Raw genomic sequence first — 57,671 nt, 5'->3', positions numbered from 1 at the left:
ACCGGCTGTCGCATCTGGTCTTGTGCAACACGGCCGCCGAAATGGCCCCGGCCGAGCCGTGGAACGCCCGGATCGCCTTGGTAAGGGCGCAGGGCATGGGTGCCATCGTCAATGGTGTGGTGGAACGCTGGTTCACCGAGCCATTCCGCACTGCCCATCCGGAAGCCATTGCCCCCATCGCCGCCATGCTGCATGCCACACCGGTGGAGGGGTATACGGCCTGCTGTGCCGCCGTGCGCGACATGGACCAGCGGGCCTCTTTGCCGCGTATTCCGATGCCCACCCTGGTCATTGGCGGCCGCCAGGATCCTGCCACCCCGCTTGCCAGGAGCCATGAGTTGGCGAGCGCCATCCCTGGCGCCCGGCTGGTGGAACTGGACGCGGCGCATTTATCGAATGTGGAGCAGGCAGAGGCTTTCACCGAAGCCCTGCTGTCTTTCCTGAAGGATTGAGATCATGGATGAAGCCGAGCGCAAGGCATTGGGCTTCACAGCCCGCCGTTCCGTCCTGGGCGATGCACATGTCGACCGCGCCATCGCCAACACCACCGACTTCACGGCTGAATTCCAGGACCTCATCACCCGCTATGCTTGGGGGGAGATTTGGACGCGGCCCGGCATCGACCACACCACCCGCCGGCTGATGGTGCTGTCCACCATGATCGCGCTCAACCGGGAAGAGGAATTCATGATGCATGTCCGCGCCGCCGTGACCCATGGCGTGTCGCGCGACCTGATCAAGGAGGTGATCCTCCAGGCCGCCATCTATTGCGGCGTGCCGGCGGCCAACAGCGCGTTCCATGCGGCAGGCCGTGTCTTCGCCCAGATCGACGGGGCGGCGGACTGAAAGCCGGCCGCGCGGGGAAACCGGCTGGGACATTGGGCAGGGGGGTGGAACCTCGCCCATATCCGGTTGTTCCCCTATGCGTGGGACGGGGGATGTGGGCGTAACCGGGTCGATCGGGTTCATGGCGTGAACCAGGGCGGCCCGCTGCACCATGGTCCAGCCGATGGAGGCCGACATGAAAGTAAGCGAAGCCATGACGCGCGATGTCCGCATCGCCAACCCGACGGAAACGATCGAAGAAGCCGCCAAGATGATGGCGGACCTGGATGTCGGGTCCCTGCCCGTGGGTGACAACGACCAGCTGGTCGGCATGATCACCGATCGCGACATCGCGGTGCGCGCCGTGGCATCGGGCCGGGGTCCAAGGACCAAGGTCCGCGACGTGATGAGCCAGAACGTCAAATATTGCTTCGATGATGACGAGGTCGACGAGGTCTCGCGCAACATGGGTTATATCCAGGTCCGCCGCCTGCCTGTCATCAACCATGACAAGCGGCTGGTGGGTATCCTGTCGCTGGGCGATGTTGCCGTGAACGCGGCCAATTCGGCGGCCCAGGCACTGGGCGGCATCTCCCGTCCGGCCGGGGCGCACAGCCAGCGCGGCTGATGCCTGCCCAGCCTTGCCATGGACGGGGAAACCCGCCTTCAATCCGCAGGAGGATCGGATCAATGCCCAGACAATTGAACGAGGATCAGAAGCAGGTCGTCGGCCGCGTCATGACCAAGTACAAGCATGGCGCGATCGAGAAGGTCGGCGGCGGCCGGGTCAAAAGCCGCAAGCAGGCCATCGCAGTGGCGCTCAGCAAGGCGGACGCCAGCGGGAGCGCGGCGGGCAAGGCCCGCCGCAGCAATGCCACCGGGCCGACCAAGTCCGAGCTTTACGAAGAGGCCAGGCGGCGCGACATTCCCGGTCGTTCCCGCATGCGCAAATCGGAACTGATGCGCGTGCTTGGCCATTGATGCCCGGCCGTGACGCCTGACGGGGGAGGAAACGCGGCGGATCGCCGCCGCGTTTCCAGTCCTTCCGGGAAAAGGCTTTTGCTGTCGCTGGCCTGTCCGTCGATCTTCCCGTTACAAGCGCCATTGTAAAAGGTCCCGGTGCGTACACCTCACCGGGACATTAATGCGCTGTGGAGCGGGATGCGCCGGGTGGCTGGGCCAGGTTGCTGTCCGGGAATTGCCGATCCTCTCCCTGATCACGCATCACGCCGGGCATCACAGGCCGAAGACCCGCTTGGGGATGTGGGTGATGCGGCAGGCCAGATCGGCTTCCCCCGAAGCGACGATAAAATGGTTGCCGCCATCGGCGATGCCGGTGGTGAAGACGACATCGCGGATGTAAAGCTGATCTTCGATCGGCCGTGTCAGGTCCGCGTCGGGCTCCAACAGGGGTGCCTCGCCTTCCGCCAGGATACGGCTGGGATCGTCGCGGTCCATCAGTGTCCAATAGGTGCGGTAGATACCCACGATCTCCTTCGGTTCCACCCCGTGCCACAGGCTGAGCCAGCCGCGCTCGGTCAGGATGGGCGGCGCACCGCCCCCCATCCGCGCCGTCGTCACGGTGCCCGACCGCGGTCGGATGCCGGGGTGGCGATGGGGTTTCCAATGCCGCCCGTCGGGGGAGGTCGCCAGATTGATGGACGGCCCCGCGCGCCAGGGACTGCCGGGCGGATAGGCGAAATAGAGATCGCCCAGCGGCCTTGTCTGGGCCCAGTACCGGCCGCCGATCAACCCTTCGAAGATCAGCATGTCCTTGTTCTGGTGATCCAGCACGACATCCTCGAACACCCAGTCCAGCCCGTTGCTGGAACTGTAAAGCGTCGTGGAATGCCGCTCGGGACTGACCGAGCAGGTGGTCATCAGATACTGGCCGCCAACGCGGCTGATGCGGGCATCCTCCAGACCATAGCATTGGAAGCTGGCTTGCGGCGCGATGGCCTTGTCGTAATGGATGGCAATCCGCTCCAACCCGTCGGCGCTGAATTCCACGGGCAGCAGCCAGGAAAGGGAGGTGAGCGCCATGATGCGCCAGCCGCCGCCATGGATCAGGAACTTGCGCGGGTCGGCCGTGTCGGCCAGTTCCAGCGGCCAGGCATCCAGGACATAGCCTTCGCTGTCCGCGTCCCATCGGATCGCATGGACATGCCCGTCCCGGATGGGGTCCCGCAATGCCTCCGCCACCCGGACCATCAGCAGCAGGTTGCCGTTCGGCAGCCGGGTCATGCCGGGGTTGAACGCGCCCAGCACATAGGTTTCGGCCTCAAGCTGTCCGGCCATGGGTGACCGGGACAGGTCGATATCGTCGGGGGTCAGGACAAGCCGGTCAATCGCAAAGGACATGGGCCCGCTCCTACGCCTTCAGCCGGGGAACGATGGTCAGTTGCTGCACCACCACCCGGCTGGGCTGCGTCAGCAGATAGCGCACGCCGACCGCGATATCCTGTGCCCGCAGCAATTTCTCCTCGCGGATCAGTTCGTCCTGCTTTTCGGCCGGCAGTTCGGGATAATGGAAATCGGCACTGGTGAAGCCCGGCTCGACCAGGGAGACCTTCACCCCCTTGCTGCCCAGTTCCTTGGTCAGCGCTTCGGAAAAGGCGGCGATGCCGGCCTTCATGCCGGCATAGACCGTGGAACCCGGTGACGGCGCATGCGCGCTGGTCGATCCGATCAGCACGATATGGCCGTTGCCGCCCATCAGCCGGCAGGCGGTATGGGCGCTGGTGATATAGGCGGTGAAGTCGGTGGCGATGGCATAGCGCAAATCCTGCGCATCCATTTCCGTCAGCCCGTCGGCTGGCACGGCGGCGTTGATAACGGCGATGTCCAACCCGCCCAGATATTTATGTGCCGCGGCGAAGAACCGGTCGACGCCGCCCTGTTCGGCCAGGTCCAGCGCGATGCCGCTGCCTTCCCCCACCTCGCGGATGCGCTCCAGGGCGTCATGCAGATGCTCTGGCGTGCGGCCGCAGATGAAGACGCGGACCCCATAGCTTGCCAGCAGGATGGCGATGGCCCGGCCGATGCCGGTCGTGCCGCCCGTGATGATGGCCCGCTTGCCGGAAAGGGAGGGTTCGTCGGTATCGGCGTCGTGGAGGTCGGCCATCGTCCGTCCCGACGGTTCCCCGCTGCCGCGCGCGGCTTCCCCCGCCTTTTCGGTTGCGTGCAGATGCGCCTGACAGGGGCGGCCCAGGGTGATCAAGGGCGGACGGGTCCGCCGTGGCAGACCCTGTCGTCCGCCGCGCACACCGGGCGCGGCCAGGCAGGACATCATCAGGGCGGGGGAAAAGTTGCGGCCCTGACGACCGGAAAGCATTACCGTTTCGATGGTCATGGCGGTTTCCTGTGGCTGGTTCTTGAATGGAAACAGCCGCACGCCGCCAGGAGTTCCTGATTCTTACGGTCTTCTGCCCTTCGGACACCGGCCCTATGCCGGTGGTCTGGCCGCCTATTCCGCCTATCCATGTCGGATCGGCGGAAATGGCGGGATCGTCGGATCAGGTGCCGCCGACATGCAGAATGATATAGGCCAGCACCATGGCGCCGATGGCGCCCGCGATACCCAGCCCCAGCACCCAGCGCATGGGTTTCACTTCCACCGCCTGCCGTTCGGGGGGAACGGAAGTCATGATGGGGCCATTGTCCTTCATCTCCAGATGCTGTTCGGAAACCTGGGGTTCCTGCTTGTCGGGGTTGCGGGGGATCTCTGCCATTGTCCATCTCCTTGGTTTTTCCAGGTCGGCTGTTCCATGTCGGCCCCGGATCGGCATGTTCAGGGTGCCGACAGGGTACCGATCTGCCGCGCCGGCCTGTGACTTATGCCGGCTACCACCCTTGCGTCCTTTCATCCCGCCATTTCCTGGCGTTCAATGGGATAACGGGCATGTGGCCTTCAAGGTTCCCCAGAAGGCCGCCTGCAGGCGTTTCCAATGTGGAGCATTCGCTGCTCCCCTGTGTTTTGGTGCCCCCAACGCTGACCTATACGGCAGCAGCCGGGGACAAGGCCGCTGCAGCGGCCAAAGGGGGGACCCGAAGGGGGGACCATGTCTGCAACCGACAATATCGTTTGCCATCTGCCTTATCTCCGCCGTCATGCGCGCGCGGTGACGGGTGCCCAGGCGTCCGGCGACGCCTATGTCCTGGCCGTTCTGGATATTCTGGAAACGGATGATAGCTGGCTTTCCGCCACGTCCAGTGATCGTGTCGGGCTTTTCCGTCTGTTCAGCCGCTACCATGCGGCCGTTGGCGGTGACTGGCGTGTCCGGACGCCCGACCCCGCCCTTTGCCCGCGCCGCATGCGCGAAGTGCTGCTGCTGGTCGCGCTGGAGGGGTTCACCCTGGCGGAGGTGGCGGAAATCATGGAGACACCGGAGACGGAGGTGCGGAGCTTGCTGGCAGCGGCCGTCCGCGCTTTGATGGCTTTCGATGCCGCCGATGTGATGATCATGGAAAGCGAACCGTTGATCGCCATGAATATCGAACAGGTGGTTCTGGCCCTGGGGCATCGCGTGGTGGGCACGGCACGCACCGTGGCGGCGGCGGTTTCGATGTTCGACCGGCGCCGGCCCGACCTGATCCTGGCCGATATCCAACTCGCCGACGGCGGGTCCGGTCTGGAAGCCATGCATCAGATTCAGGCGCGGTGCCGCGTGCCTGTGATCTTCATTTCCACCTATCCGGAGGAAATGTTGACGGGTGAGCGTCCCGAGCCGGTCTTCCTCGTGGCGAAGCCCTTCGATGTTTCCATGGTCCGGGCGTTGATCGGCCAGGCACTTTTCTTCGCCGGCGGGCAATTGTCCCATATCTGATGCCGGATGCGCGCCAATCCGGCCCGAGGCCTATGATGCCGCGCCATTATCGTACCGGGAACCCGCCCCCTGTTTCTGGTGTTTCCTTCACAAGGGGGCAAAGCCGCCCTGAACAGGCGGCGACCGGTCCGGGCATGACCCCGGTGCTGCACCCCCGGACGGCATTCTAACCAATCACCGCTGAACCCACAGGAGCTGACCCATGGGCTTGTTCACGCGCGACATCAAGACGTTGGATGATCTTTTCGTGCATACCCTGCGCGACATCTACTATGCCGAAAACCAGATCGCCAAGGCGCTGCCGAAGATGATCGGCAAGGCCACCAGTCCCGAACTGAAGCAGGGGTTTGAAACCCATCTGCTGGAAACACGCGGCCAGATCCAGAGGCTGGAACAGGTCTTCAAGTTGCATGGCGTCGATGTGAAGGGCGTTGATTGCCCTGCCATCGATGGCATCATCGAGGAAAGCAACGAGATCGCAGGCGAAGTGGCGGACGAGGACGTGCTGGACGCCGCCCTTGCCGCCGCTGCGCAGGCGGTGGAGCATTACGAGATCACCCGGTACGGCACCCTGGTGGCCTGGGCCAACCGGCTGGGCCGGTCCGACTGCGCCGGCCTGCTGAAGCAGAACTTGGACGAGGAGGTGGCAACCGACCGCAAGCTGACGGAACTGGCCGAACGCATGCTCAACCCGCAGGCCGCCGTTAGCTGACCGGCTGATACCGGCGGCAAGGAATGACGCCCCATGGTTCGGAATTGTTTTCAAAATGGAAACTATGCTGGATCACGGCGCATGCAGGGGCGCATGCAGGCGCCATTGCGTAAAGCCGCCGCGACCACCAGGCGCCATGCCGAAGCGTGTCATGGCGAAGTGCCGTGACATGAAAGGGGCGGGATACCATTGGCATCCCGCCCCGTTTGCGTCTGCCGGCCGGTTTTTCAGCACCTCATGTCCGCATGGCGGCGAACAGTTCATCCAGGTCCAGCGTGGCAAAGCCGGTGATCGTGTCGGCGATGCCATAGGGCACGACCAGCCGCTTCCCATGGACCAGCGCGCCGCAGGTATAGACGACATTGGGCACATACCCCGCGCGTTCCGATTGCTCGGGCCGCAGCAGCGGTTCGGTCAGCCGGCCGATGACCTTGCTCGGGTCATCCTTGTGCAGCAGCACCGCGCCGATGGAATAGCGCCGCACGGGTCCCACGCCGTGGGTCAGCAGCAGCCACCCCTCGTCCGTTTCGATGGGCGGGCCGCAATTGCCGATCTGCACGAACTCCCACGGCTGGGCCGGGCGCATGATGGGGGTACCGTCCTCCCAGTTCTGCAGGTCGTCGGAATAGATCAGATACAGGTTCTCGTTGTCCTGGCGGCCGATCATGGCATAGCGGCCATTGACCCGCCGGGGGAACAGGGCCATGCCCTTGTTGCGCACGGCGGGCCCGCGCATGGGCATCATGCGGAACCGGTCGAAGGTGCTGGTCTCGATCAGCTCGGTACGGATCGAATGGCCGCTATAGGCGGTATAGGTCGCATAGTAGGTCTTGTGCCGCCCGTCGGTGAACTCCACGAAGCGCGCATCCTCGATGCCGTTGGCCTGGCTGTCGGTGACGGGGAAGATGACACGCTCGCTGATGTCATCCTCGGGCCGGAAGATGATTTCCACCTCGTCCCCGTCGGGCCCCGGCCGGCGGTTGGCGACACGCGGGATGGAGGCGAGCTGTGACTTCGGGTCCATGAGGATACGCCCGTCGGGGCAGATCACGCCCGTCAGGAAGGTGAGTGAAGAAATATGCCCTTCGCCCACGGCCCGCAGGCTCAGGATGAAGCGCAGGCCGCCCTCGATGATCCCCGACTGGTCGGGATGGCGCACGATGGACGGGTTGAACAGGGCAGAGGCCTCGAACGAATATTCATGCAGGAAATAGGCGCCCAGCAACTGGCGCTGGGCCGGCGTGAACGCCTCATGGTCGTCCAGCGCTTCCTCCATCTCGTCCGCCCGCTGCTCGAAAATCTCCAGAAGCTGCCGGTGCCGGCCACGGAAATTCTCCAGCACATCGGCAAGCTGGCTGACGGTGGTGTCCGGGTCCAGGGACAGGACGCGCTCGGTGATCCGGTTGGCGCGGGATTTGTCCTTGGAGTTGAGGTCGCGCGGCTCCGTCGCCGGCTTGAACGGGCGGACGACGACACGCGACGGGTCGGGCCGCAATTGCAGGGGTTGCCGGGTCAGGCTGGGAATGGTGGACAAGTGTGGGCTCCTTTCTCCGCAGCCGGCGCCGGCCGCGATGTCAGGTCTGACGTCGGGTGGGCGATTATCAGGCGCGCAGGGCCTGTACCGTCGGTGTCTGGGCAAGGCTGACGGTGCGGGCGGCCGACATGCGCCGCATGTCGGTAATGGCCAGCAGGTAGGACAGCACCGACTCCCCGCCGCGGTTCTCGTTCAGCCCGTCTGCGCACAGACCGTCGCGGCAGGCACCGATCTCGTCGGCCATGGGCATGCCCTGGTCGTTCTCGCCGTGGAACCAGGCGAAGGCGCGCGTGGCCTCCTGCCACCAGAACGGGTCTTTTTCAACCTGGAAGGCGGCGGCGCAGGCGGCGACCATGGCGGCGGCTTCCAGCGGTTGCTGGTCGAACAGGCGGGGCGGTACGCGCAGGTCGCCGAAGCTTTGCGATCCGACGGGGCGGAAGAAGCCCGAGGGTGCCGTCTGCACCTCGGCCAGCCAGCGCAGCGACCGCAGGCCGGCATCCGTCATCTCCTGGCTGCCCGTGGCGCGGCCCGCAAGGATCAGCGCCTGACTGAGCCGGGCATTGTCATAGGACAGCCCGTCCTCGAACCAGCACCAATCCTGGGTGGCGTTGCTCTTGAACAGGGTGACCAGCCTTGCGGCCAGCCGGTCGCGCATGCGCGCCGCATCACGGTCCCGCGGCTGGGCCGCGCAATAGCCATCCAGCCCCAGAAGCGTGAAGGTCTGGGCGCGGGTCGCCATGAAGCCATCCACCGTGGGTAGGGCCAGGCGGAACAGGTCGCGGGCCCAGGCCTGCCGATCCGGATCGGCATCACAGCGCGCGCATTCGCCCAGCGCCCACAATGTGCGCCCGTGGCTGTCCTGCGAGCCGCGCGCTTCCAGCCATTCGCGGTTGAACCCCATGAAATTGCGGAAATGCCGCGTGTCGGGGTTCCAGGCATGCTGGATGAAGGCGGTGAAGCGCGACACGGTGAGGTCCGGTACCTCCTCCTTCTCCCCCGCCAGTGCGCAGGCCAGAAGCAGCGCACGGGCATTGTCGTCCACGCAATAGCCGTGCGAACGGTCGGGCACGCCGCGTACCGCATGCTGGTACAGGCCCGTATCGTCACACATGCGCAGGAAATAATGCAGGTTGACGGCGGGCAGGGTGGGGAAGGGCAGGGAGGGCCGGCCGTGCGGCATGGCTTCGCGCGGGCGCTGTTCGCGCCGGACTTGCGCAAATAGCGCGGCATAGCGCTGGCCCACCCGGCTCCACACCATGTCGCGTCCGCATTCGAAGGCGCGGCGGCGCATGGCATTGCGGGCGTCATGGTCGGTCAGCAGGCCGGCGATGGCCTTGCCCATGGCTTGCGGATCGTTGAAGGGCACCAGCGCGCCCCGCCCGTCGGCCAGCAGCTCGCGCGCATGCCAATAGGGTGTGGAAACCACGGCCTTGCCCATGCCGAAGCTGAAGGCCAGCGTCCCCGATGTCATCTGCGCCGCATCCAGATAGGGCGTGACATAGACATCCGACATGGCGATGTGATCGACCAGTGTCGGATGATCGACAAAGCGGTTGGCGAACACGACGCGGTCGGCGACGCCCAGCCCCCGCGCCCGCTCCATCAACTGCTCGCGGTAGCGCTCGCCTTCGGTGCGCAACAGGTGGGGGTGGGTGGCGCCCAGGATCACATAGGTGGCATCGGGCTGGTGCGCCAGGATCGATGGCATGGCATCGATCACCGTCTCCAGCCCCTTGTTGGGTGAAAGCAGGCCGAAGGTCAGGATCACCGACTGGCCAACGAAGCCCAGCTTGCGCTTGAACCCGTCCGGTTCCTGGAAATCCGTGGCCGGGATGCCGTGGGGGATGACCGCGATCTTCTCGTCCGGGATGCTGTAGATGGTGCGCAGCAGACGGCGGCCCATTTCCGCCATGACCACGACGCGGCTGGAAATGTCCACCACCTGGGTCAGTACCCGTCGTTGCTGGTCGGACGGATCGGTCAGGACCGTGTGCAGCGTGGTGACGACGGGAATGCGCAGCCGTTTCAGCAGCAACAGCAGATGGGCACCCGCCTCGCCGCCGAAGATGCCGAATTCGTGCTGGACGCAGACCAGATCGAAATCGCCGCTGTTCAGCGCGTCGGCCGCCCGGACATAATCATCCACCATGGCCTCCCGGATCTCCAGGCGCACGATGTCGGGATAATCATATTCCTGCCCCCTGTCGGTCATGGCGACGATGCCGACCTCAAGGTCCGGCGATGCGGCGCGCAAGGCGTCGTGCAGGTCGGTCGTGAAGGTGGCGATACCGCAACGGCGGGGCAGCGCGTTGCCGATGATGGCGATACGGATGGGTTTGGGCATGGGACCGATCCTCGGGATGTTCGCCTTGGAAACACGTGGTTTCCGAATTGGTTCCACCCTGTGGCCAATGGCTTGCATGCCGCCTGTCCGGCCGCCACGACCGGGAAGGGGAAAATCCCCTAATGGATATATCCCAAATTTCCTGTACCCTACCCTTATGGATGATTCACGATTGCAACGAATGGCGGATAGGTGCAACTTTTCATCATAAAATCCTACGCCTGTCGTCTACTCATAGAATAGCAAAGGTGTGAAGCATGCGCTTTCATCGTGCCGGCATCCTGGCCATGGGGTTTTCCATCGCATTCCTGTCCGGATGTGCGACGGGGGGTGGCGGCGGTCAGGCCAATCTGACGCCTGAACAGCAGGTGCTACGCGACTACACCAAGGATTACACGATGCAGGGCGCCATTGTGGGTGCGCTGGGCGGGTGCGCCATAGGGTGGTTGGCCAGCGGCAAGGCTGAAGGTTGCGCGGCTGGCGGTGTGGCGGGGGGCATTGCCGGAGGTACGGCTGGGTATTTCCTGGCCCAGAACCAGACCGCTGCCGGTTATCAGGCTTCCGGTATCGCTCTGGAGCGGGAACGGGTGGACAATTCCGTGGCGGATGCGCAGGCGGCCGCCGCGGCAGCGGCGAGCATCGCCGACCGGGCGGAGGCGGAGTTGCAGGAACTGCACACCAACGTGGCCGCCGGCGTCACGGAAAAGGCCGTCCTGGAACGGCGCCTGACCCAGGCCCGCAAGGATCAGGACACGCTGGTCAAGGCTGTGAAGAAACTGGATGACCATATCAAATCGGCCCACGCCGCGCTGGAGAACCCGCAACTGGACGGCTCGTCCAAGGCCTATCTGTTCACGCGGTTGCAGGAGCTTGAGGTTGCCCGCGCCAAGATCAAGCAGGATGAGGAGCGGGTGGCCGCCCTGATCCTGTCCGTGCCGATGACCTGATGGTGAGGTAACCGGACAGCCCGGGCCGGGGCGGACCTGGGGGGGATCTGGTACGGCGGCGACCGCCGCCGCGCCGCACATGCGGCGTCGCCAAGCCCAAGGATGTGGGCGCCGGCGATTGAGGCCTGTGATCGGTTGCGATCAACCGGGACTTGGGTTCAGAGGGCTGGGGATAGGTCAGGGGGATGGGGATGCGTGGATCGATCCGGATTCTGGGCGGGGCCGTGATGGTAGCCGTGTTGGGCGGCTGCGCCACCTCGGCGGCTGATTGCGACCCCAGCCGTGTGCGTAATGTGCTGGATGCCGGCTCCTGCACGGCCTTTGGTGGCTTTGAGGCCAATCTCGCCCAGGCCCGGTCTGATCTGGAGGCGCGGCGCCAGGAATTGCTGGTGCAGGAACAATCGGCCGCCGCCGCCCAGGCCCGTCAGGCCCGCCTTTCCACCGATCTGGATGCCCGCCGCCGGGACCTGGAAAACCAGCAGCAGGATCTGGATCGCCTGCAACTCACCCTTACCGGGGTTGAAACGCACAATGACCGTGATCGGGCACGGGTGACCGCCATGCAGGAACAGTTGCGTCTGGCCCGCGCGGAACTGGCCCGCCTCAACGACCCGGCCCTGACACCCCAGGCCATCGCGGAGGAGGAGGCACGCCTGAATGCGCGCCGCGCCGCGCTGGACGAGGCATTGAGGCTGCAGACCGAACGGGTCCTGCAGGAGTGATCGGGGAGGCGGGGCAGGGGGATGGCATTGGTGCGGGAGGTGCGTGGGGTGGATGATCGGCGCGACCGGATGCTGTTGCTGGCGGCATGTGCGCTGTTGCTGGTGCTGGCCGTCACCATCGGCTGGCTGGCCTTGCGCGCCTGCGGGCTGAGCCTGCCATGGCCGGGCGGTGGCCTGTCCTTCTGCCCGGCCTCCGCAATGGTGGAGGGCGTCGGGGCGGACGACCCGCAGGCCGCGCACCTGGCGGCGCAGATGGCCGAACTGGCGGCTCTGGAACGCCAGCTCGCCCTGGCCCCGGCATGCCCGACGCCACCTGAGCCCACACCCGAACCGCCGGTCGAGGCCACGCCACCGGCACCACCGCCGCCACCCGTGCCGCAGCAGCGTGCGGCGGCGGCTCCCCCGCCACCGGCGCGGCCCGCCTGCGCCATGCCCAGCAGCGACCGGGTCGTGCTGGTGCTGGACGTTTCCAGGAGCATGGAGGTTTCCCACCGGGTGGACGCCGCCCAGGAACGCCGCATGCTGCAACTGGATGGTATCCCGCCCCTGCTGCGGGCCCTGATGGGGACGGAACGGGAATATCAGGCTCTGTCGGCGGCGATCGACGCCACACCGGGAGAGTCGCGGATCAGCGTGGCCCAGGGGGCGTTAACGGAACTGACCCGGCTGGCGGAACCGGATGTGACCTTCGATCTGGTCAGTTTCGCCACCTGCGGGGCGCCGGAACATCATGGCAGTTTCGTCACGGCAGAGCGCGACCGGTTGCGGCAGTCGATCGCCGGCGTGACGTTGAAGCCTGCGACGGCATTGAGCGGTGCCTTGGAGGCCCTGCCCATCATCGCGCCGCCGCTGCCGGGGGGTGGTCCCATCAATGTGGTGCTGGTGTCCGACGGGTATGACACGTGCGGCGGCGATGCCTGCGCCACGGCGCATGCGCTTGCGCAGCGCCGGCCCGACCTGAAGGTCAGCGTCGTGGCCGTCAGCCAGCAGATCGACGAATTGCGGTGCATCGCCGGGGCGACCGGCGGCCATTACGTGGCGCCCGCCGACCTGCCCCGCCTGGCGGCCGCCGTGCGGGCCGCGGCCGGCCAGGCACGGGCGGAGGATTGTGAATGATGCCGGCAGGCGGGATGTCGTTCAGTGAGGGGAAACAGGCATGACAGCCGATGATCGCCAGAATGCCGCGGGCGGCGGGGACGATGCGGCCAGGACCCTGCTGTTGGTGGAACGCCGGCGGACCTGGCTGGCGCCGCTGGTTGCCCTGATCCTTGCCCTTGTGGTCCTGTTGATCCTGTTGATCCCGGGGGTGCTGGTCTATCCCGATCCGGGTGTGGCGGCACGTCCGGGGCCCGTCATGTCGCCCGATGCGGTGGCGGAAAGCAACCGGGCGCTGGCCGACCGCATCGCGGAATTGCGACGGCTGCTGGATGCGCGCGTCTGCGTGGCGGGGGAGGGGGAATATCAGCTTCCCGATGGCTCCACGGCGCCGGCCACGCCACCGCCGGCCTTGTCGGCCGTGCCCGATCAGGTGACGCCGGAAGGCGAACCCTTCGATGGCAGCCTGCTGGACCTGCTGGACCGTTCCACGGTGCTGGTGCTGCAGGTGGGGCCGGATGACAACCTTCTGGGCAACGGCACGGGCATGTATGTGGCGGACGGGGCCGTGCTGACCAATCAGCATGTGGTCGCCGGCCCGCCGGGCAGCCGCCTGATCGTGGTCGGCCGCACGGGCGGGGTCTCCGAAGCGACCGTGCGCGGCACGACGCGCGGCTCCGAGGCGGGGGAGCCCGATTTCGCCCTGCTGGCCGTGGCGCAGCCGGATCCGCAGGCCCTTTCGCTTGGATTTGCGCCGCCTGTCAGCCGGCTGGCCGGGGTGGTGGCCGCCGGGTTCCCCGGCCTCGTGATGGAAAGCGACGAGGATTTCCGCCGTCTTCTGTCGGGCGATGCCTCCAACCCGCCGGCACCGGCCGTCACCGAAGGGGTCGTCACGGCGATCCAGCCGCGCGACGGTGCCAGCCTGATCCTGCATACGGCCCAGATCACGCCGGGCAACAGCGGTGGTCCGCTGGTGGATCGCTGCGGCCGGCTGGTCGGGGTGAACACCTTCATCCGCGCGCAGGAGGTGGGGCGCATGAACTATGCCTTGTCCGCCGGTGACGCCGCCGCCTTCCTGCGTGCCCAGGGCGTCACCCCGCGGGTGCTGGACAATGCCTGCACACCGGCGCCCGTGGCGGAACCGGCGGCCCCCGCACCGGAAGCGGTCCCCGGGCCGGGCACGGCGCCGCCCCCCGCTCCCGACGCTCCGGCCCAAGGCGAATAGCATCATGGAACGGCGGCTTCTGTGCGAAACGACTTTGCAGGGGTTGCGCCCCGCCGGCACCGGCGGTGGGCGGGTGATCGAGACCTGGGAGCAGCTTGACCAGTATCTGCGCCGCGATCTGGGTGACGATGCGGCCGATCTGCTGGCCGAACCGGTGATGGGCAGCAATACCCGCATAAGCTGGCTGGGCCCGGCCGATGCTCCCGCCGCGGCGTTCCGGTCACTGGATGAGACGGCGCGGGCCGATCTGCTGGCCCGGCTGCAGGAAACGGTGGCGCAGATACGCGACCGGGCCGACCGGCTGTCCGCCGCCGGAAGCGGGCCGGCCCACGCCTTGGGAGATGCGCTGGCCAAGGCCCTGAAGCTGCCGCCGCCGGTGGAGGATCAGCTTTTCAGCGTCGGTGGCCGGCCCGTGCTGGTCAATTGGGGTATCGAGCTGGAGGGCCCGCCGCCCGAGCGTGAGCCGCTGGCCGAATTCCTGCGGGCCATTCCCCCGCCGGTCGTTCCGCCCGCCGTTGAGGCACCGCCTGTCGAGCCTCCGCCGCCTCCGCCGCCGGTCGAGCCTGCGGCCATCGTGGAGGAACAGCCGGTTCCCCCCCCGGTACACGCCCTGCCGCCGCGCGAAACGGTTCCCGTGCTGGTCGTGCAAAGCATGGGGTGGGGCTGGCTGTGGCTGCTGTTGCTGCCGCTGCTGGCCCTGATCTTCTATCTGCTGCTGGCCGGTTGCGCCCTGCGGCCCTGGCTGCCGGGCTATTGCCCCGTGCCGGTGTCGGCCGCGACGCAGCAGGAGGATCTGCTGGCGGAGTTGGCGCAGTTGGAACAGCGTCTGGCGCAGGCCCCCCGTTGTGCGCCGGAGGAACCGGCCCTTCCGCCGCCCGCAGCGCCCCAGGACCCGGCCTCGCCGGCGCCCGCCCCCCCGTCGCAGGCCCAGGATGAGGAGTTCGACCGCCGGATGGAGGCGGCCGGTGCGACGGAAGGCGACCTGACCATCACCCTGATCTGGGACACCCCGTCGGACCTGGATCTTTATGTCGTCTGCCCCGACGGGACGGAAATCCATTTCCGCCGCAAGACGGCCTGCGGTGGGCAATTGGACGTGGATGCCAATGTCCGCGACCCCGTGCCCAACCCGGTGGAGAATGTCTATTTCGCCGACGGGGCGTGGCAGCCCGGAAACTATGCCGTGCGTGTGGCCAATGCCAAGCGGCGCGGGCGCAGCACGGACCAGTTCGAGGTCCGTGTGAAGAAGGGGGCGGACGTTCAGATCTACCAGGGCACCGTCAACGACCAGCAGGTCGTGGATGTCACCGTGGTGACGATGCCATGACCCGGAATGGCGCCATGACCGGAAGGATGAGGAGTGCTGGCATCGCATGCTGAAGGATCTTTTCCGCTGGCCCCGCGGCAGCGTCGTCACCCTGATGCCGAATTCCGGCATCCAGTTCCTGGATTTCGGGATGACGGCGGCCTTCGCGTCCGGCATCAGGATGAGCTTCCACGCCGAGACCGTGCCGGGGGAAAAGGACCCCGACGGCCGCCCGCGGGAGGTGCTGCACCGTGTCGAGTATGACGAGGAGAAGCAGCCCCTGATCCGCGACCCGCGTACCGGCAGGATGCTGGCCGTGGACGAGGAGACGGTGTTCACTGTGCGCGGAGAGCAGGCATTGGCGCAACTGGCCGGACAATGGTATCCGGCACCGGTGCTGCGTCTGCGCGATACGGGGGAATTCGCGGACGGGCCGTTCAACTGGGCCCGTCTGCACATCACCCGGCTGGCGGAACCGGACAGGGACGGCAACGCCTGGCGCATCACCCTGGCGCTGGACACGCTGCTGGCCGACCGGCCCGGCGACGGTCGCTATGTCATGCCCGAACCGCGCGATGCGGAGGGGATCACCCTGTTCGGGCTGGCGACGGGCATGGAGGATGTGAACCAGTTCCTGCGCCTGGACTGGGTGCGCGGCTGGCTGCATGAGGGGTTCCTGGCTGCGGAAAGCGCGCGGCGCAACGGCGCGCCGGTGACGATGGACGACCTGCCCAATCCGACCCTTTGCCTGGCCCAGCATATCACGGTGCTGGCGGCGCTGGGTGCCGGGTCGGAACCGGGGCAGCGGGCGGATCAGCCGCAGGGTCCGGTCGTCCCCCGCCTGCGGTTCCTGAATGAACGCCCCTATCATCGCGACCTGAAGCCGATCCCCGTGAACCTGGTGATCGATATCGGCAACAGCCGGACCTGTGGCATCCTGATCGAGGAGGGGCAGGATTCCGGACAGCGCCTGGACATCAGCCAGGCCTACCGGCTGGAACTGCGCGACCTGTCCAACCCGGCCCATGTCTATGCCGACCCGTTTGAAAGCCGTGTGGAATTCCATCCCACCCATTTCAATCTGGGGGCCTATTCGCGCATGTCCGGCCGGCCCATGCGCGATGCCTTCTGGTGGCCCACGCCCGTGCGCGTGGGGCCGGAGGCGGTCTGGCTGTCATCGCTGACCGATGGCACGCATGGGCGCAGCGGCCTGTCCAGCCCCAAGCGCTATCTCTGGGACCGGCAGGAGCGGCCGGCCCCCTGGGTGAACAACCCGGCGCGCGTGCCCGTGGGGGAACGGCCGCCCCCCATCAAGGGGCCGATCCCCAGCCGCCTGACCCAGCGCGGCACACTGGTGCGCAACAATGACGTGCCGGGCATGAAACCTTCCTATTCGCGCAGCACGCTTTACATGCTGATGCTGACGGAGCTGCTGGCCCATGCCCTGTCGCAGATCAACGCGCCGGCCACCCGCGCCAACCTGCCCCGCAGCGACGAACCGCGGGAACTGAGCCGCATCATCCTGACCATTCCGTCGGCCACGCCCGTGGCCGAGCAGCGCATCCTGAAACGGCTGGTGCGCTCGGGCGTCGACCTGCTGTGGCAGGTGATGGGCTGGGACCGGAACGAGCCATTGCACCGCCGGCCAACGGTGAAGCAGGATTGGGACGAGGCGACGGCCACCCATCTGGTCTATCTGTTCAACGAGATCACGCAGAAGCTGCAGACCGCGCCGCGCGATTTCTTTCGCCTGATGTCGCGTGGTGGCGGGGACCCGGCGCGGCCGACCCTGCGCGTGGCCAGCATGGACATGGGCGGCGGCACCACCGACCTGATGATCATCCAGCACGAGGTGACGGACAATGACCGCACCATCCTGCCACGCCAGCTTTTCCGGGAAGGGTTCCGGCTGGCGGGAGAGGATGTGCTGAAGCAGATCATCGAGGATGAGATCCTGCCCTGCCTGGCGCGTGAGCTGACGGCGGCGGGCATGGGCCAGCCGGCGCATTTCCTGGCGGGCCGCTTCTCTGGTGACCGGGAGGGGATGGCCCAGCAGGAGCGCACGCTGCGCGCCCTGTTCGTGGGTCAGGTGCTGCGCCCGGCTGCGTTGGCCCTTCTGGCCGCCTATGAGGCGCAGGGCGGTGCCAAGGCGGACGAGGCGCTGGCCATCCCGCTGATGGGCGTCGCGGGCGGCGGGTGCCGCGCGGCTGTGCGCGATTATCTGGAACTGCCGGCCCGGCGCGGCGGTGCCGGTGGCTTCAGCCTGGACCAGGTGGTGATCCGCACCCGCCGCGATCATCTGGAGGGGACCATCGCAGGCGTGGTACGGCCCATGCTGACCGACCTTTGCGACGTGGTGCGGGCCTTCGACTGCGACGTGCTGCTGCTGTCGGGGCGGCCGTCGCGGCTGCCGGTCATCCGCGACATCGTCATCGGTCAGGTGCCCGTGCCGCCGGGCCGCGTGATCGGCATGGACAGTTTTGATGTGGGGAACTGGTATCCCTTCCATTCGCCGGGCTTCCGGATCGAGGACCCGAAGACCACGGCGGCCGTGGGCGCCATGCTGTGCCAGGTGTGCGAGGGGCAGGTGGAGGGGCTGCTGGTCCGGGCCAGCGAGATCCGCATCCGTTCCACCGCCAACCATATCGGCGTGCTGGAACGCAACGACATGCTGCCCAACCACAGGCTGGCCTTCCGGGATATCGACCTGGATGGCGGCGGGCGCAAGCTCAGCGACCCGTTCAGCCTGACGCCGCCATCCTTCATCGGCTATCGCCAGCTTCCCCTGGAGCGCTGGAAGACCACACCGCTGGCCTTCCTGGACCTGAAGAACCCGCAACAGGCGACGGGCCTGCGCATGCCCCTCCAGGTGCGCCTGCGTGTGCAGGACGAAAATGGCGCGGACGATGTCACCGACAGCGAGGAATTCGTGATCGAGGAGGCGCGCGACGGCAACGGGCAGGTGGTCACCGACCAACTGCGGCTGACCCTGCAGACCCTGCGGGTCGAGCGTGACCAGGAGGCCGGCTATTGGCTCGACAGCGGGGTTCTGGCCCTGCATTGGCGGGATTGAGGGGGAAAGCGGAATGCCGCGTGAAGAAGACCAGCAGCTCGCCCTGACCTGTCACACTCTGGCCGGGGCCGCCAGGGACGCCCTGGAATGGTCCGCGGCCAGCGTCCGGCGCCTGGGGCCCCAGCGCGCAGGGCTCGACCGCAGCCTGAAACGCCACCTGATGGAGGCGGACCGCCTGGCCCGCGCGGCCGAACGCCCCATGTCCGCCGCCGTGTTCGGCGCCAGCCAGGCGGGCAAGTCCTTCCTGATCGGCAAGTTCATCACCCCACCCCACCGCACCGCCCTGGCCCTGTTCGGCAACGGGGCGGAGCAGGAAAAGCTGGACTTCCTGACCCAGGTGAACCCGCAGGGCGGCAAGGAGACCACGGGTCTGGTCACCCGCTTCTCCCTGCGGTCCGAAGAGGTGCCGGCAGGCTTCCCCGTCGTGCTGCGGCTGGTGCGCGAGGTGGATCTGGTCAAGATCCTGGTCAACAGCTTCGTGTTCGACCTGTCGGCCCTGTCCGACGATCCGGCCCTGCTGAGCCCCGCCGCGATGGAGGCGCACCTGGCGCGGCTGGAGGGGATGGCGGGCGATGTGGCGCTGCCCGGCTTCCGGTTCGAGGATGTGCTGGACCTGCAGGATTACCTGCGCGGCTTCACCCCCACCCATCCCCTCTTGCAGAACCGCGAACTGGCCGACGGTTACTGGTCGGCGCTGGAAGGGGTGCTGCCGCGCCTGTCGGCCGCGGCGCGGCTGGAGGCCTTGTCGCCCCTGTGGGGCCGGCTGCCGGAATTCGACGAGCTTTTCCGGGAATTGCGCGGTGCGCTGGAGCTGTTGGGCCATGCCACGACGGTCTATGCGCCCCTGTCGGCCATCCGCGACACCAGCGCCGGCATCCTGCATGTCGACCGTATCTATGAACTGGCGGAAGTGACGGGGGCGGGGGCCCGCATGGTGGCCATCTGCACCACGCCGGGCCGCACCGTGATGCTGCGCCAGCCTGTGATCACGGCGCTGACGGCGGAACTGCGCATCACTCTGGACCGGGCGCCCTGGCCGTTCCTGGACCATACCGACCTGCTGGATTTTCCCGGCGCCCGCTCACGCGAAGGGTCCACACCCGACCGCTGCCTGCGCCGAGCAGCCGATCGGCCGGGGCAGGAGAAGCCGCCGCGCGAACTCTGTTTCCTGCGCGGCAAGGTGGCGGTCCTGTTCGACAATTACGTCACGGAACTTGACCTCAACACGATGATGCTGTGCGTTCCCGACGGCAATCTGGAAATCCGCAAGCTGCCGGAACTGGTGGAAGGCTGGATTGCGCGGACCCATGGCGACACGCCGCAGAAACGGGCAGGCCAGCCGACCAGCCTGTTGCTGTGCATGACGAAGTGTGACCGGATCTTCGACTTGTCGGCCGGCGGCAATCTGGAACAGCAGATCGAGAACCGCTTCCGCACCAATTTCGATGAATTTCCCGGCTGGACGACGGAATGGCATCCGGGTCGGGCCTTCACCAACACCTTCCTGCTGCGCAATCCCAAGGCGCTGGAACAGCACGGGCAGTTCCGCTATGGCGGTGTGGCGGCGGCCGGCACCGTCCGCGACGAGGAAGGCTTCACCCCGGATTTCCAGGCGCGCATCCTGCCGGCCTTCCGGCGCGCGATGGGGGAAAGCCCGCTGGTGCGCCGGCATGTGGCCAGCCCCGCGGCAGCCGTTGACGCCCTGCTGGGCCTGAATGACGGCGGCACGACTGCCCTGGCCGAAGCGCTGGCACCCGTCTGCCAGCCCGATCTGAAGTACCGCCAGATCCGTCCGCAGGCCCACGCCCTGGCCAAGGCGCTGCTGGAACTGCTGGAAACCTGGTACGAGCGGGAGGATGTGGAGGAACGGGTGCGCCAGCGTCACGAGCGGGCCATGGGTGCGGTCCGCACCTTTGCCGCGGCGGGCCGGGCTGTCGGCCTGCTGGTGCATGAACTGGGGGTGGAGGAGGCGCCGCTGCGCCGGGCCTATATGGAATTCCTGCGCCGTGACCGGCTGGCCGACGCCGGCGAAGTGTCGCCGCCCCCGTCCGGCGGCGGGGATTTCGGCCTGGACCTGGCGGAACTGGGTCTGGCACCGCCGCCGCCTGCCGGCACCCGGGCCACGGCCCCCGCCATACGCTTCGGGGAGCGTGCCGTGGCCCGATGGCTGGAACGGCTGGCGGACAAGACGGAGGATATGGCCGTCAGCGTGCGCACGGGCCTGCCCGGGCCCGCACTTCAGACCTTCGCGGAGGAACTGGGCATCGCCGCCCGGCGGCTGGGCCTGATGGAAGCCATCGATCGCCATACCGAAAAGGTGACCGCTTATCGCCAGCCGCCGGGACCGACGGCGGCGGCCGTCGCCCTGGGCTCGGCCATGCTGATCAATGATTTCGTGGCCGATTGCGGCCGGTCGCTGCTGGCATCCACCACTGCCGACCCTGCGCTGGCGGCCGACGCGCAGGCTGCCTTCACCCGGCCGCCGCGGGTGGAACCGGGCGGCCGGCCCGACCTGCCGGAGGCGGAGGATGATCTGAGCCAGATGCGCCGCCGCTATGGCACGCAATGGGCCCGCGCCTTTCTGGCCCTGACGCGGGAGAATGCGGGTTCCGCCGGCGGGCAGGTGGTCGATATCGCCCAGAACGCCAAGCTGGGCCGTATCCTGTCCAGCCTGCGGGTCTGAGGTGATGGCATGGTGATCCCCCTTGAAATCCGCAACGACCGGAACCAGCCGGGCAGCGGCATTGCCGAACTGGTGGTGCCGCGCGCGGCCGGGCGCGCCACCGGCATCCTGCGGCTCATCATCATGCAGGCCGACGAGGAGGAACCGTTCCTGGGGCCCGCCGGCTGGCAGACTGGGTCCTTCGTCTGGCGGTCGGGCCATGCCTTTTCGCGGGATGGTGATCTGCTGGTGCCCATCGGGCCGCTGGTCACGGCACTGATCGAGGATTATACGCCCCTGCTGGTCCGCCTGCCCGACCTTGACCTGGAAGGCCAGTTGATGTGGAGCGGGGTCACGCCGCCGCCCAGCATGAAGGCGGGCCGGGCCGATCCGGGGGCCGATGCCGCCAGTTCCTTTCCCGGTGGCGTCCCGCCGCCGGCCATTATACCGGTTCCGGCTGCCCCGCCGCCACCGCCACCGGAACCGGAACCGCCACCGCCGCCACCGGAACCGCCAGAACCGGAGCCGCCACCGGAACCCGATCCCCCGGAACCCACCCCGGTGGAGCCCGTGGCGCCGGATGTGCCATCCGTACCGGCGGAGCCCGCGCCCGCTGAGCCGCCTGCCGGGGACACGCCCGACCCGTTGCCTCCGGGCGAGGAGAAGCCACCCGCGCGGCGGGGCCTGATCTGGGGTCTGGTCGCTCTGGCGCTGGTCGCCGGTCTGGGGCTGGCCTATTGGTTCACTGCCGGCGGGACGGATACGGATATCGACAGTGTCGATATTGTCGATCCGGTGATGCCGCCCGGTCTGGCCGAGCGGCATGCCGCCGCCGTAGCCGCCGCGGAGGCCGGCCGTTTTGATGAGGCCAGCACCCTTTTCCATGCGCTGGAGCGGGAGGGATACGGCCCGAGCCTGCGCTACATGGCGGAAGCGAAGGACAGCCTGGATTTCACCCCCGGCCTGTTCAACGCACCCAGCGACGTCGACGCACTTGTCTTGTACGAGCGGGCCTGTGTGGCGCGCGAGACGGGGGTGTCCGCCGTGCTGGATCGGCTGGAGGCCGCGCTGAGGGCCCGGGAAGAGCAGGGCGACGTCGTGGCGCGACAATTGCTCAACCTGCGCCTGCCGGCCGTCCGGCAAAGCTGTGAATGAACGGGGAGGATGGCCGATGTCCCGATACCTGCGCTCCTTGCTGATCCTGCTGTTCCTGGTCTGGCCGTCCGTGCCGCCGGCCATCGCCGCCTATCAGCCCCTGACCGTCGACGGGGTGCCGGGCCTGTTGCAGCGGGTGTTGACCCGGCCGGATGCCAGGCTGCTGCCGGCCGCGGGCGGGACGGGTGGCACCGTTCAGGCTGTCTTCAGCCATTTCTATGTGTTCGAACGGCGGGATGTGGGGGGGCAGGTCTGGCTGCAGGTCGGCCCGGATGCGCGCCGGGCGCCCACGGGCTGGATCGCGGAGGCGGCGACGGTGCCCTGGAAGCAGGCCGTGGTCCTGGCCTTCAACCAGACTGTCCGGCGCCCGCCCGCCCTGTTCTTCCAGGATCGCGCGTCGCTGGACCGGGTGCTGGGTGACACCGCCCGGGCCGAGCGGGTCGCCAACCTGCTGTCACAGGCCCGTTCGGGCCGCATCGATCCGGGCACGGGACTGGCGGCGATGGAGCCGCAGGACCGCGTTCCCGATTTCGCCAGCAGTTTCTACATGCTGCCGATCCTGGACTGGCAGAATGTCACCGTCCCCAACGCTCCGCCCAGCCGGCGCGACCGCAAGGTGCTGGAGGTGGCCACCCTGGTCATGCCGGCCGATCCGGCCGCACCGCGCACCCCCGATCCGGATGCGTTGCGCAATATGCGCTATGGCGTGGTGTTCGTCATCGACACGACCAAGTCGATGCAGCCCTATATCGACCGGACGCGCCAGATGGTGCGGACCATCGTCGGCCAGTTGCGCAATTCCCCGGCCGGAGATCGTATCAGTTTCGGCCTTGTGGGCTACCGCGACAGCCTGCGTGACCGGCCGGGGCTGGACTATGTCAGCAAGGTGTTCCATCCGCTGGAACGCACCTTCAACGCCGGTGCCTTCCAGTCGGCCATCGACGGGATGAAGGAGGCGGGCGTCAGTTCCGTGGGCTTTGCGGAGGATGGCATTGCCGGTGTCAATACGGCGCTGGCTATGCCGGGATGGGAGGATTTCGGCGCGCGCTTCATCGTGCTGATCACCGATGCCCCCGTCCGCGGGGCTGGTGACGATCGCAGCCAGACGGGAATGGAGCCCGACCATGTCGCTGCCAAGGCCGGGGCACAGGACCGGCTGACCGCCATCTTCACCATTCTGCTGAAAACGCCGGAGGGGCGGGATCATCATGGCCGGGCGGAGGCGCAGTTGGACAAGCTGGCCCGGTTCAATCCCACGGGCCGCAGCTATTTCCATCCCGTGGCCGAGGGCGATGTCGACCGGTTCGGGGCCGTGATCGACGGGATCGGCCGCGATGTGCTGGCCATCGGTGAACTGGCGGCGGGGGGGCGGACGGCACAGGCCGACAGCACCCGGCAGGGGGGGCAACCCGTGGTCGAAGCAGGATATGCCATGCAGCTTGCCTGGCTGGCCAATCAGCGGAACCAGACGGCGCCGGAGATCCAGCGCGGCTGGACGGCCGATTTCGACATGGCCGATCCGCAGGCGCGCGGTGCCTTCGACATGCATGTGCTGCTGACGCGCGCGCAGTTGAACGAGCTTTACCAGGCGCTGGGCGCCATCGAGAAGGCGGCCACTGCCCGGCTGGACGCGCCGGGCGGGCGCGACAGCTTCTTCACCCTGCTGCGTCAGGTTCTGGCCACGGCACAGAGCGATCCGGCCAGCCTGGACAGTCTGGCCGGTGGCCTGTCGGCGCGGCTGCCCGGCGATGGCGAGTTGACCAGCATGAAGGATTTGATCAAGGGGATCGTGACGGCCCTTCCCTATAACAGCGCTATCCTGCGCCATACGCCGGAAACGCTGAACGCGCTCAGCCCCACGCATATCCACGATATGCTGAACAACATCCGGGGCCTGCGCAGCCTTTACCGGGAGTTCTTCCGGGATGAAGGCCGCTGGATCAGCCTGAATGCCGGAGGGGGTATCGATGAGCGGGTCTATCCGCTGCCTCTGGAACTGCTGCCGTGATTGCAGGTGCGGTGCTGGAGGTTCGGGAACTGACCGCGCGCCGGGCGGATGCGGAACGTCGTTTTGAACTGCATGTGCCCTCGCTGTCGCTGTCGGCGGGGCAAAGAGTGGCCCTGGTGGCACCCAGCGGCAGCGGTAAGTCGACCCTGCTTGACACCATCGCGTGTGCCCGTGCCCCCGACCATGCCGTCCGCTTCACGCTTTCGGCGCCTGACGGGGCTGCGTCAGACAATGTGGTGCCGGGGGGAACGGCAGCGGAGGGGATGGCGACAGAGGGGATGGTCGACGTGCTGGCGGCCTGGCGCCGCCGGTCGGAAAGCGGGTTGGCGCGGATACGGGCCCGCCTGCTGGGTTATGTCCATCAGCGCGGCGGGCTGCTGGGTTTTCTGACGGTCGCGGAGAATATCGGCCTGTCCCTGCGGCTGGCCGGTATCCAGGACCCCGACCGGGCCGGTGTTCTGGCCGGCCAGTTGGGTATCGCCGACCTGCTGGACGCGCTGCCCGCTGCGCTGTCGGTGGGGCAGCGCCAGCGGGTGGCCATCGCCCGCGCCCTGGCCCACCGGCCGCCCCTGGTCCTGGCGGATGAGCCGACGGCGGCCCTGGACCCCGATCGGGCGCGTGATGTCATGGCGGCGCTCTGCGACATGGCAGACCGGCACGGCACGGCCCTGCTGGTGGCCAGCCATGACCGGCCGCTGTTGGAACGGTTCGGCTTCAGCCTGCTGACCATCCGGGCGCAGGTGCCGGCCGGCACCCGCCTGCGGGCCCTGGTCACGCCCTTGTCGGGGGAGGGCGCGGCGTGATCGGCCCCGGCCTCAGCCTGCGCGACATGGCCCATGACCGTATCGACCTGCTGACGCGCGTCTTCGCGCTGGCGGCCGTGCTGTTGCCCTTGCTCGTGCTGTACAGCCTGCGCCACGGCGTCATTGCCACCATGGTGCAGGACATGTCGGCCGACCCGCGCAACCGTCAGATCCAGCTGCGGGAGGTCGCATCGCTGGACCCGTCTTTCCTGGATGGGCTGCGGGCCGATCCGCGCGTGGAATTCGTGGTGGGCACGGCCTCTCCCATCGCGGGAACGCTGGATTTTGAACAGGCGGGGGATGGCATCGTGCCACGGGCCAGTGCGCTGGCCATGGCCAGCGGTCCCGGTGACCCGCTTCTGGGGGCATTCCCCCCGCCCGGACGGGGGGAAGTGGTGCTGACCCGGTCGCTGGCGGCACGGCTGGGTGTCCGGGCGGGCGACCGGATTGAACTGAACCTGTTGCGACAGCCGCGCGATGGCGGGACCGACCTGCTGGAACTGCCCCTGACGGTCGCCACCGTACTGGACCGGGCTGCCTGGGCGGAAGACGGGGCGCTGCTGGACCAGTCCCTGATGTGGGGCCTGGAGCATTGGCAGGATTTCAACGCCGTGCCGGCATTCGGCTGGCCGGGGCGGACGGACGGGCCGCCCTTCGTGCTGCGGAATTTCCGGCTTTATGCGCGCGACATGCCGGCCCTGCGCGGGCTTCTGGCCGATCTGGAGGATGGGGGCCTGCATGTGGCGGCCGACCGGCTGGGCGATTACGAGCGGGTTCTGGCGCTTGACCGGGCCCTGGGGCTGGTCTTCCTGGTGGTGGCGGGCAGCACGGCGGCCGGCCTGATGGTGTCATTGTCGGCCACCTTGTGGGCGGGCGTGTTGCGCAAGCGGCGGACCTTGAGCCTGCTGCGTCTGCACGGGCTGCCGGCCGGCCAGGCCATGCTGTTTCCCGTCATCCAGGCCACGGGCGTGGCGGTGATGGGCTGGGCCCTGGCCGTCATGCTCTATGGCCTGGTGTCGGTCCTGCTCAATCTGGCCTTGCGCGACCGGCTGGCGGCGGGGGGGCAGGCCAGCCTGCTGACCGTCTGGCATCTGCTGGCGGCGCTGGGCCTGACCCTGGCCTTGGCCCTGGCGGCATCCGCCCTGGCCGCCTGGCGCGTGACCCGCATCGAACCGGGGGAGGGATTGCATGATCCATAGGATTGGGGGCGCTGTCGCGGCGCTGCTGCTGTTGGGAATGACCCCGCCGCCGGCCGCCGGGGCCGGCTGGCCCGCCGACCATGCCGATCCGCGGCCGGCGGCGGGGGATGTGGCGCTGCCCATGCCCTGTGGTGGGCGCATGATTTTCCGCCGGGTGGAAACGTTCGGTCCGGCCCATTGGCTGGCCGACCAGAAGGTACGGCTGGGTACCGGTGATCCCGACCTGGGATTTCGCGAGGATCTGCGCTTCGATCATGTCGTGGGCGGGCTCAGCACGGGGGGCAAGCCCGATCGGCGTCATTTCCTGATGGGCAAGTACGAGGTATCGGCCGCGCAATATGCCGCCGTGATGGCCGGGTGCGACGCGCTGCCGGCGCAGGGCGGCCTGCCGAAGGATGATGCCGGCTGGTTCGATGCCGTCGATTTCACCCGCCGTTACAGCGAATGGCTGCTGGCCAACCACAAGGACAAGCTGCCCATGGAAGACGGGGCCCCTGGCTTCGTCCGCCTGCCGACGGAGGTGGAGTGGGAGTTCGCGGCCCGCGGTGGCAACCGGGTCCAGCCCGCGCAGGAGGTGGCCCGCACCTTCCCCATGGATGGCCCGTTGACCGATTATGTCGCCCATGCCGATCCGCGTTCCTGTGATGGCATGACCCAGTTCATCGGTTCGCTGAAGCCGAACCCGCTGGGTCTGCACGATATGCTGGGCAATGTCGGGGAAATCGTCATGGATGCCTATCGCTCAACCGCGCAGGGGCGCCTGCATGGCCAGGTGGGCGGCTTTGTCGTGCGGGGTGGTTCCTGCCTGACCTCGGCCAATGATGTCCGCACGGCCGAACGGCACGAGGAACCGTTCTTCGCGGCTGATACGGGCGGGGTCAGACGCCCGCCCTTCACGGGCTTTCGCGTGGTGGTGGGCATGCAGGTCGCCACCAGCCAGTCCCGCATCGAGGCCTTGAAGGCCGATGCCCGCCGCGGCGTCCAGGCCGCCGCACCCGTGGCGGTGGCCGATCTGCCGGCCGCGGCCCGTGCCCTGGCGGTCCAGGCGCCCACCCCGGCCATGGCCGACAGCCTGAACCGGCTGGCGTCCGAGATCGGGGCTGAAATGCGCCGCCGGACGGAGGTCGAGGCCGATGGTGCCCGCATGGCCGTGCGCAGCGCCGCCATGCTGATGCGCGGCTATCGTGACGAGATGGTGCAGGTCGAGAAGCTGGATGAGCAACTGAAGCTGCTGGGCGCAGAACTCCGGGCGCGGGGGGAAAAGACGCGGGACGCCTATCTCAACCGTGCCCGGATCACGGGCGAGGCCTATCTGTCACACTTGGTCAGCGCCACGGAAACCTTCGGTGCCGAGGCGCTGCGCCGGCAATTGCCGCAGGTGGAGGCGGCGCTGGACTTCCCCGGGGCGGAGGGGCTGCGGGCCATGACGCGCCGCTTTGTGCAGCATGCGCAGACCTATCAGCAGAAGCGGCCCACCGACCTCTCCCCCCTGCTGGCCGATTGCCGCCGGCCGCTGGAATAATAACAAATTGCGATGCGTTGTAACGCTTGCGCACGCATGTGCGCGCGCTGACGTCGCCGGATGGCGGTCACGCTTCTTGAACGTCAGTGCCTGGCGGGGCCTGCCCGTTCATTGATACACGGTCCAACTGACCAGGATTGCCCCCGGGTCCGGGTCCCAATCGGAATCCAGGGCGCTGATGAGGGTGTCCAGATCGGTCCGGGCCGGCAGGCGCTGTGTCCTGGGCATGCCCGTCCTGGCCAGCAGGCCCAGCACCAGCGACCGGCCGGCCGGCAGTGCAGCGAAACGCTCCGGACCGATGACGGTTGCGGTGCGCAGATCATAGACGGCATTTTCGCTCAGCTTCCGGACCTCGCCATTGTCCAGTATGACGAACATATAGACAAAAAAATGCCCCGCTATCGGTTGCGTGTTCTGCATCGTGACGTCAAGACTGCCGCCGGCCGACAGCACAGCTTTTGTCGTCAGCCCGTGATTGTCGGCCTCCATCCAGCGTGGCCGGATCAACCGCAGCAGCGTGCAGACCGATGATGAGAAGGATTGGACATTATCATCCAGCCACGTGCCGTTTGCTTCGCCCTTCAAGCGGTCCAGCAGGGCCTGCCAGCCGGCCCCATCATCACCGACAAGCCCGTCGATCGCCAGATTGTTGGGACCGACTTCCCGGACCCGCAAGGCCTCGCAATCGGTACCAGCCGACGCGGCAAGTAGCTGCCGCGCCTTATCGAGTGTCAATGGCGGGGCAGGCACCGGGGGGGGCGGCGGGGGAGGGGGAGTTTCATCAGAGGGGCGGCTGGGTGGGAAGAATTTATCTTCTATATCTTTATAAAAATAGATAAGGACGACGATGGAAATTAATAATAATAAAACAACAATAATATTAATTATACTTTGCCCATTATTATTGGATTTTTTTAGATTATTTATTAAATCTCGCGCGCTTTGAGGTCTACTATTTATATTATTATTAACCATCCAACGGACGTGATTGTTCCAGGGGGTCGGTAGATCGTCTGGGTTCAATGTGCTTGGCTCGCGGTCCCCCAGGATATAAGCGAGAATCTTCCCCAAGCTATACAGGTCAGAAGCCGGGCAATAGGTGTTGGGGTTGCCATGCTCCGGCGAACGAAAGCTCGCAGTGCCGACAACGCCGTGACGTGGGGCATGGTCTGGAAACAGAGCTATATCGAAATCGATCAGCCACGGATCCTTCGGGTTCCCGTTGCGCAGAATGATGTTCGCTGGGCTCACATCGCGGTGGTAAACGTCCTTGGCATGCAGGGCCCCCAGGGTTTTTGTCACCTGGAAGGTGAATGGATATATCCATTCTGCATAATTTCTCTTTGATTCATATTTATTAATATAATTTTCAAGTGTAATTCCTTCAATATACTCATAAATGTAATAATATATACTGCTGTATTGGCTGGTTGTTCCGTTCATGATTTTTGTTTTTATTTCTTTCAGAGAGTCAAATGATCTCTTATATTTTTCATCAATTTTCTTTATGATGTAAGTTTTTCTGTTTCCCCTTTTTGTTGCCTTATAAACGCCATCTCCCAGGCAATCGCTGATTTCGTAATCCTGGCCGATTGCGCTGTTCTGAACAATGTCCAATTCTGTACCTGTTTCCGGCGCCGTGCCGCCCGCCACATCTTTTATGGTTGGTGTATGGGAAGGACTTGTAGCCCCGATCTGATTATCGGCATCCGGTTTGTCGGTTCGTATCGCACACATGTTCCATTCCTGTAAAATCTGGAGAAACACTGGCCGCCTTGGCGAAAAGCACGGTGCCGGTTGCTGGTCGGATGCCGGTCTCTGGTCACCAGGGGCCGGCCGGCTCGTCAGGAGCCGCGTTGGCGTTTGACCGCCTGAATTTCAGTACGCCGGTGCCTGCCATCCTTCGGGTCGGAAATATGCGGAAGTGGCTCATCCCAGCTTTTCCCGGACCAGGATAGGTTCTCTGGAGCAGGCTTGTAGTTGGTTCTGAAGTTCCTCAGGACGGCGTCATGTACTGCCTTTGCTCGGTTCTCCGATAATGTGAGATTTCGTTGATAGATGCCTGTTCTGTTGGCGTGGCCTGTTATTTCATATAATATACCGGGATTTCCCGCGACGACCCCATATATGTTTGTAATTATCTTTTTGAAGTTTTCCGTGACTTGATATGAATTGTTATTAAATTCTATACCAAGCAAAACCTTGCCATTTTCTGGCGGGGTATGTCGTATCCGTTCCTGTACGGGCACGTTGTGTGCGTACATATAAAATTGTGCCCCACTTCTTGTTCCGCTGGCGATGGCCAGTGTGGAATGTTCCTCATCCACACAAGCAGGTGGCAACCATTCGCTTAATTCTTTCCAAATGACGCAGGCGTCATTTGCTAGCTCTTCTTCCGTATGTTGGAGGGAACTTGAGTTTCCTTGAGCGAAAGATGGATCGATTGTTAAGGAGATAATGATCGCTGATGCTCCGATTATCTTGATGATTTTCATTTCCTTCTCCTTCGTTCTAGGGATTTTATGATGAACTTCTATGCAATTATGTATCTGGTGTATCGAGTGCAATGTTCGTCATAGAAATTACTTGCGTGACATTTCCTGTGGCGATAAATGGAGCCCAATAATAAGGGTGTATATAATTGGGGAGTAAATCCTTATTATCTCCATTATTGTTTATCATGTGAAGCTGTGCGTCCCTCAGGGCTTTTGCCGGGGATTTATTTTCTTTTCCGATGATGGTCATCATCTGAAGAATCAGGTGTTTTGTGGACTGATCATTGACAGCCCAGGCGGAAACCACCAGGCCGCGGGCATTGGCATAGAAGAAGGCCCGCGCCAGACCGGACAGCGCCTCTTGTGATTCAACGCTTCCTGCTCCCCCGCTGTCACATGCGGAAAGGACGACAAGATCGGCGTTGAGGGTCATGTGCTCGATCTCGCTCATTGTCAACATGCCGCTGCGCGCGTCCGCGGGCTCCGGATCAGGGGATATCTGCAGGGCTGGCTCGCGAATACATGTGTGTTGTGGCTGTGGCAGAACGGCATGGCTGGCAAAATGGAGGATGCGATATCCGGCCATGTCACGGTTCATCAATGTCTGCCGCCGGAAGGAGGTGCCTGTAAGCGAACTGGACGCGGGCAGGTTCAGTCTCTTGCGAACTTCATCGATTTCCTCCGGTGCGTGAGGCAGCGGTCCCAGATTTCGGATCCATCTGGCTTCTTCCGCACAACGAAGCTGATCGGAATCGAGAAGACCATCAGATGACATCCCGGAAGCCGGAGGGGCGGCGCCATATGCGAGCATGTCGAATTGAAGGTCGGATGCCTGATCCGGTGTGGAGAAACCGATATAATATTTCTCCGAAGGCGTTACGTCAGTCGCCAGTTCCCGCAGAAGAACAAGACTTTTCAGGCTGCTGGCATGGGCGACGGCGACGGTATCGATCAGCCAGCGCGTTTGCCGCAACTGGTTCAACTCGCTTTTGGTTTCCGTGTCATTTTCCGTATGCCGGGATATGTCGCCGGTGACCAGGGCACTGAAGGGCAACCGGGCAAGCACATTGTCGGCGACGATGGTCATCGTCTCCACCCCCTGCACCCTCTGCATATCCTGACCGAACAATCCGACGTAAAGGGAGTGTGCCTTCGTCACCGGATAGGGTCGGATTTTCGAGCCCGGGGGCACCGCCACCGAGGCGATGATGTCGTCGACCCATTGCGTGGCCTGTTCCAGGGTCAGGTCGGTGCGCCAGGCCTCCATGGTGCGGTCGCTGTTGACGCGCATGCCATAGGTGTGCCGGTGGCCGACGAAGAAGGTCACGATCGCCTCGTCGGGCTGCATCTGGTTGAAAAGTCGCTCGGGCTGGATGATCCCCTGGGTCAGCAGCGCGGCGCGCGGCAGGTCGTTCAGTTCGGCCTTGATCCGTTCGATATCGGCCAGCAACTGTTGATTGCTGGTGTCAAGCTCGGCGATGCGCGGTTGAGAGGTATCCGGCATGCTCAATGCCAACCGGGCGTGTTCGTCCCGTTGTCGCAGAAGCCGCGCTTCCGCATCCTGCTGTTGCCGCCGCAGCCGGTTGGCGCGGCGGTTCTCCCAATCGCGCAATTCCCTTTCCGCCTGCACAAGAGTCGTGCCGCTACGGGCCTGCCGTAATGTCTGGATGAGGGCGCGTTGCTCGCGGATATGCTAAATTTCCTCCTCTTCGGAGATGGTATCGGTTGGGCGGTTTTCGGCGCGGGTGGCGGCGGCGGCGATGGAACGGGCCGTGGCGCCGTCCCCCAGCAGTTGCTGTAGCACCAGCATGCGCTGCCGGAGACCGGCGGCGTCCGTACCCGCCCGCCCGCTCTGTTCGTAAAGGGTCGCGATATAGGGCTCCAGCATGTCGATGGTGGCAAACTGTTCATGCTTCAGCAGCAGGTCCGCTCCCTTCTCGAAATGCTCAAGCGCATCATCGGTCTTGCCCCGCAGCTTGTAGGCCTTTCCCAGGCGCAGATGCGCCACGGCCAGCGGCCGCTCCTGCATGTTCAGCTTGTTCAGGATGCGGATGACCTGGTTGAGGTCTTCAATGGCGGCACCGATGTCGTCGGGAGACGGTTCGGGCTCGTCCAGGGCCAGATAGGTCATCGACCGTGTCCGCAGCATGAAGGCGACGATGGCCTGTTCCGATGGCGTCTTGTCCATGCCATTCAGCATTTCCAGCGTCTGGCGAGCCCGGATGGCAGCGTCCTTCGGATTGCCCGCGGTTGGTTGTGCCTGCGCCTGGGCCTTTGGCGGGGAAGGGGGGCAGTCCGTCGGCATCGCCCGCGACCGCGTCGTGTTTTCCAGCCGTTCCCGGTATTGCAGTTCCGCCTTCAGATACAGCAGGGTCTTCAGAACCTCGTCGAACTGGGCCGGCGTCAATGTGGCCTGGGTGGGGGAAAGGGTGACCTGCACGTTCAGGGCGTCATGCCGCCGCCCGGTGCGCGCCGCGTCGGCGTTGGCCCGCGGATCGGTCGGGTCGGCGTCCTGCCATTCCAGCCGGCTCCGCAGCCAGGTTTCCAGCTTTGCCAGGGTGGAATGGGCGCTTGCGAAACAATGCATGTTGGCATGGTGCATGGCCAGGTGAACGCCGTGCGCAATCGATGGCTGGCCCCGGAACAGCGCGTCTGCGTCCCTGAAATATCGCTCCGCCTCCGGCATGCGGCCCTGGTTGGACAGGATCAGCGCCAGGGGCAGCAGAATCTCCGTGGCGCCGGGGCTGTTGGCGCCATTGACCTGCTGATGGATTTCCAGGGCCCGGCGGAAGGCATCCTCGCTTTTCACATATTGCTCGGCCGCCGCGTATACGCGGCCGTCATCCATGTATCGTTCATAAAGGATACGGCTGTCCCCGCGGGTGGGGGTGGATTGGGGGGCGGTCGCCAGACGGCCCGAGGCGACGCCGATCGCCTGGAGAAGGGCCGGCTGCGCCGACCCCTGGCCGATGGCATAATACTGGCGCTCGCCGATGGTGACGGTCAGCGCGACATAACCCCAACTGGCATTGACCGGGCTGCAGTGCCAGATGCGGCCTTGCGTGCCGGCGGCGGGGAAGGGCAGGGGTTCTTCCGGTCCGCAATTCAGCACGCGCTCACGATAGCGGTTCCACCCCGCGGCCACGGCCTCGTTCGTGGCCGATGCCACGAAAATCTGGTTGGGGGCCCGGTCCAGCCGTCCGCAGGCGACGCTGATGGCCTGGTCGGCGGGGATCTCCGGCGGTGTTTCGCGGGTGGCCCGCGCTGAGCATTCCCGGCCATCGGTGTCCTTCCCGACGGGGGACCACACACCCTCCCGCGGGGCGGCCGGTGTGTTTCCCACCGCCGCGGGGGGCAGCAGCAGGGCCAGGGCCAGCAGGCCGGCATATCGCCACCGGGCGGGGGCCGGTGCGGAAGGCTTCGGTCGGCTCACCATAGGTCTTCGTTCCCCCGTCCCAGGGTCAGCGGCAACTGGCTGTCCAGGCTGACCGGTTGCTGGAAGTTGATGCTGTAGGTCTGTTGCGGCACCGATAGCGCCGGAATGGGAATGACGATGCAGGTCGGGCTGCCCACGGCGCAGCCGTTCAGCCGCATGTCGTTGCTGCGCGGAATGTCCTTGCGCACGATCTGGGCCGCCACCGGATCGCTGATGCCGTTGATGATGCCTGTCATATCCATGCGCCCGCCAAAGCCGGAGATGGTCAGTCCGCCCAGGTTGATGTCGGGCCGTGTGCTGCCCGGCACGCCCTGGACGCTGCCCGTGCCGATCCACCAGGTGACCGCCGTGTCGGCACCCGACATATGGCTGAAGGACAGGTCGCCGCCGTGGGCCAGTGTCGTATTCCCGCCCGTGCTGGCGCCCGCATTGGTGGTGTCCAGGCGCACGGTGCGGGCCAGCAGCCGGACCTGACCGGTAAAGGTCTGATCCCCGGCATCCGCGCCTGCGGCGTTGCCGGCCGTGCGGACGATGATGCCGGCATCGGGCGACTGCCCCAGAACGATATCGGGTGCCGCCACGGTCAATGACCGCAGCGCCTGCGATGCCGCATCGCCGCTGCCGGCCTGACCGATATCGCCGCCGAACGTCACGGTGACGCTGCCCGTCACGCTGAGGGCGGCCGGACCGGTGCCCTGACCCCCATTGGCCGCCATTGCCGACAGGATGGGGCCCGCGAAACGGATATGGCTGCCGCGCAGGGCGGTGTCGCGGGCCAGGCGGACATCGCCCCGGTAATCCTGCGTGCCCGTGGTTTCCACGAGGGCGGCTGCGATGATGGCCGTGCCGGCAACGTCCAGCCGGGACAGGCCGATATCGCCGCCCAGGCGGGTTGTGCCGCTGCTTTCCAGGAAAAGCGCGTGCGTGCCCGTCAGGGTGCCGTTGAAGTCGGTGCCGCCATTGCCGGTGCGGACCACGCTGTCCCCGGCCAGGACCGTCGCCCCCGTGGTGATCAGGCCGCTGGCCGTGTAGCGGCCGTTCAGGGTGATGCCCGGCCCCTGGGCGGCGGATCCGGTCAGTCGCATCATTCCGGTGGTGGCGGCATCGGCCAGGGTGATCCTGCCCGCCGTTGCCGTCAGGCTGCCCGATGTCAGGCTACCCTGCAGGGTCAGGTCCTCCGCGGCCATGGCGGTCAGCGCCGCCTGCCCGCCGGATAGCGGCCCCGTGGCCGTGATATTGACGGCATAAAGCTCGGTGTTTCCGGTCAGGCTGGCGGCTCCCAGTGTCAGGCTGCCGCCATCGGCCCGCACCAGCCCGGCCAGGGACAGGTCGCGCCCTTCCATGCGCAGGTCGGTGTTCCCGGCGAAGGTGAAACCGCTGGTGATGGACAGCGCCCCGCGATGGGCCAGCGCCACGCGGCCGCTGCCGCCACCCGCCAGCGAGAGCGCGAAACGGCCCGTGCTGGCGACCGTCCCGGCCTGGACGGCCCCGGTGAAAATGGCGCTGCCGCCGGCCTTGTCCAGGGACAGGGTCGCCACGGTTTCCAGGTTGCCGATGCTGTCGGCGCCGGTGCCGGACAGGCTCAGGTCATGGCCATTGCCCGTGATGGTGCCGGCCTGCGTGCCGCCGCTGGTCACCTCGGTGCCGCCCGACAGGCCGGCATCACCGATATCCAGCCGGTGGGATGCCGCGTCGATCCGGCCGGCCAGCGTCAACTGGCGCCCGGCCCATGACAGATCGGTATCGCTGCCCAGTCCAAGTCCCGCCGTGATGGCCAGCCTGCCGCCATGGCCCAGTACGGCGCTGCCCACCTGGCCACCGGCTGCCAGGGTCAGGTCGAAATCCCCTGCCGTGCGGAGCAGGTCGGTTTCAACCCTGCCCGCCGTCAGGACGCTCCCGTCACGCTTGTCCAGCACCAGGGTGGAAATCCCGGCCAGGGCCGATGTGGTGACCATGCCGTTGCCGGTGATCGCCAGTTCGTGCCCTCCGCCGGTGATGGAGCCCGCGTCGATCGCCGCACCGTCGCTGACCAGCGCCGTATCGCGCAGCAGGACGGCATCGCCCAGGGTCAGCGTCTGTGCGGCGCCCGCACCGATCGTGCCGCCAAGCGCCAGGCTGCGCCCCGCTCCGGCCAGAACCCCACCTTGGGTGAAGGTGAAACCGTCGGTGATGGCCAGTGATCCCGCATGGCCCAGCGTCACGCTTCCCACCGTGCCGCCGCCGCCGATGACAAGCGCGAAGGTACCGGCTGTCACCAGCCCGTCCAGCGCCGCCGGTCCGACCAGGGTGACGCTGCCATCCGCCTTGTCCAGGATCAGCGTTCCGATCCCCTCCAGCGCACCGGCCCTGTCGGTGCCCGATCCGGTCAGGCCCAGATCATGCCCGGCCCCCTGGACAAGGCCCATGCGGCTGCCGCTGCTGTTCAGCGTCGTATCGCCGGACAGCAGCGCATCGCCCAGGGTCAGTTCACCGCCGGCCGTGATGGTGCCGCCCAGCGTCAGGCTGCGGTCCGGTTGCGTCAGGTCGGCGGTCCCGGCGAAGGCAAAGCCGTCGGTGACGGCCAGACTGCCCGTATGGGACAATGCAAGGTCCCCCACGCTGCCACCACCCGCCAGCACCAGGGCCAACCGCCCGTCGCTGCGCAGCAGGCCCGCTTCCAGCGGACCGGCCAGGCGGACGCCGCCATCCACCTTGTCGATGGACAGGGTCCCGATCCCGGCCGCACCGGCCAGCGTGATGTCGCCGGCACCTGTCAGATCCAGGTTGAAGCCGTTGCCGGCTATCCCCCCGGTCTCCAGGTTGCCCCCGGCCTCCAGCGCTGTGCCGTCCGCCAGCGTCACGGCGCCCAGCCGCGTTTCCCGCCCGAAGACCAGCCGCCCGTTCACCGTCACGTCACCCGTTTCCAGGATGTCGTCGCCGCTGGTGCTGTAAAGGCCGGCATGCAGGAACCGCGTGCCCGTTCCGGTCAGCGCCAGCCTGTCCAGGCCCGTGCTGCCATTCAGGACCAGGGCGCCGCTGCCCGTGTCGATGGCCAGCGTGGCTCCGGGCGCGCCCGTGATGGCGGTGGCGAAGCCGGCAGTCCCGCCGCCGGTGCGGATGGCCGTGGTGCCGGTCACCAGGATGCCGGCATCGGGCGCGATGGATGACAGGGTGAAATCCCCGCCGCCATCTCCGCCATTGCCGGTATCATAAAGCCCCCCCGACAGGGTCACGGACCGGTCGCGATAGGTCTGGTTGCCGGCCGTGATGACGCTGCCGCCCAGGACCAGCGTGCCATGGTCGCCGTCGGGCATGCCGCCGCTGTCGGTTTCCAGCGCGGCCAGCGCCACCCGCCGGCCGATATCGGCATCGAACCGGGTCAGGCCCCGGCTGTTTACCGTCAGCCGCCGCAGCGGCGCGCCGGCCGCGGAATTCACCGTCTGCGCGAAGATGGCGCCGCCGCTGCCGGTTGTGACCAAGGTGTCGGCGCCCAGGATGGTCTGCCCGCCGGTGCCCAGGATGGCGAACAGGTTGCCGTTGCTACCCCCGGCATGGGTGGCGTACTGCCCGCCCGCCAGCAGGACGGACCGGTCACGGTAGAGCTGGGTTCCCGTCGTGAACACGCTGCCCAGCAGTTGCAGGGCGCCATTGTCCAGTGCCGGGTCCCGGCCACTGTCGGTTTCGATCGCCCCCAGGGCGGCGCGGCCGCCGACATCGCCGCGGAAGATGGTGGTACCCAGGCTGTTGACCGTCAGGGTGCGGAGGTTCTGGACGCCGTCGGAATCCACCCGGCCGGTGAAGGTGACATTGCGGCTGCCCGCCTCGATCCGGGTGGAGGCACCCAGGATGCTGTCGGCGAAGCTGGTATCCTGGCCCAGCGTCAGCACGCCGGCCAGGGTGACATTGCCGAAGATCAGCGGCGTGCCACCGGCCAGGGCATAGGTGCCCGTCTGCAAGGTGACCGTCCCTGTCCCGGTCAGGTTCAGTGCCGCCACCCCGGCCACGCCGCTCAAGACCAGCGGCCCCGCCCCCCGCGCGATGGTCAGCACGGGGGCCGTCCCCGGTGCCGGCACAGCGGCGGCCTGGATGCCGGTGGAAAGCTGGATGCCGGCGGCGGCCCGCAGCATGGCGTTGCCGGCCAGATCCACGCCGCTGCCGGCCAGGACCGCCTGGAAGGAGATGCCGCCCGTGGCACCCGTCGTCTCGTAAAGGCTGCCCGCCAGCCTGACCCGCCGGTCCCGATAGATCTGGCCGTCCGTCGTCACGACATTGCCGCGCAGCTCAAGCGTACCGTTGTTCTGGGTGCCGGTGCGTCCCCTGTCGGTCTCCAGAAAGGCCAGGGCCGCATTCTCTCCCACGCCGACATCGGCCTCGAACAGGGTGGCTCCCAGGCTGTTGACGGTCAGTGACCGGACGGGATCGGTGCTGGCCGCATCGGCCATCACGGTCCCGGTGAAGGTCACGTCATGGGTACCCGCCTGGATGATGACGGGACCGGCGATCAGGCTGTCGCCGAACCGGGTCGCCTGCCCCAGGGTGATGATCCCGTCCAGCGTCACGGCCCCCAGGTCCAGCGGTGGTTCGGCCGTGGTGGCATAGGTGCCCGTGTTCAGAAGCCGTGTGCCCGTCCCGTCGAGCATCAGCGCCGACGCACCGGATACGCCGTTCAGGGTCAGGGCGCCGGCGCCATGATCCAGGGTCAGGGCATGTCCGCCCCCCGTCACGGCGGCCAGGCTGATGCCGCCGGGCGCCGGGGTGGCGGGGTCGATACTGGTGGCCGTGCTGGTGATGATGACATCGGCTTCCAGCGTCACCCGGCTGGAAAGCGTGGCCAGGCCGCCTGTGGTGATATCGGCGCCCAGCCCGATCCCGCCCCCGATCCCGCCCGTGCCGGCGGTCAGAAGGATGTCGCCCGTGCTGTCGGACCCCAGTGCTGCGGCCACCTGGATGCGTCCTTCGGCATTGTATCCCGCCCATTGCGGATCATGGGCGGCGTGGAAATTCAGGGCCGCACCGCTGCTTTCCACCGTGGCGTTGATATTGATGCTGTCGCCGGCCTGGAAGGTCACGCTGCTGGTGGCCGGGTCGGCGAAGTCCAGGGTGGCATCGATGGTCAGATTGCGCGACGCCTGCAGGACGACATTGCCCGTCAGGTTGCTGACCAAGCTGGCGGTCAGGGTGGCGTTGGTATCCTCGTCGATGGCGGAAAAGGCCAGCGTGGCGTCCAGCACCAGGCCATTGTCCGGCCCGGCATCCGCAATGATCAGGTCGCGCGGGTCCAGCAGGATGGTGCCTGCCCTGCCGCCGGCCTGTGTCCCCACATCGACGCGCCCCTGGAACACCAGATGCTCGCGCCCCGACACCTCGACAAAGCCGCCATCGCCACCCGCGGCCCCGCGTGCGCTGATCGTGCCGCCGAACCGCGTCACCTCTTCCGACCAGACGACGATGTCACCGCCATCGCCCCGGGCCATGGCATCGGCGCGTATGGTGGCGCCGGGGTCGACATAGGTGCGCTTCGCCGCGGGGGTGGTGCCGTCGCCGCCCCGGACCTCTCCGCCGATACGCACCTGTCCGCCGCCGGCCCTTCCCGACACGTCGATGCGGGCCTCGGCCATCAGGCCGACCATGCCGCCATCGATCCGCACCTGTCCGCCCTGTTCCCCGTCCCTGGTGCCCGTCGCCGCCAGCCGGCCGTGCAACTCGGCCCGGCCGCCATCGCCCGCGTAAAGGATGATGCTGCCATCCCGCACATCAACGCTGTTGGCTTCCACCCCGCCGGTGACGCGGATGATGCTGTCCAGAATGCCGCCGGCCTGTGCGGCGGTCATCAGCACGGTGCCGCCGTCGGCGCTGATCAGGCCACCGGCCTCGATGCTTCCGCCCGCTGCACCTTCGGCCACCTCGAACGAAACCAGCCCGTCGCCCTGGAAATCCACGGCGAAGCGCCGGCCCGTGGCCAGTGCCACGGTGCCCAGTCTCGCCGCGATCACGCCGCTATTCTCCACCGCCGGCGCCATCAGGGCGGCCAGCCCGGCCTCGGCCACGGTGATGGTGCCGGCATTGCTGATCCGGGCCCCATCCACGGGGCTGGCCCGGTCGAAACGATAGCGGCCCTCCAGGAAGTCGCGGTTGGCGATGTCGGCGGTGGAGACGACCAGCGTGTTCACATCCACGCTGGACCCGGCCGCGAAGACCACGCCGTGCGGATTGATCAGGAACAGCTTGCCGTTGGCCGTGACATGGCCCGCGATATGCGACAGGTCGTTGCCCACCACGCGGTTCAGTACCACGGCATTGGCGCCGGGCTGATGGAATTGCGCACGCTCGCCGGCCGCCAGGTCGAACCGGTCCCAATGGATGATGGCGCTGTTGCTGTCCTGCTGGATGGTGGTGACCCCGGGGGCCGTGGCCGTGATGCTGGCCTGGCCGGCCACCACCTGGCCGCCCGTCGGGCCGGCCCCTGCCGGCATGGCCATTGCGGCCAGCGCGACACCGATCGCCGATCCCGCCCGCAGCCGCGCCGGCAGGCCGCCATAGGGCCGCCGGTGGCGCACCGGGCGGGGGCAGGGCACGCCGGCCATGGCGGTGATGTGGGTGTGCATCCGTCCTCTCCTGTTCTTGGCCGGTTGTCCGGTGCCTAGAATTTGCCGGTCAGCTTGATGGAGACCTTGTCCTTGCCCAGCCGTTCGCCGATGGCGGCTGTGGGGTTGCGGGACAGCCGCCGTGCATATTCGGTCTCCAGCTCCGCGAAACGGCCCAGGCGCAGGCGCATGCCGCCGCCCAGCGAATGCAGGTGGCGCCGTGGCGGGTCGCTGTCGGCGATGTTCCAGACCGTGCCGTAATCGTAAAAGCCGTAAAGCCCGGTGGAGGAGCCGGCCAATGACCAGTCCAGCGACCGGGTTGCGACCAGTTCCAGCGAACCGCCTGCCATATGGTCGCCCGTCAACTGTCCGTAATAATAGCCGCGGCCGATCTCCATGCCGCCCAGTTGCGCCTTCTGGCTGGGGGGCAGCACGTCGAACGCATATTGGCCCACCAGGCTGGCCACCAGGTCGAGATCGACCGTCCCCCAGCTTTCAAGTGCCTGCCGGCGGGTGATCCGGGCCGACAGCTTGTCCATCTCCGGCGTGCTTTGCGGCCGCGCCGTCAGGGCGGCGTTGCGGGGCGTGGCGCCGAAGATATGCAGGCCGCGATCGAAGGCGGCGGACAATTGCGTGGCACCGCGCCAGCCATCCAGATAGGAAAGATCGGCTGACAGGCGCAGCACGCGCAGATGGCTTTCGCTCAGCCGCTGGCTGGTGGCATCGGGCGGGTTCAGGTCGATATCGGCATTGTTCACGGTGACGCCGGCGGCCAGCGTCAGGTTCGTGCGCCGGCTGCGGATCACGGGATGCGACAGCGTGGCGCCAGCCACCAGCACCGTGCTTTCAAACCCGGCCTGGCCCAGTGTGCCGCCGGGGCGGGAGGGGCCATAGCCGCCATGCACGCGCAAAAGCGTGCCATCCAGCCCGACCGGCAGGGTGACGGCCAGTTGGCCGTAAAGCTGTTCCTGACCACCGGCGGAGAACAGGTAGGCTTCCACCCGCTCGCCCAGGGATGTCATGGCGTTCAGGGACAGGCCGGCTCCGATCTGCCACGGACCGACGAAGGATGATCCGCGATTATCGATATTGGCGATCCCGGAATAGGCCGTGCGGGCCACCTCCAGCGTCAGGCGCACCTGGCCGTTCCGCCGGCTGTCCGGGGCGGCGCTGAACCGGGCGCGCACCGCGATGCCGGGAAGATCCTGGATCAGCAGCAGCAGCCGTTCCACATCCTGCATCCTGACGCCCGTCCGGTCTTTCAGCCGCCCGGCCATGGCCAGGATGCGCCCGCCCACGGGCCCCGCATCGCCTGCAAGCTCGATATCGGTGATCACGCCTTGCACGACATCCATGTACACGGTTTCGCCATCCTCGCCCGGCGACAGCGTCTGGGGCCTAAGGATGACGCGGGTCAGGAAATAGCCATGCTTGCGGTACTCGGCGGCCAGCCTGTTCCGGATGGTGAACAGGGTGCTGACCGTGATGGTCTTTCCCTTGTATTCCTCGTAGATCTTCGCCAATTGCCCCGGAGCCAGGAGAGGCGTGTCAGCGGGCGCCGTGTCGGTCAGTTCAATGTCCCGCAGCCTGAATGCCGGGTCCTGCGGCGAGAGATAGGGCAGGTCCTCATCCACTTCCGGCCAGTTGAAGGCGGCGGCAGGCCCCTGGGGGCGGTTCTGCTGCATCAGGTTCTGCGGCAGTTCCGGCTGCGTTTGGGGGAGCCCTGGCGGCTCTTGTGTCTGGGCCGATGCTGTCACCGGCCACCCCAGCGCCAGCGCCAGCCCCGTCATGCCTGGCCCCGGCAGGCGCCCCCTGCGGTGATGGTGTTGGGCGTAAGGAAGGGTGCATCGATTTATATGCAGAAATCTTATCATGATTATCCACTTATCAATGATTTCCGATGCTTTCCGCCCATCGCAGTCAGCCGTTCCGGGTGGTTCCGGCCAGGGATATGCATTAGGGGATTTGCAATTGTGGAAGAAGATGGATATTTCTAAAATTCATTGTGCATAACGGAAAGAAATTCAATCCAAATTATTAATCAAAATGAAAGAATAATAGAGAATTCGATTATAATTATAATCACAAAATAAATTTCTGCTGGATTGGGTTAATTTTGCAATTACTCTTCGTTGAAGGCTCATGTAGAAATGTGCCATCACCGTGCTGTCCGGTAAGCCATGTCCCTGTAAGGGGGCGGGCGGCCGGTACCCTTCCGGCACGGTGTTCCATGACAAGCGACAGTTTCGGGGCTCCATGCTGCGGATCGATCACGATCAGGTGAAGGTGCTGGAGGCGGCGGCCTGGCCCGTTTGGGTTGATCGTCATGCGGAGCAACTGGCCGTGCTGTTGCCGGAGGTGGCGGCGCTTTATCCCGGACAAGCTTTCCGGGATATGGTGGACGGATTGCTGCGGCGGGCGGATCTGCACGGCATGGTCACCATGGGGGAGGCGGTGGCCTACCTCTATGCTGCGCTGACGCTGGGCATCGGCTTCGAGACGCGGTCGCAACTCGCCTGGGTGCCCGCTGCCCTGGCCGCGACGGGAGAGAGCCGCGCGGCCTTGCTTTGGAAAGGGGTGGAACAGGAAGCCGGACGGGCGGAGGCCAGGACATGAGGGTCGCGACCAAACCGTTTAAGGCCAGCGCCGTTGCCGCCGCCAACGCCGAGACCGCGCGGAAATACAAGCCCACCCCTAACCCCGGTGATCCCGAATACGGTGCTTTCCAGCAGGATTGGATGGACCGCTACGTCGCCGAAGGGGGGGGATATACAACGCCCACGGCCGAGGCACGGCAAGAACGGGTCCGCCAGGACCGTGCCGTGGCGGAACAGAATGCCGGCACGCGGGGGACAATGGCCGCCTGTCCGGTCGGACCGCAATTATCGGCCCACCCCTCTGCGCCACCGCCCGTGGCCGACGATAAATGCCCCTGCAAGCTGTCTTCCTTTGATGTCCGATGTGGACATGGCCGGGCGGCGCGGGACAACCTGTTGATGGTGGTCGCGGATAGCGTTGCCGGTGACAAGGTCAGCGTTGCTGCCCTGGCCGCCGGCGACTGCGGCGACCGTTTCCGCCTGCGCGTGGACGGTACGGACATCGACCGCCGCGAGCCGGGGACGGCGGAATTCAAGATACGCGCACCGGCCGCCGCCGGCATCCTTCCGCACAGACTGCACAAGGTTTCCCCCACCATCCGCATGGTCAGCGTCCAGACATGCGGCGGGGTGGGGCGGACGGTGAAGGTGGCGGCATATCCGTCGGGTCAGGTGAAGTTCTCCGTCGATCTGCAGAATCTGCTGGATCGTTTGAAAAAGCTGTCGAAGGGCCTTCCCGTCGGGGAGGCGTTCAAGGTCCGTACCTTCCGCGGGCGGCGCGAGAAGAACTGGAAAATCAGGGAGGGCAAGGAAATATCCCTTACCGCGCAATGGGAAGAGGATGAGGGCAGCCATCTCGCCTATTGCTCTTTGAAGATGACAGGGTCGCTGGCGCCATTTCTGGGTACCGATGCTTCATATCGGATTCTGGCAATTCCAACACCGCCACTGATCAACAAATATTTGAAGGCCGGCTTCTTTCTCAATATTGCCTTGGGGGTGGATATCGAAGCGAATGGTATTCGCACATATTGGCCTCATAACGGAAGATACGAATCGAAATCAATTTCAATAAGAGTGATTGGTTCCGGAAGCGTAGAGCCTGCAATAGAGCTTTTAGTATTAAGTAAAGATATATTAAGGGCAAGTTTTTCTGGAATATCGAGTATCGAAGTAAATGGCGGTGTTTATGCTTTGGATGGTGAGAATCCAAAAATTAAAACAAATTTCGTATTTTCTCCTTTAAGGATCAACGTAGAATTTAAGATGGCTTGGGGTTTGATTAATTATGAAAGGGAGTGGAATATATTCAATGAAATAAAAGATGAAATTAGCGAAATAAATCTATGGTGAATAATATTAATTGAAGAAAAAATGTGCAATTTTTGCGAATTATTTTAATCAAAATCAATAGAAAATAAATAATAATTCGAAAAATGGAGGTCGGATGTGACTATAATGGTCCAGCTTCATGTCGACAGTCACGCGGGCTCTGTGCCGGCCCGGCTGACGATTTGGGTGAATGGCTTTCTGCTGGTCAATGACCTGACGGGAGAGCGCAGCAGCAGTCGGTTGGAACCCTATATCCGTGCCGGCGAGAACCTGTTGGAGGTGGAGATCACCGGCGCTGTGGATGACCGCGTCACCGTGGCTGTGCAGATAGTCGATCCCGATAACGGAGACCCCGGCCGTTCGCTGGTCTCGATCACCCTTCCCGCCGCTGGGGAAAACCCTTTCAAGGCGTCGGAAAGGTTCGACCTGGCAGGTCCCTGGCCGATCTGGTTGTGGACGACGTTTCCCTCTGTGATGCGTCCGGATGATCCGGATATTCTGCTCAGCGCCCGTGCCGTTGTGGCCAGGCTGGCAACATTGCTGGCCAGGGGGCCGGATACCGAACTGCTCGATATGCTGCGCCTGAAGCATGATGAGATCGGGCTCGCCTTGGATATCGGTGGTCCGCACATGGATGCGGGCCTGCGGGACGGGCTGGCGGCATTGCGCCGGCAGGACGGGTTCCGGGTGGAAATGGCCCGTTCCGCACAGTTCCGCTTGTCATGGTCGTCTGATCTTCGCCTTGCCCGTGCCCTGCGGGCTGACGGTACGGATGCCATCAGGATCGGTGCAGCCGGGCGGATGGACGGGTTCGAGGTGACGCTGGGCTGTCCCGACGGCACCTGGCAGGTTGTCCGATGAGGCAGCGCCGGGTGATGATATGAGGCAACGCCGGGTGATGGTACTGGGCCTGCTGATCGCGAGCATCGCCATCCTCGTCGGTGTCTTTCTTCTGCACCGTTTCCACGAACAGGCCGGCTGGCAACAGGTGGATGGCCGGGTGCTGGAAAGCAGTTTGAAGATCATCCGGTCGTATCAAAGCAGCGGTGGTTCCCTTTCTTCCCCCGTTTGGACCTTCACCATCCGCTATCGCTATCAGGTGGATGGCCGCACCTATGTCGGTGACCGCTACAGCGACGATAGCCAGACTGCCGATGCCAAGGGTGGGAAACCGCCGCCGGCTGATCTGCTGGAACGGGTGGCCCGGCACCCGCCGGGTGCGCCGGTCACGGTGCATGTGGCCCCGGGCCGGCCCGACCGGGCCGTGCTGCGCCCGATGCCGCTGATCTGGCAGCCTCTGGCCTTTGGGCTGGGGCTGCTGGCCTTGTGCATCGCGTGGGGACTGCGCGGCCGGTTCAGGGGATGATGCAGGTCGTCTGGCCGGGATACGTGATGCTGATCACCCCCAGCCACAGGCAATGGCAGCGGCTTCGACTGTTCAGCGCGGGGATGTGGCCGATGCCGACCGTCGGGCTGCCGGGCGTCCAGGGTGTGGATGTCGCCGGCACGCAGCGCTGTGGGGTCAGTACGCCCTGGGCCGCCGCCGTCGCGGCGGCGACGGCGGGGTTGGCCAGGCTGATGCACAGGCCGAAGGGCGGGATGTTCACCCGGGGACGGTGGTCGGTGATGCATGCCGGTGGTGCGCCCCCTGTCAGGCCGCCCGCTCCGGGCTGGACCGTCAGCCGGGCGGGTGCCGTGCCGTGCGTGCAGGCCATGATGGCGCCGGATATCACCTGCAATGGCATGGGATACCTCCTGTCCGCGTCGCTTTCGGGCGCCCCCTTCTCATGTGCCGGCCGCCATCAGGTCGATGGCCGATCGCAGCGGGGGCGCGTCCGGCACGGGCATGAAGCGCAGCATCTGCCGGCCGCCTTCGGCCTCGGTCATCAGTGATCGCAGCGGCCCGAACAGGCGGGTGGCGTCGGTCGGGGAACAGGTGGGCAGGAAGGCCTGCAGCACGCGGGGATCATAGAAGCGAAACCGCATGATCCGCCCATCGGCCAGCGTCACCATCAGGAAGCGGCGGAAATGGCGGCGCAGCAGGGGCAGTGACGCATCGGCCTGCGCGAAGATGCACCAGGCCCGTCCCCAGCCGCCCGACAGCAACCAGTCGGTGAACCCGTCCCCCGGTTCCAGGGCCACCAGATGGGGTGCGGCGGCGGCCACCTCGGGGTGCAGCCGTTCCAGATAGAGGCAGGCGTGCCGCGTGCCATGCCGGTCCAGCCGTTCCGCCAGATCGGGACAGGCGGCGCCATCCACGACCGCGAAGGTGGCGGCGGTGCCGGCAAACAATCCGGCCTTCACCCGGTCCAGCATGTCCGGCCGCATCATGATGTCTCCCCGCAGGGTTCGCAGAAGGCGGCGGCATCCAGATGCGCCTGGCGCAATTGCCGGGCCACGGGATGTGTGCCCGCCGGCCCGGCTGACCTGGGTGCGTCCCTTGCGGCAGCGGGGGCCGGTTCCCGGCCGCGTCCGCCCTGTGGCGGCCTGCGGGGCGGTTCGGCCGTGCCCGGTGTCGCCCCGCGCCCCTGGCCGGGGGCACCCCCGCTGTTCACCCGGACCATGGGGCCGGAGATCGTGACCCCCTCCGGACCGACCGTGATGAAGGACCCGCCGGCCTTGATGGTCACCTGCGCACCGGCTTCCAGCACGATGCTGGTGCCGGCCTTCAGATGGATTTGCGTACCCGCTTCCAGCGCGGCAAGCTGGCCCACGCGCTGATGCTGGTCCTCCCCCACGATCAGGCTGGCCGAGCCGTCCACCTGCCGGAAGCCGTCCCCTTCCACGATATGATGATCGTCGCCGCCCACCCGGATGCGCTGCTGGCCCGACACACCCAGATGCCGGTCGCCGCCGATGCCGGCCACGTCGTCGCGGCGCACATGGCGTTCCATGTCGCGCTCGGCCCGCAGGAACAGCCGCTCCCGCCCGGCCTTGTCCTCGAACAGCAGTTCGTTGCAGCCCTCGTTTCCCTTGCTGGATCGGCTGCGGAACCCCGACATCGTGCCCTGGCTTTCCGGATCGAAGGGGGGCAGGGCGTCGCCATTATACACGCGGCCGGTGATGATGGGCCGGTTGGGGTCGCCATCCAGGAAATCGACGATCACCTCCTGCCCCACGCGCGGCAGGAACTGGGCGCCCCATTCCCCCCCGGCCCAGGACTGCGACACCCGGATCCAGCAGGATGTGCGCTCCCCGCTGCGGCCGCTGCGGTCCCAGTGGAAGCGCACCTTCACCCGGCCATACCGGTCGGCCCAGATCTCCTCCCCGGCCTTTCCCGTGACGATGGCTGTCTGCGGCCCGTGCATGCGGGGCCAGGGCGTCAGGCTGGCCGGCCGGAAGACCGTATCGGACGGAACGCAGCGGAACCGGCATTGATAGGCGGGCACGGGCGCATCCGCCGGCTCGCCCTGGTCGAACGCATCGGATCGCAGTTCGATGCCGGTCTCCACCACCAGATACTCGCGGTTCTGGTCGGGCCGGGGGTGGTGGGTCAGCGTGAACAGGGTGCCCGCGGCCAGTTCGCGGACAAGGGTGCGCCCGTCGCACAGCACCCGCTGCGCCGCCACGGCCTGCATCCGCCGCCGGGCGATGGTGTCGCCGGCTTCCGCCCGGCGTCCGCGTGGGCGGTAGGTCATGCCGCCGGGATAATCGAACCGCTCCAGGTCCGACAGCGGATGGCTGCCTTGCATGCTGCTGGCATGGCGCAATGCCTTGCCCGGCTGTTCGAAATCGAAATCGCCGACGGCATGGCGGCCGCCCTGCAGGCTGCGCGTCGATTGCCATTCGCTGACCGACCGGGCCAGATCGTCCGGCTCCTGCCGGAACCGCAGGGCGGGTCCGGGGTCCAGCGGGTCGTGGGCGGCGCTGCTGTCGCACAGGACCAGGATGTGGCGGCCATTGGCGTGCCGGAAACGGTAATGGATGCCTTCATGCTCCAGCAGGCGGCTGATGAAGGCGAAATCGCTTTCCTGATACTGGACGCAATATTCCCATGGGTCATAGCTGTCGGTCAGCCGCGTCTCGACCGCTGCGAACGGGTAGGGGGCCAGCACCTCCCGCACGATGTCGGGCACGCTCCTGTTCTCGAAGATGCGGCTGTCGCGCGTATGGTCCAGGCACCCGAACCAGGGCCGCAGCGTGGCCCGGATCAGGTTATAGCGCTGGTGGGTTCCGGCCTGGGCGATGTCGGTGACGATACCGTTGACATGGCGCTCCTCCCCGTCCTGGCGGCGGATGCGCACCGTCATGTCGGTGCCGGGCAGCCCCTCCAGGTCCAGGCGGGACTGCGTGGTCAGCAGTTCCAGCCTGTATTCGAACGGCCGGCTCAGCGCCTCGGTGCCCGACAGGCGGTACAGCAGCAGCGTATCTTCCGGCAGTGCTGTTGCCACGGCAAAGGCGCGATTGGCCTGCGTCGGTGTCATCCGGCCTCCGCCTTCCCGTCGTCACCGGGTCCGACGGCTTCCTGCCCGAAATCGTAAAGGAAGCCGGTTGCCGGATCGGCCGATACATGCACCCGTGTCACCGGCGGCCCGCCCGTGCCGGCTTTCAGGACCGCGTGGGCCACCGTGGGCAGGATGCTGCCGGTCAGGATGGCGTCGATCATGCGCCCGCCGCTGTCGGTCTCCACGCATTGTTCCAGCACATGCGCGATGGTGCGGTCGTCATAGGTGAAGGGCAGCCGGCGCGTTGCGGCCACGCGGCGGGCGATGCGGTCCAGTTGCAGGCCGATGATGGCGCGCAGCTGCGCGGACCCCAGCGGATAATAGGGCAGCACCACCATCCGGCCCAGCAGCGCATCGGGAAAGACGGCCAGCAGCGGTTCCCGCAGCGCGGCGGCAATATCCTCCGGCCGGGGCGGGGTGCCGTGCCGGCACAGTTCGCGTGTCATGCCGCTGCCGACATTGGATGTCAGCAGGAAAAGCGTGTTGCGGAAATCGATGCGCCGGCCCTCGCCATCCTCCATGGCGCCCTTGTCGAAGACCTGGAAGAAAATCTCATGCACGTCCGGGTGGGCCTTCTCCACCTCGTCCAGCAGCACGACGCTGTGCGGGCGGCGGCGGACGGCTTCGGTCAGCACCCCACCCTCGCCATAGCCGACATAGCCCGGCGGCGCGCCTTTCAGGGTGGAGACGGTGTGCGCCTCCTGGAATTCGCTCATGTTGATGGTGATCAGGTTCTGCTCACCGCCGTAAAGCAGGTCGGCCAGGGCCAGGGCGGTTTCGGTCTTGCCCACGCCGCTGGGACCGCAGAGCAGGAAGACGCCGACGGGCTTGCCGGGGTCGTCCAGCCCGGCCCTGGCGGTCTGCACCCGCTGCGCAATCCTTTCCAGCGCATGGTCCTGACCGATGACGCGCTCCGCCAGCCTGTCGGCCAGCGCCAGCACGGTTTCGGACTGGTCGCGCAGCATGCGGCCGACGGGGATGCCGGTCCAGTCGCCGACCACCTCGGCCACGGCCTGGGCGCCGACGGCCGGCACCAGCAGCGGCGTCTCGCCCTGGCGTGCCTCCAGCTCGGCCCGCATGGCCGCCAGGCTCTCCAGCAGGGGACCCCGGTCCGGGAACCCGTTTTCACCGCGCAGCCGGGCCTGCGCGGCCAGGATGGCCGTCACGCGCGCCTTCTCGTCCGCCCAGCGTTGGTCCAGCAGGGTCTGGCGTTCGCGCAGGACGGACAGTTCCTCCCCGATCCGCGCGATCCGCTCCGCCGCGTCCAGCCCGATATCATGCTCGGCCCTCCGCGTCGTCTGCTCGGTTTCCAGGGCCGCGATGGCCCGGCGGCAATCCTGCAGGGCGGCGGGCACGGCATGGTGGCCGATGGCGACGCGGGCCGCGGCCGTGTCCAGCACGCTGACCGCCTTGTCGGGCAATTGCCGCGCGGGGATGTAACGCTGGGACAGCGTCACGGCGGCTTCCACGGCCTCGTCCAGGATCTGGACGCCGTGATGGGCGGCCAGCGGGCCGGCCACGCCGCGCAACATGTCGATGGCCGTCGCCGCCGACGGTTCCGGGATCTCCACGACCTGGAAGCGGCGGGTCAGCGCCGGATCCTTCTCGAAATACCGCTTGTACTCGCTCCAGGTGGTGGCGGCGACGGTGCGCAGCGTGCCGCGGGCCAGGGCGGGTTTCAGCAGGTTGGCGGCATCGCCGGCCCCGACCAGTGTGTGCGCCTCATCGATGAACAGGATCACGGGGGTGGCGGCGGCTTGCACCTCGTCGATCACCTGGCGCAGCCGCTGCTCGAACTCCCCGCGCATGCCCGCACCTGCCTGCAGCAGCCCCAGGTCCAGGCTGCGCAATTCCACCTGGCGCAGGGCGGGCGGCACGTCTCCGGCCGCGATGCGCAGGGCCAGCCCCTCCACGACCGCCGTCTTGCCGACGCCGGCCTCCCCGGTCAGGATCGGATTGTTCTGCCGCCGGCGCATCAGGATGTCGATGATCAGGCGCACTTCCGCGTCGCGGCCCGTGACGGGGTCGATCCGCCCCTCCCGCGCCCGCGCCGTCAGGTCGGTCGAGAAGCGGTTCAGCGCGTCGCGGCGGCCCATCAGGGCGGGGGCCGGCCTCTCCGGTGCGTCCGGACCGGCATCGTCGGTTGCCACGGCCGGTCCGGCACCTTCCGCCCCCACCTCCAGGCTCAGCGCCTCAAACCCGATCCGGGTGAATTGCAAGGACATGTCCGCCAGCACGCGCGCCAGCCCTTCATCCTCCAGCATGCCGATCAGCAGATGGCGCATGTCCACCATGCCGGCCCCCTGCAGCAGCGAGGCGACAACCCATCCCCGCTCCACGGCCTGCCACAGGGACAAGGCGAAATCCTCCGCCGGATAGGGATCACGCGGCAGGCGTTCCAGCGCGGCGCAGATATCCTGGTGCAGCCTTTCCACCACAATGCCGGACCGCGCCATGATGGCGCGCAGGGCCGGGTCATCGGCCAGCAGGCATTGGTGGAACAGGTGGACCGGCTCCACCAGCGCGTGCCCCTTGATCTGGCAATATTCCACGGCCGCAGCCATGGCGGCGTAAAGCGGGGGCGACAGCTTGTTCAGGGTGTTGTCCCGGCGGCTGATGCTCATGGTCCGTTCCTTTGCCAGGGGGTGCCGCCGGCCGGTGCGCACAGGGTCAGGTCGCCGGCCGGACCGGGGTCGGCGCGCCCGCCGATCCAGCCGCACAGGCCCAGGCGCAGCCCGTCCCCGGCCCGGGGTTCCGGCACGGCGTCAGCGGCCAGCAGCAGCGTTATGTCAAACTCGATCTCCCCGCCGGCATGGACATGCAGCAGGGCGCGCAGCCGCTCCAGCGTCTCGCCGCCCGGCAGGAAGCGCTGATACTCGTCCAGCGCCATGGGCCCCAGTACCAGGCGGGCCCGGTATTGAACGTCGGGCACCCGGTCGCCCAGGACGGCACCGTCGCCCAGCCGCGTGCCGCCATCCTGGCCCAGCCGCCACTGCATGCCGGGCGGCAATGGCAGCCATGCGGGCGTGAAGGGGATGATTGCGGCCTCTATGCCGAACAGGCCGCTGATCATCGCTTCCAGTCCGGCAATGCCCCGCACGGCCGATTGGGCTGTGGCCGCGTGGTGGCGCAGTGCGTCGGCCAGCCAGGGATCGGTCCGGCCGGTGCCGCCGTCCGGGCCGGTCGCCGGGGCGGCGGGGTCGATCCCCACCAGCGCGCCGATCAGGCCCGCGAAATGGTCGCCTTCGCCCGTGGGCCGGTCCAGGCCCACCACGGGTTCCGCCGCTGCCCAGGCACGGTACAGCAGGGTCAGGACCCTGTGATGGAAGATGTCGGTGAAGCAGCGGAACCCGTCCGGTCCGTCCTGGCGGCTTTCCGTCGCCAGCACGGCTTCGGTGAAATGCAGCGGCAGGACGCCGTTGGGACCGAACAGTCCGGGCGCCGTGATGCGCAGGGCGGGGGGGCCGTCCTCCATCATGTCCAGCCCTTCGATCTGCGTGGGCTGGAAGGCCAGGGTGACGGCCTGGACCAGGCGGACCGGTTCTTCCTCCAGCCGGCCGCCGAAAATCCCCAGGCGCGGGGCGTCGGGCGCTGACGCCTCGGCATGGCGCAGGGCGGCGAACAGTTCATAGGACGGGGCCGCAATGGCCAGCGGATGGTCCGGCCCTATGGCTGGTCGCGGCGACCGGTCCTGATCGGCCATCGCTTGACCTCCCCGCGCTCTTCGTCGAGCACGACCGTCTGGGTGAAACAATTGGTGGAGACATAGCGGGCGAAGAACTCGTCCAGCACCATGCCCAGCAGGAAGCCGGTACCCTCCGCCATGGCGCGCCGCGTCATGCCCAGGCTGATCTCCAGCCCCCGCATGTGGCAGATGGGGCCGGGACCTGGATGGCGTGCCACGATCGGGCGGATGGCGACGGACCGCAGCAGGTCGATCTGGTCCGGTACGGCCGGGTCCGCACTGTCGGCATGCAGGTGCAGCAGGTCGCGCAGCCTGGCGGCGGCGGCGGCCGGGTCGCGGTCCAGCAGGGACAGCAGGTTCAGGGATACAAGCGACACCAGCCGCCAGGCGATGCCGCCTTCCGCGGTCAGCCGACGGGGCGGTGTCAGGCGTGTCAGGCAATGCACGGCCTCCACCGGGGCGGGTTCCTCCGGATGCAGGTCCAGCATGCCCTGGCCGCGTGCCAGCCGGCGCGGCAGGTCGCCATTGCAGCACAGGGCGGTGATGCCCAGGAAGCGCAGCGCGTGCGGGACCGGGGCATTGTCGCGATCGACCAGCGCGATCGTCACCTCCTGCCCGGCATGGGGCATGCCGGGCGTGGGATCGGCGGCATGGCGTGCCCGGCGGGACAGTGTGTAATAGGCGCGGCCCGCCGGATCAGTCCGCCCGCCCTGGCCCGCGAACAGGGGCTGGAAATCATGTGTGTGCTGGTTGCCTGCCCCATATCCCTTCACCGACAGCAGGGAATGGATCTCATGGTCGTGCGGGTTGTGCGGGTCGGCGATGATGTCGACCCCCGTCTGCCGGTTGCCGACCGGGATGGCGCCCAGGCGCCGCTCGAACAGGTTTACGGCCGGCGTGCAGAACAGGGCGAAATTGCTGGCCGAAACCTGGCCGGCATGCAGGTGGGGGTGCGCCCTGTCGAACAGGATCACGATCTCGAACCCCGCCGTGGCACAGTCGCGCAGCGCCGGGCGCAGCCCTTTCAGGCGGACGAACAGGAACCGTTCGGGCAGGGCGGCATATTCCTGCAAGAGGCGGGTGCCGTCGAAATTGCGGGCCAGCACGGGCAGCATCGCTTCTTCCGGCCTGTGGCCCATGCGCTCCAGCGCGTCAGGCGGCAGAAGCCGGCCGTGACCGCCATTACCGGCGGGCCGTACCAGGATGGTGGCGGTCCCGGCCAGAAGATGTTCGTGCAGGGCCGCCGTCACGCCGGGCGCTCCCGTCAGGAACAGCGGCAATGCGTGCAGTTCCAGCCTGTCGGCCGTGATCCCCTGCCGGCAGGTAAAGGACAGGCGCAGCGCCGCGCCCGCTGCACTGCCGGGCGGCAGGCCCAGCGCATGGGCGGCGGCGGGCGTTCCGGCATAATCGGCCCGGGCCAGGGTGATGGGAAACAGCGTCACGTCATGGGCGGTCCGGAACAGGCAATGCTTTTCCGGCCAGGCCTCGTTGACGCCCCGCAACAGCGACCCGCGGGGCAGGCTGTGCCCCTCCGGCAGGCCGGCATCCCCGCCGCGGGGCTGGAACTGCACGATGGTCATCGATGGGACGGGGGCCAGATAATTGGGGTTCACCGCTTCCAGCATGTGCCCCGCCAGGCGCGGGAAGCGTGCATCCAGTTCCTGCTGCACCCGTGCCGTCAGGAACGCCACCCCCTCCAGCAGCCGTTCCACATCGGGGTCGTGGCAATGCTGGGGTGTCAGGCCCAGGCCGCGTGCCATCTGGGGGAATTGCCGGGCGAACAGCACGGCCCCCTCCCGCAGGTGGCGCAATTCATCCTCGTAATATCGGCTGAGGCCGGCATAGATCATCGATGTCTCTGGTCCTGTGGTATGTTCCCCACGGTGCCGGCGGTGAAATCAACGATAGTGTTCAAGGTGACCTGCAGGCGGGCCGGCACCGCCTCCACGGTGCATTCCACGGTGAAGGCCATCTGCCCTGCCGGCTGGTCGTTCGCGGGCCCGTCGAACCGGACCCGGATGGTGCCCGGCACGATCCGCGGCTCGAACGTTTCCAGGGCGGCCTGCAGGGCGCCCTGCACGGCCAGGATGGTATTGTCGGTCACCGCCATGCCGGCAAAGGCGGGCAGCCCGTAGCCCAGGACGGAACCTGCGGCCATCGATCCGGCCGGCACCGTCCCTCCGGCCGTGGTTTGCAGCAGGATGGCAAGGTCTGCGACCAGTTCCTGCCGCCATGCCTCCAGCGACCTTGCCCGTGCGGGCCGGTCGCGGCCCGACAGCCGGTGGCGCAACGAGGGCTGGTAGCCGTTGGGCGTGTCCCGCCACATCGCGATACCCCCCCGTTGCCGGCTGTCAGAGCTTGCAGTTCTCGGCCAGGTTCCAGCCCGCTTCCTTGAAGGAATCCAGGGCGCCGGCGGCACCCTGCGGCGCATAGGACATCTTGACCGAGGAGAAGACCAGCTTGACTTCCTCCAGTGGGTTCTTCTCCGTCTCCATCAGCAGTTCGAAGCTCTGCACCATCACGTCGGACATCAGGAATTTCAGATATTCCTGCTGCGTGCCGCCCGTTGCCTTGCGCACGATCAGCGTCGCCTGGCTCATATAGGCGCCGGTGGCGCAATTGATGAAAAGCTGGTGGGAACTGGCATCGGTGACCTTCTTCAGCCAGAGGCCGGGGATGTTCACCTTGCCGCCGCTATAGCCATGCTTGAAGGTCAGATCCTGGAAGGTGGCGAACCGGAAGGCTTCCACCGCGATCTTGCCCTTGTAGGCCGCATCGCGCGCCTCACCGGGAACGCCATCGATATCAAGGAAAATGTCACCCGCCATCATTCACTCCTGTCGGTGGGGGGAGGGGGTTGCCGGCCCGGCTCAATCCCGCTTGGAGGGGACCAGCGAGGTCAGCCGCATGGAAACGGCCATTTCCTCGATCTGGAAATGCGGCCGGAGATTGAAGATCGTGTTGTAATAGCCCGGCCGCTCGGGATCGGCCGTGACCTCCACCCTGGCGTCGGCCAGCGGCTTTTCCGCGCGCAGCTTCTCACCCGCCGTCTTGGGGTCGCCCAGGACATAGTTCTTGATCCACTGGTTCAGCCAGCGCTGCACCTCGTCGGCCGTGCTGAACTGGTCGGACCCGATCTTACGGTAGACGATGCGCATCAGGTAATGCGCGAAGCGGCTGGTGGTGAAGATATAGGGCAGCCGGGTGCCCAGCCGTTCCTCCGCCGTCTTCCCCGGCGCCCCTTCATAGGCCACGGGCCGCCGCAGGTTAGGGGCGTCGAAGAAGGTGGCCTGATTGGAATTGCGCTCGTGTACCAGCGCTGTCAGCCCCTGGGCCGACAGGGCCGTCTCTTTGCGGACGGGCAGGGCAATTTCCGTGGGGCAGGTCGCATCAAGCTGGCCGTCGGCGGCTGTGAAAAGATGCTGCGGCAGCCCTGTCACCTGGCCGCCGGCCTCTGCCCCGCGGATGCGGCTGACCCAGCCATATTCTGTGAAGGCGCGATTGATGTTGACGCCCATGGCATAGGCCGAATTGGCCCAGCACAGATGCTCTGGCGCGTCATTATCCACGCTTTCCTTGAAGCTGACATAGCCCTCGGCTTCATTGGCACCCGGCTTGTAGGGTGCCCGGACCAGGAAGCGCGGCATGCACAGCGACAGGTACCGGGCGTCGTCTTCATTCCGCAATTCCCGCCAGGCCGCATATTCGACCCCGTCGAACAGCCGGTCGAGGTCCGATACGGTCGGATAATCGCGCCAATTGTCGATATTGCACAGGGCGGGCGCTGCTGCCGCGATGAAGGGTGCATGCGCCGCCGCTGCAATGCGGCCCAGCCGCTTCAGCGTGTCCACATCCTGTTGCTGGTGATCGAACTGGTAATCACCGATCAGGCAGGCGAACGGGTCGCCATTATGGCTGCCGATGGCATCGTCATAGATATGCGTGAAAAGGATGCTGCGGTCCCATTTATCTTCCGCCTTGCTCCTTTTCAGAACGGCCTGTATCTCAGATTTGGAGATATTCAGGACCTTGATCTTCTGAAGGCTGCTGGTGGCCGTGTTGTCGACCAGATATTGCAGGCCCCGCCAGGCGCGTTCCAGTTCCTGGAAGTCGGGATGATGCAGGATGGCGTCGATCTGTTCGGCCAGGATATTGTCCAGCCGGCCGATGATGGCCTGGATGGTCTCCTCCACATCCTCGCCGATCAGCGTGGTGTCGCGCAAGGCCTCGGCGGCCAGCAACCCGATGGCCTTGTCCACCTGGCTGGCGGCCCTGTCGTTGCGGGGCCGGAATTCCTTGCGCACCAGACGGCGGAAATGGCTGGATGGGCTATTGTCGTCCGCCGTTTGCGTGCCGGTGGTTTCCGGCTGCGGCTGGGCGTGCGTCTGTGCGCTCATCGGCCTGTTCCTTCCTGTGCCGGTCCGTCCTCATCACCGCCCGGCCCGGTGGTATCGGCGCTTTCCTGTGCCAGGGCGCGCATCAGGTCGGGGTCGCTCAACAGCTTTTCCAGCACCGCGATGGCGCGCGACCGGCCGCCGACGGTAGCCAGCAGGTCGTCCAGCGCCTGACGGGCATGGAACAGCCGGGCCAGGGGCGGCACATTGCGGGCGATGGCCGCCGGCTCGAAATCGGCCATGCGGGTGAAGGCCAGATCGACGCCCAGCTTGCCCTTGCCGTCGATCCGGTTGGGGACCGTGATGGAAACCGACGGCTTGTAGATATTGAACTGATCGTCGAACGTCTCGCTGTTGACGTTCCGGAATTCCCGCGCTTCCACATCGGGCAGGTGAGCGCGATGCTTGCCGGTCAGGTCGGACATCACGCCGGTCACAAAGGGGATTTCGACCTTGCGTGTGGCGCCGCCATCATCGACGTCCAGGGTGATCAGGACGCGCGGATGGTCTTCTTTCCTGGCCAGGGCCCTTTGGCCACCTTTGTTCAATGCCATGGTTGCAGGCTCCCTTTGGACAGCCGCCATTGCGGGCGGTTCGGCTTGGGCTGGTCGGGCGACGGGTGGGCATGGGGCGGGAACTGTCGGTACAGGCGGAATGCCTGGCGGATGGTCCTGCCTACGCCTTGCGGTAGATGGATTGCTGACGAGATGCCACAGGTCTCTCACCAGCCCATTGAATGACCAAAGACGGGGTGAGCGCACATCGC

At 66.4% G+C, this 57,671-nt stretch carries 43 protein-coding genes (1 of these 43 running past the window's edge); 22 read left to right on the top strand and 21 right to left on the bottom strand.

Annotated features, from left to right (window positions below; translation table 11 throughout):
* The 4 genes from pcaD to ACM9LZ_RS09230 form a co-directional block, all read left to right on the top strand.
* Positions 1-452, top strand: partial view of a 3-oxoadipate enol-lactonase gene (pcaD, locus tag ACM9LZ_RS09245; RefSeq protein WP_416619104.1) — the 3' portion only. 334 nt of this gene lie to the left of the window's left edge; only the last 452 of its 786 coding nucleotides appear in the window; the start codon falls outside the window, past its left edge; its stop codon occupies positions 450-452.
* A gap of 4 nt (positions 453-456) precedes the next feature.
* A complete protein-coding gene (pcaC, locus tag ACM9LZ_RS09240; RefSeq protein WP_416619103.1) occupies positions 457-846 on the top strand; it encodes a 4-carboxymuconolactone decarboxylase in 390 nt (129 codons plus the stop codon).
* Between the two features lie 175 nt (positions 847-1,021).
* Positions 1,022-1,453: a CBS domain-containing protein gene (locus tag ACM9LZ_RS09235; RefSeq protein WP_416619102.1), complete on the top strand. Its 432-nt coding sequence runs from the start codon at positions 1,022-1,024 to the stop codon at positions 1,451-1,453.
* Between the two features lie 62 nt (positions 1,454-1,515).
* The gene (locus ACM9LZ_RS09230; RefSeq protein ID WP_416619101.1) at positions 1,516-1,806 is read left to right on the top strand and encodes a DUF6496 domain-containing protein; all 291 of its coding nucleotides are present in this window, start codon (positions 1,516-1,518) and stop codon (positions 1,804-1,806) included.
* Between the two features lie 255 nt (positions 1,807-2,061).
* On the opposite strand, the gene ACM9LZ_RS09225 is transcribed toward ACM9LZ_RS09230, so the two are convergent.
* The 3 genes from ACM9LZ_RS09225 to ACM9LZ_RS09215 all read right to left on the bottom strand — a co-directional run bounded on the left by ACM9LZ_RS09225 (position 2,062) and on the right by ACM9LZ_RS09215 (position 4,556).
* Positions 2,062-3,186 carry a glycoside hydrolase family 130 protein gene (locus tag ACM9LZ_RS09225; protein WP_416619100.1) on the bottom strand — a complete coding sequence of 375 codons (1,125 nt, stop codon included), beginning with the start codon at positions 3,184-3,186 and terminating at the stop codon, positions 2,062-2,064.
* Positions 3,187-3,196: 10 nt separating this feature from the next.
* Entirely contained in the window at positions 3,197-4,177 is a 981-nt protein-coding gene (locus tag ACM9LZ_RS09220; RefSeq protein WP_416619099.1) for an SDR family oxidoreductase, read from the bottom strand.
* A gap of 163 nt (positions 4,178-4,340) precedes the next feature.
* Entirely contained in the window at positions 4,341-4,556 is a 216-nt protein-coding gene (locus ACM9LZ_RS09215) for a hypothetical protein (protein ID WP_416619098.1), read from the bottom strand.
* A 330-nt stretch (positions 4,557-4,886) separates the two neighbouring features.
* On the opposite strand from ACM9LZ_RS09215, the gene ACM9LZ_RS09210 reads away from it, so the two are divergent.
* Both ACM9LZ_RS09210 and ACM9LZ_RS09205 read left to right on the top strand, forming a co-directional pair.
* Complete coding sequence (locus ACM9LZ_RS09210) at positions 4,887-5,651, top strand: response regulator (RefSeq protein ID WP_416619097.1); 765 nt, start codon at positions 4,887-4,889, stop codon at positions 5,649-5,651.
* 202 nt (positions 5,652-5,853) lie between these two features.
* A complete protein-coding gene (locus ACM9LZ_RS09205; protein ID WP_416619096.1) occupies positions 5,854-6,363 on the top strand; it encodes a YciE/YciF ferroxidase family protein in 510 nt (169 codons plus the stop codon).
* A gap of 235 nt (positions 6,364-6,598) precedes the next feature.
* On the opposite strand, the gene ACM9LZ_RS09200 is transcribed toward ACM9LZ_RS09205, so the two are convergent.
* Entirely contained in the window at positions 6,599-7,897 is a 1,299-nt protein-coding gene (locus ACM9LZ_RS09200; RefSeq protein ID WP_416619095.1) for a glycoside hydrolase family 130 protein, read from the bottom strand.
* Positions 7,898-7,964: 67 nt separating this feature from the next.
* Positions 7,965-10,241 carry a glycosyltransferase family 4 protein gene (locus tag ACM9LZ_RS09195; RefSeq protein ID WP_416619094.1) on the bottom strand — a complete coding sequence of 759 codons (2,277 nt, stop codon included), beginning with the start codon at positions 10,239-10,241 and terminating at the stop codon, positions 7,965-7,967.
* A gap of 257 nt (positions 10,242-10,498) precedes the next feature.
* On the opposite strand from ACM9LZ_RS09195, the gene ACM9LZ_RS09190 reads away from it, so the two are divergent.
* The 12 genes from ACM9LZ_RS09190 to ACM9LZ_RS09135 all read left to right on the top strand — a co-directional run bounded on the left by ACM9LZ_RS09190 (position 10,499) and on the right by ACM9LZ_RS09135 (position 27,958).
* Entirely contained in the window at positions 10,499-11,188 is a 690-nt protein-coding gene (locus ACM9LZ_RS09190) for a hypothetical protein (RefSeq protein ID WP_416619093.1), read from the top strand.
* Positions 11,189-11,379: 191 nt separating this feature from the next.
* Positions 11,380-11,910 (top strand): hypothetical protein, encoded by a 531-nt coding sequence (locus tag ACM9LZ_RS09185; protein ID WP_416619092.1) that lies wholly within the window; start codon positions 11,380-11,382, stop codon positions 11,908-11,910.
* A 21-nt stretch (positions 11,911-11,931) separates the two neighbouring features.
* On the top strand, positions 11,932-13,026 hold the full coding sequence (locus tag ACM9LZ_RS09180) for a vWA domain-containing protein (protein ID WP_416619091.1): 1,095 nt from the start codon (positions 11,932-11,934) through the stop codon (positions 13,024-13,026).
* A gap of 40 nt (positions 13,027-13,066) precedes the next feature.
* On the top strand, positions 13,067-14,230 hold the full coding sequence (locus tag ACM9LZ_RS09175) for a trypsin-like peptidase domain-containing protein (RefSeq protein WP_416619090.1): 1,164 nt from the start codon (positions 13,067-13,069) through the stop codon (positions 14,228-14,230).
* A gap of 4 nt (positions 14,231-14,234) precedes the next feature.
* A complete protein-coding gene (locus tag ACM9LZ_RS09170) occupies positions 14,235-15,557 on the top strand; it encodes a hypothetical protein (protein ID WP_416619089.1) in 1,323 nt (440 codons plus the stop codon).
* A 46-nt stretch (positions 15,558-15,603) separates the two neighbouring features.
* Positions 15,604-18,609: a virulence factor SrfB gene (locus ACM9LZ_RS09165; RefSeq protein WP_416619088.1), complete on the top strand. Its 3,006-nt coding sequence runs from the start codon at positions 15,604-15,606 to the stop codon at positions 18,607-18,609.
* Between the two features lie 13 nt (positions 18,610-18,622).
* Positions 18,623-21,292, top strand: coding sequence for a virulence factor SrfC family protein (locus ACM9LZ_RS09160; protein WP_416619087.1), 2,670 nt, complete (start codon positions 18,623-18,625; stop codon positions 21,290-21,292).
* Positions 21,293-21,301: 9 nt separating this feature from the next.
* Positions 21,302-22,426, top strand: coding sequence for a hypothetical protein (locus ACM9LZ_RS09155; RefSeq protein WP_416619086.1), 1,125 nt, complete (start codon positions 21,302-21,304; stop codon positions 22,424-22,426).
* Between the two features lie 16 nt (positions 22,427-22,442).
* The gene (locus ACM9LZ_RS09150) at positions 22,443-24,434 is read left to right on the top strand and encodes a VWA domain-containing protein (RefSeq protein WP_416619085.1); all 1,992 of its coding nucleotides are present in this window, start codon (positions 22,443-22,445) and stop codon (positions 24,432-24,434) included.
* Complete coding sequence (locus ACM9LZ_RS09145) at positions 24,431-25,237, top strand: ABC transporter ATP-binding protein (RefSeq protein ID WP_416619084.1); 807 nt, start codon at positions 24,431-24,433, stop codon at positions 25,235-25,237. The genes ACM9LZ_RS09150 and ACM9LZ_RS09145 overlap by 4 nt, the downstream gene beginning before the upstream one ends.
* Complete coding sequence (locus ACM9LZ_RS09140; protein ID WP_416619083.1) at positions 25,234-26,436, top strand: ABC transporter permease family protein; 1,203 nt, start codon at positions 25,234-25,236, stop codon at positions 26,434-26,436. The genes ACM9LZ_RS09145 and ACM9LZ_RS09140 overlap by 4 nt, the downstream gene beginning before the upstream one ends.
* A complete protein-coding gene (locus tag ACM9LZ_RS09135; RefSeq protein ID WP_416619082.1) occupies positions 26,426-27,958 on the top strand; it encodes a formylglycine-generating enzyme family protein in 1,533 nt (510 codons plus the stop codon). Before ACM9LZ_RS09140 ends, ACM9LZ_RS09135 begins: the two co-directional genes overlap by 11 nt.
* 108 nt (positions 27,959-28,066) lie before the next feature.
* On the opposite strand, the gene ACM9LZ_RS09130 is transcribed toward ACM9LZ_RS09135, so the two are convergent.
* From ACM9LZ_RS09130 to ACM9LZ_RS09105, 6 genes are all read right to left on the bottom strand, one after another.
* Complete coding sequence (locus tag ACM9LZ_RS09130; protein ID WP_416619081.1) at positions 28,067-29,695, bottom strand: protein kinase domain-containing protein; 1,629 nt, start codon at positions 29,693-29,695, stop codon at positions 28,067-28,069.
* 107 nt (positions 29,696-29,802) lie between these two features.
* Positions 29,803-30,453, bottom strand: a complete 651-nt coding sequence (locus ACM9LZ_RS09125) for an OmpA family protein (protein WP_416619080.1) — start codon at positions 30,451-30,453, stop codon at positions 29,803-29,805.
* Positions 30,454-30,499: 46 nt separating this feature from the next.
* A complete protein-coding gene (locus tag ACM9LZ_RS09120) occupies positions 30,500-32,065 on the bottom strand; it encodes a CHAT domain-containing protein (protein ID WP_416619079.1) in 1,566 nt (521 codons plus the stop codon).
* Between the two features lie 81 nt (positions 32,066-32,146).
* Positions 32,147-33,889, bottom strand: coding sequence for a tetratricopeptide repeat protein (locus ACM9LZ_RS09115; protein WP_416619078.1), 1,743 nt, complete (start codon positions 33,887-33,889; stop codon positions 32,147-32,149).
* Positions 33,883-40,473, bottom strand: coding sequence for a two-partner secretion domain-containing protein (locus ACM9LZ_RS09110; protein ID WP_416619077.1), 6,591 nt, complete (start codon positions 40,471-40,473; stop codon positions 33,883-33,885). The genes ACM9LZ_RS09115 and ACM9LZ_RS09110 overlap by 7 nt, the downstream gene beginning before the upstream one ends.
* A 35-nt stretch (positions 40,474-40,508) precedes the next feature.
* Entirely contained in the window at positions 40,509-42,242 is a 1,734-nt protein-coding gene (locus tag ACM9LZ_RS09105) for a ShlB/FhaC/HecB family hemolysin secretion/activation protein (protein WP_416619076.1), read from the bottom strand.
* Positions 42,243-42,708: 466 nt separating this feature from the next.
* On the opposite strand from ACM9LZ_RS09105, the gene ACM9LZ_RS09100 reads away from it, so the two are divergent.
* From ACM9LZ_RS09100 to ACM9LZ_RS09085, 4 genes are all read left to right on the top strand, one after another.
* Positions 42,709-43,068 carry a hypothetical protein gene (locus ACM9LZ_RS09100; protein WP_416619075.1) on the top strand — a complete coding sequence of 120 codons (360 nt, stop codon included), beginning with the start codon at positions 42,709-42,711 and terminating at the stop codon, positions 43,066-43,068.
* Positions 43,065-44,402 (top strand): hypothetical protein, encoded by a 1,338-nt coding sequence (locus ACM9LZ_RS09095; RefSeq protein ID WP_416619074.1) that lies wholly within the window; start codon positions 43,065-43,067, stop codon positions 44,400-44,402. The genes ACM9LZ_RS09100 and ACM9LZ_RS09095 overlap by 4 nt, the downstream gene beginning before the upstream one ends.
* Positions 44,403-44,507: 105 nt before the next feature.
* A complete protein-coding gene (locus tag ACM9LZ_RS09090) occupies positions 44,508-45,242 on the top strand; it encodes a hypothetical protein (protein ID WP_416619073.1) in 735 nt (244 codons plus the stop codon).
* Positions 45,243-45,261: 19 nt separating this feature from the next.
* Positions 45,262-45,747 carry a DUF3592 domain-containing protein gene (locus tag ACM9LZ_RS09085; RefSeq protein WP_416619072.1) on the top strand — a complete coding sequence of 162 codons (486 nt, stop codon included), beginning with the start codon at positions 45,262-45,264 and terminating at the stop codon, positions 45,745-45,747.
* Here the strand turns inward: ACM9LZ_RS09085 and ACM9LZ_RS09080 are convergent.
* From ACM9LZ_RS09080 to tssB, 10 genes are read right to left on the bottom strand one after another with little or no spacing between them, the layout of a single operon-like run.
* Positions 45,737-46,126, bottom strand: a complete 390-nt coding sequence (locus ACM9LZ_RS09080; RefSeq protein ID WP_416619071.1) for a DUF4280 domain-containing protein — start codon at positions 46,124-46,126, stop codon at positions 45,737-45,739. The genes ACM9LZ_RS09085 and ACM9LZ_RS09080 overlap by 11 nt on opposite strands.
* A gap of 40 nt (positions 46,127-46,166) precedes the next feature.
* Positions 46,167-46,712, bottom strand: a complete 546-nt coding sequence (locus tag ACM9LZ_RS09075; RefSeq protein WP_416619070.1) for a DUF4123 domain-containing protein — start codon at positions 46,710-46,712, stop codon at positions 46,167-46,169.
* Positions 46,709-48,805: a type VI secretion system Vgr family protein gene (locus ACM9LZ_RS09070; RefSeq protein ID WP_416619069.1), complete on the bottom strand. Its 2,097-nt coding sequence runs from the start codon at positions 48,803-48,805 to the stop codon at positions 46,709-46,711. The genes ACM9LZ_RS09075 and ACM9LZ_RS09070 overlap by 4 nt, the downstream gene beginning before the upstream one ends.
* Positions 48,802-51,450 carry a type VI secretion system ATPase TssH gene (tssH, locus tag ACM9LZ_RS09065; RefSeq protein ID WP_416619068.1) on the bottom strand — a complete coding sequence of 883 codons (2,649 nt, stop codon included), beginning with the start codon at positions 51,448-51,450 and terminating at the stop codon, positions 48,802-48,804. Before tssH ends, ACM9LZ_RS09070 begins: the two co-directional genes overlap by 4 nt.
* A complete protein-coding gene (gene tssG, locus ACM9LZ_RS09060) occupies positions 51,447-52,529 on the bottom strand; it encodes a type VI secretion system baseplate subunit TssG (protein WP_416619067.1) in 1,083 nt (360 codons plus the stop codon). Before tssG ends, tssH begins: the two co-directional genes overlap by 4 nt.
* Positions 52,493-54,361 carry a type VI secretion system baseplate subunit TssF gene (gene tssF / locus ACM9LZ_RS09055; RefSeq protein ID WP_416619066.1) on the bottom strand — a complete coding sequence of 623 codons (1,869 nt, stop codon included), beginning with the start codon at positions 54,359-54,361 and terminating at the stop codon, positions 52,493-52,495. The genes tssG and tssF overlap by 37 nt, the downstream gene beginning before the upstream one ends.
* Positions 54,358-54,837, bottom strand: coding sequence for a type VI secretion system baseplate subunit TssE (locus tag ACM9LZ_RS09050; RefSeq protein WP_416619065.1), 480 nt, complete (start codon positions 54,835-54,837; stop codon positions 54,358-54,360). Before ACM9LZ_RS09050 ends, tssF begins: the two co-directional genes overlap by 4 nt.
* 25 nt (positions 54,838-54,862) lie before the next feature.
* Complete coding sequence (locus ACM9LZ_RS09045; RefSeq protein WP_416619064.1) at positions 54,863-55,339, bottom strand: Hcp family type VI secretion system effector; 477 nt, start codon at positions 55,337-55,339, stop codon at positions 54,863-54,865.
* Positions 55,340-55,381: 42 nt separating this feature from the next.
* Positions 55,382-56,908, bottom strand: a complete 1,527-nt coding sequence (gene tssC, locus ACM9LZ_RS09040) for a type VI secretion system contractile sheath large subunit (RefSeq protein ID WP_416619063.1) — start codon at positions 56,906-56,908, stop codon at positions 55,382-55,384.
* The gene (gene tssB / locus ACM9LZ_RS09035) at positions 56,905-57,459 is read right to left on the bottom strand and encodes a type VI secretion system contractile sheath small subunit (protein WP_416619062.1); all 555 of its coding nucleotides are present in this window, start codon (positions 57,457-57,459) and stop codon (positions 56,905-56,907) included. The genes tssC and tssB overlap by 4 nt, the downstream gene beginning before the upstream one ends.
* Positions 57,460-57,671 lie beyond the last annotated feature (212 nt).

The sequence above is a fragment of the Niveispirillum fermenti genome (assembly GCF_048066175.1).
GTDB lineage: Bacteria > Pseudomonadota > Alphaproteobacteria > Azospirillales > Azospirillaceae > Niveispirillum > Niveispirillum fermenti.
This window is presented reverse-complemented; position numbering and strand designations above follow the sequence as displayed.

Excerpts from the sequence above, each read along its gene's own strand:
- pcaC (WP_416619103.1), top strand. The coding sequence starts at position 457 with ATGGATGAAGCCGAGCGCAAGGCATTGGGCTTCACAGCCCGCCGTTCC.
- ACM9LZ_RS09235 (WP_416619102.1), top strand. The coding sequence starts at position 1,022 with ATGAAAGTAAGCGAAGCCATGACGCGCGATGTCCGCATCGCCAACCCG.
- ACM9LZ_RS09230 (WP_416619101.1), top strand. The coding sequence starts at position 1,516 with ATGCCCAGACAATTGAACGAGGATCAGAAGCAGGTCGTCGGCCGCGTC.
- ACM9LZ_RS09225 (WP_416619100.1), bottom strand. The coding sequence starts at position 3,186 with ATGTCCTTTGCGATTGACCGGCTTGTCCTGACCCCCGACGATATCGAC.
- ACM9LZ_RS09220 (WP_416619099.1), bottom strand. The coding sequence starts at position 4,177 with ATGACCATCGAAACGGTAATGCTTTCCGGTCGTCAGGGCCGCAACTTT.
- ACM9LZ_RS09215 (WP_416619098.1), bottom strand. The coding sequence starts at position 4,556 with ATGGCAGAGATCCCCCGCAACCCCGACAAGCAGGAACCCCAGGTTTCC.
- ACM9LZ_RS09210 (WP_416619097.1), top strand. The coding sequence starts at position 4,887 with ATGTCTGCAACCGACAATATCGTTTGCCATCTGCCTTATCTCCGCCGT.
- ACM9LZ_RS09205 (WP_416619096.1), top strand. The coding sequence starts at position 5,854 with ATGGGCTTGTTCACGCGCGACATCAAGACGTTGGATGATCTTTTCGTG.
- ACM9LZ_RS09195 (WP_416619094.1), bottom strand. The coding sequence starts at position 10,241 with ATGCCCAAACCCATCCGTATCGCCATCATCGGCAACGCGCTGCCCCGC.
- ACM9LZ_RS09190 (WP_416619093.1), top strand. The coding sequence starts at position 10,499 with ATGCGCTTTCATCGTGCCGGCATCCTGGCCATGGGGTTTTCCATCGCA.
- ACM9LZ_RS09185 (WP_416619092.1), top strand. The coding sequence starts at position 11,380 with ATGCGTGGATCGATCCGGATTCTGGGCGGGGCCGTGATGGTAGCCGTG.
- ACM9LZ_RS09180 (WP_416619091.1), top strand. The coding sequence starts at position 11,932 with ATGGCATTGGTGCGGGAGGTGCGTGGGGTGGATGATCGGCGCGACCGG.
- ACM9LZ_RS09175 (WP_416619090.1), top strand. The coding sequence starts at position 13,067 with ATGACAGCCGATGATCGCCAGAATGCCGCGGGCGGCGGGGACGATGCG.
- ACM9LZ_RS09170 (WP_416619089.1), top strand. The coding sequence starts at position 14,235 with ATGGAACGGCGGCTTCTGTGCGAAACGACTTTGCAGGGGTTGCGCCCC.
- ACM9LZ_RS09165 (WP_416619088.1), top strand. The coding sequence starts at position 15,604 with ATGCTGAAGGATCTTTTCCGCTGGCCCCGCGGCAGCGTCGTCACCCTG.
- ACM9LZ_RS09160 (WP_416619087.1), top strand. The coding sequence starts at position 18,623 with ATGCCGCGTGAAGAAGACCAGCAGCTCGCCCTGACCTGTCACACTCTG.
- ACM9LZ_RS09155 (WP_416619086.1), top strand. The coding sequence starts at position 21,302 with ATGGTGATCCCCCTTGAAATCCGCAACGACCGGAACCAGCCGGGCAGC.
- ACM9LZ_RS09150 (WP_416619085.1), top strand. The coding sequence starts at position 22,443 with ATGTCCCGATACCTGCGCTCCTTGCTGATCCTGCTGTTCCTGGTCTGG.
- ACM9LZ_RS09135 (WP_416619082.1), top strand. The coding sequence starts at position 26,426 with ATGATCCATAGGATTGGGGGCGCTGTCGCGGCGCTGCTGCTGTTGGGA.
- ACM9LZ_RS09130 (WP_416619081.1), bottom strand. The coding sequence starts at position 29,695 with ATGTGTGCGATACGAACCGACAAACCGGATGCCGATAATCAGATCGGG.
- ACM9LZ_RS09125 (WP_416619080.1), bottom strand. The coding sequence starts at position 30,453 with ATGAAAATCATCAAGATAATCGGAGCATCAGCGATCATTATCTCCTTA.
- ACM9LZ_RS09115 (WP_416619078.1), bottom strand. The coding sequence starts at position 33,889 with ATGGTGAGCCGACCGAAGCCTTCCGCACCGGCCCCCGCCCGGTGGCGA.
- ACM9LZ_RS09110 (WP_416619077.1), bottom strand. The coding sequence starts at position 40,473 with ATGCACACCCACATCACCGCCATGGCCGGCGTGCCCTGCCCCCGCCCG.
- ACM9LZ_RS09105 (WP_416619076.1), bottom strand. The coding sequence starts at position 42,242 with ATGACGGGGCTGGCGCTGGCGCTGGGGTGGCCGGTGACAGCATCGGCC.
- ACM9LZ_RS09100 (WP_416619075.1), top strand. The coding sequence starts at position 42,709 with ATGCTGCGGATCGATCACGATCAGGTGAAGGTGCTGGAGGCGGCGGCC.
- ACM9LZ_RS09095 (WP_416619074.1), top strand. The coding sequence starts at position 43,065 with ATGAGGGTCGCGACCAAACCGTTTAAGGCCAGCGCCGTTGCCGCCGCC.
- ACM9LZ_RS09090 (WP_416619073.1), top strand. The coding sequence starts at position 44,508 with ATGGTCCAGCTTCATGTCGACAGTCACGCGGGCTCTGTGCCGGCCCGG.
- ACM9LZ_RS09085 (WP_416619072.1), top strand. The coding sequence starts at position 45,262 with ATGAGGCAACGCCGGGTGATGGTACTGGGCCTGCTGATCGCGAGCATC.
- ACM9LZ_RS09080 (WP_416619071.1), bottom strand. The coding sequence starts at position 46,126 with ATGCCATTGCAGGTGATATCCGGCGCCATCATGGCCTGCACGCACGGC.
- ACM9LZ_RS09075 (WP_416619070.1), bottom strand. The coding sequence starts at position 46,712 with ATGATGCGGCCGGACATGCTGGACCGGGTGAAGGCCGGATTGTTTGCC.
- ACM9LZ_RS09070 (WP_416619069.1), bottom strand. The coding sequence starts at position 48,805 with ATGACACCGACGCAGGCCAATCGCGCCTTTGCCGTGGCAACAGCACTG.
- tssH (WP_416619068.1), bottom strand. The coding sequence starts at position 51,450 with ATGAGCATCAGCCGCCGGGACAACACCCTGAACAAGCTGTCGCCCCCG.
- tssG (WP_416619067.1), bottom strand. The coding sequence starts at position 52,529 with ATGGCCGATCAGGACCGGTCGCCGCGACCAGCCATAGGGCCGGACCAT.
- tssF (WP_416619066.1), bottom strand. The coding sequence starts at position 54,361 with ATGATCTATGCCGGCCTCAGCCGATATTACGAGGATGAATTGCGCCAC.
- ACM9LZ_RS09050 (WP_416619065.1), bottom strand. The coding sequence starts at position 54,837 with ATGTGGCGGGACACGCCCAACGGCTACCAGCCCTCGTTGCGCCACCGG.
- ACM9LZ_RS09045 (WP_416619064.1), bottom strand. The coding sequence starts at position 55,339 with ATGGCGGGTGACATTTTCCTTGATATCGATGGCGTTCCCGGTGAGGCG.
- tssC (WP_416619063.1), bottom strand. The coding sequence starts at position 56,908 with ATGAGCGCACAGACGCACGCCCAGCCGCAGCCGGAAACCACCGGCACG.
- tssB (WP_416619062.1), bottom strand. The coding sequence starts at position 57,459 with ATGGCATTGAACAAAGGTGGCCAAAGGGCCCTGGCCAGGAAAGAAGAC.